This is a genomic window from Pseudovibrio sp. Ad37 (genome assembly GCF_001623075.1).
GTDB lineage: Bacteria > Pseudomonadota > Alphaproteobacteria > Rhizobiales > Stappiaceae > Pseudovibrio.
Genome location: NZ_LMCF01000190.1, coordinates 1 through 45042, shown reverse-complemented (window position 1 = coordinate 45042; position 45042 = coordinate 1). Strand labels below are relative to the sequence as shown.

Annotated in this window: 19 protein-coding genes and 2 pseudogenes; 11 read left to right on the top strand and 10 right to left on the bottom strand. The window is 50.5% G+C overall.

The genetic code is table 11. From position 1 onward, the window contains the following. The 3 genes from PsAD37_RS27870 to PsAD37_RS27865 form a co-directional block, all read left to right on the top strand. Positions 1–173, top strand: a 173-nt coding sequence (locus PsAD37_RS27870; protein ID WP_153039829.1) for an integrase core domain-containing protein, incomplete at its 5' end; no start/stop codon positions are given. A gap of 265 nt (positions 174–438) precedes the next feature. Further along, positions 439–1224: a thioesterase II family protein gene (locus PsAD37_RS21050; protein ID WP_063297809.1), complete on the top strand. Its 786-nt coding sequence runs from the start codon at positions 439–441 to the stop codon at positions 1222–1224. Positions 1225–1230: 6 nt separating this feature from the next. Continuing rightward, positions 1231–1998 carry a 4'-phosphopantetheinyl transferase superfamily protein gene (locus PsAD37_RS27865; protein WP_084408019.1) on the top strand — a complete coding sequence of 256 codons (768 nt, stop codon included), beginning with the start codon at positions 1231–1233 and terminating at the stop codon, positions 1996–1998. On the opposite strand, the gene PsAD37_RS21045 is transcribed toward PsAD37_RS27865, so the two are convergent. The 4 genes from PsAD37_RS21045 to PsAD37_RS21030 are packed head-to-tail and all read right to left on the bottom strand — an operon-like array spanning position 1945 to position 33991. After that, positions 1945–11160, bottom strand: coding sequence for a non-ribosomal peptide synthetase (locus PsAD37_RS21045; RefSeq protein ID WP_084408017.1), 9216 nt, complete (start codon positions 11158–11160; stop codon positions 1945–1947). The genes PsAD37_RS27865 and PsAD37_RS21045 overlap by 54 nt on opposite strands. 8 nt (positions 11161–11168) lie before the next feature. Further along, positions 11169–15290: a non-ribosomal peptide synthetase gene (locus PsAD37_RS21040; RefSeq protein ID WP_063297807.1), complete on the bottom strand. Its 4122-nt coding sequence runs from the start codon at positions 15288–15290 to the stop codon at positions 11169–11171. Further along, positions 15287–25687: a non-ribosomal peptide synthetase gene (locus PsAD37_RS21035; RefSeq protein ID WP_063297806.1), complete on the bottom strand. Its 10401-nt coding sequence runs from the start codon at positions 25685–25687 to the stop codon at positions 15287–15289. The genes PsAD37_RS21040 and PsAD37_RS21035 overlap by 4 nt, the downstream gene beginning before the upstream one ends. 36 nt (positions 25688–25723) lie before the next feature. After that, on the bottom strand, positions 25724–33991 hold the full coding sequence (locus PsAD37_RS21030) for a non-ribosomal peptide synthetase (protein WP_244272553.1): 8268 nt from the start codon (positions 33989–33991) through the stop codon (positions 25724–25726). A gap of 420 nt (positions 33992–34411) precedes the next feature. Between PsAD37_RS21030 and PsAD37_RS21025 the strand changes: the two genes are divergently transcribed. From PsAD37_RS21025 to PsAD37_RS21005, 5 genes are read left to right on the top strand one after another with little or no spacing between them, the layout of a single operon-like run. Beyond that, positions 34412–35656 carry an MFS transporter gene (locus tag PsAD37_RS21025; protein ID WP_063297804.1) on the top strand — a complete coding sequence of 415 codons (1245 nt, stop codon included), beginning with the start codon at positions 34412–34414 and terminating at the stop codon, positions 35654–35656. Between the two features lie 35 nt (positions 35657–35691). Beyond that, positions 35692–36738 carry a GSCFA domain-containing protein gene (locus PsAD37_RS21020; protein WP_063297803.1) on the top strand — a complete coding sequence of 349 codons (1047 nt, stop codon included), beginning with the start codon at positions 35692–35694 and terminating at the stop codon, positions 36736–36738. Beyond that, entirely contained in the window at positions 36707–37420 is a 714-nt protein-coding gene (locus PsAD37_RS21015; protein WP_063297802.1) for a hypothetical protein, read from the top strand. The genes PsAD37_RS21020 and PsAD37_RS21015 overlap by 32 nt, the downstream gene beginning before the upstream one ends. Beyond that, the gene (locus PsAD37_RS21010; RefSeq protein WP_153039828.1) at positions 37377–38048 is read left to right on the top strand and encodes a hypothetical protein; all 672 of its coding nucleotides are present in this window, start codon (positions 37377–37379) and stop codon (positions 38046–38048) included. The genes PsAD37_RS21015 and PsAD37_RS21010 overlap by 44 nt, the downstream gene beginning before the upstream one ends. Before the next feature lie 23 nt (positions 38049–38071). Then, positions 38072–38983, top strand: coding sequence for a TauD/TfdA family dioxygenase (locus tag PsAD37_RS21005; protein ID WP_063297800.1), 912 nt, complete (start codon positions 38072–38074; stop codon positions 38981–38983). Between the two features lie 742 nt (positions 38984–39725). Here the strand turns inward: PsAD37_RS21005 and PsAD37_RS29275 are convergent. Further along, positions 39726–40070 (bottom strand): annotated as a pseudogene (locus PsAD37_RS29275) (transposase); the annotation flags it as partial. A gap of 407 nt (positions 40071–40477) precedes the next feature. Next, a complete protein-coding gene (locus tag PsAD37_RS20995; protein ID WP_063297798.1) occupies positions 40478–40705 on the bottom strand; it encodes a hypothetical protein in 228 nt (75 codons plus the stop codon). A gap of 235 nt (positions 40706–40940) precedes the next feature. Between PsAD37_RS20995 and PsAD37_RS20990 the strand changes: the two genes are divergently transcribed. From PsAD37_RS20990 to PsAD37_RS20980, 3 genes are read left to right on the top strand one after another with little or no spacing between them, the layout of a single operon-like run. Continuing rightward, a complete protein-coding gene (locus tag PsAD37_RS20990) occupies positions 40941–41627 on the top strand; it encodes an IS6 family transposase (protein ID WP_063297797.1) in 687 nt (228 codons plus the stop codon). A 22-nt stretch (positions 41628–41649) separates the two neighbouring features. Beyond that, positions 41650–42825 (top strand): polymorphic toxin-type HINT domain-containing protein, encoded by a 1176-nt coding sequence (locus PsAD37_RS20985; RefSeq protein ID WP_063297796.1) that lies wholly within the window; start codon positions 41650–41652, stop codon positions 42823–42825. A 13-nt stretch (positions 42826–42838) separates the two neighbouring features. Next, positions 42839–43270, top strand: coding sequence for a hypothetical protein (locus PsAD37_RS20980; protein ID WP_063297795.1), 432 nt, complete (start codon positions 42839–42841; stop codon positions 43268–43270). 157 nt (positions 43271–43427) lie between these two features. On the opposite strand, the pseudogene PsAD37_RS27855 reads toward PsAD37_RS20980, so the two are convergent. The 4 genes and pseudogenes from PsAD37_RS27855 to PsAD37_RS20960 form a co-directional block, all read right to left on the bottom strand. After that, a pseudogene (locus PsAD37_RS27855) lies at positions 43428–43676 on the bottom strand (ISKra4 family transposase); the annotation flags it as partial. A 46-nt stretch (positions 43677–43722) separates the two neighbouring features. Continuing rightward, a complete protein-coding gene (locus PsAD37_RS28190; protein WP_063297793.1) occupies positions 43723–44154 on the bottom strand; it encodes a hypothetical protein in 432 nt (143 codons plus the stop codon). Then, positions 44151–44726, bottom strand: coding sequence for a recombinase family protein (locus PsAD37_RS20965; protein ID WP_244272552.1), 576 nt, complete (start codon positions 44724–44726; stop codon positions 44151–44153). The genes PsAD37_RS28190 and PsAD37_RS20965 overlap by 4 nt, the downstream gene beginning before the upstream one ends. 102 nt (positions 44727–44828) lie before the next feature. Then, positions 44829–45042: Tn3 family transposase (locus PsAD37_RS20960; RefSeq protein ID WP_153039757.1), on the bottom strand; the 214-nt coding region annotated here is incomplete at its 5' end.

The following is a 45042-nucleotide window of genomic DNA, read 5'->3' as shown; positions in this document are numbered from 1 at the left end:
TTCGAGAAGAGTTGTTGAATGGTGAGACCTTTTACTCGTTGCGTGAAGCCCAAATAATCATCGAAAGGTGGAGGATACACTACAATACCAAACGCCCCCATAGTGCGCTGAACTTCCGCCCACCGGATCCTGAAGTAATCATTCCAGTAGACCAAAGGCCAGTCATGCACTAACTTTCAAACCGGACCACTCAAGTGGGGCTGATCACCTGAGCTAAATCCACTTTCACAACCTGTCCAAATTTCCCGAGCCAGCTCTAAGCCTTATGCATATTCAAACTTGCCTACGTTCGTATCGCACACACTTCATAGCATTGCTGAATATATTCCGTAGCAAAAATCCAACTTGCAGATAAACTCATAAATTTATCTACTCAGCCCTACATCAAAACTGTGTTTTATTTGCACCATTAGGTTTGTTTATATTGAAGATTTTTATATGAATTATCAGACACTATCTCAATGGTTTGATACAACAGCAAATAAATACAAGCTGAACTTAATCTGTTTGCCTCAGGCGGGAGGTGATACGAGCTTGTATAACCGATGGAAAGTACCGCTAGGTGATCAGGTAAATGTGATGCCTGCTAAATTTCCAGGGCGAGGAACCCGGTTAAAAGAACCAGCAATCAATGCGATGGAAAGGGTTGTATCGCAGCTAGCGCTAGAGATTGAGCAGTTCGGCGATGCGCCTTTTGCAATATTGGGTTCAAGTATGGGGGGGTGGATTGCTTACGAGTTGGCGCTCCATCTTTTTAAGCAAAGCCAGCTGAAGCCAACGGCCCTTTTTGTGTTGGCTTCGGCGTCTCCTTTTGCTCCAAGAACCCTACCGTTTCTTGATGGGTGTACTCGCAAGGAGATGGTTGATGAGCTCATCTCGTTTAATCCCGAGTTTGCTCAGATTGCGCAACATGACGATCTTGTAGACTTGCTTTTACCTGCGATTATAGGTGACTTTGAACTCTGTGAGACTTACAGGCCGCGAGTTCCTTGGCAAATCGCGTCACCAGTCTTTGTCTACGCAGGAACTCAAGATCAGATTGTGGAAGCGCATAAAGTGAAGGGATGGACGAAGTTGAGCTCTGAAACTGTTGCCATTGATGAAGTCGAAGGTGGGCATTTCTTCATCGAGCATTCTCCAGCTAATGTCCTTAATCAGATAAAAGACCATGCTGCAAACGTTGTTTGTCAGTTGTACCAGCCTTCATCCATAGAGCTCGCTTAAGATTTCATGCCTGTTTCATTTTCCGTCTTTGATGCTCAGCATTGGTTTTGGGCTGTGAAAGAGCAATGGCAACGTTGCTGTGGGGCCAACAAAGTGATGCTTGTTTTGTTGCCATTGGAGTATCCATTTCCAATGGACCAAGCGTTAACCGCTGAAGAGAAAACAAGAGGTGCCTGTTTCAGGTTCATGAGAGATCGGCGCGCGTTTGCCATGGGTCGTTGGGTCGTTAGAACCATTCTGGGAGTGGATCAACCGCCAATACCCTTTCTGCTGCAAGATGGTGGTAAGCCATACCTTTCAGGATACCCGACATTTAATGTTAGTCATTCAGGGGGGGTAGTTGCAGTTGCTTTGGCTCGTAATGCACCCTTGGGTGTCGATATTGAACTCATGCGGCGAGGCAGCCAAATGACTGATTTGATGCCGGTTGTTTGTCATCCGATGGAACGTTTACACATTGAATCGAGGAGTCCAGAGGAACGCGCAGCCATGTTTTATCGCTGTTGGACCCGGAAAGAAGCCATCTTAAAGGCAACAGGTGAGGGGCTGCGTGATGACCTCAGCTCACTTGACGTGAAATTAGAACAACAGCACCCCTGGATCACTTCAGAACCTCTTCCTTTGAAACTGATGGATATTGAGGTTGGATGGGAGGGTTATAGCTGTAGTCTTGCTGTGGACCCTGGTATCAGCAGGTTAGACATCCACTCCCCCTTCCAATCACACCAACTCGAGTGTTTTGACCAAACCAGCGGCAGCCAATACGTGATCTAACGTTTCTCCCATGAGTATTGAATAGTGATCTGCTTCAATAATCTGCCAGTTGTGTAAATCTGGTAGTAATTTAAGCCAGATCTCACGGGAGTTTGATGTTGTATTTTGGGTTCCACGCAACCCTTTGGCAGTTTCAGATGCCAAGAATACACTCGCCTGCCAAAAAGGCGTCGGACTCATTGTATGGTGTGCCATCGCTTCCAGATTGGCTTTCGTACAGCGAACAAGTGCTTCTTGATAGGCCTGTCGTTCATGACTGTTCTCAACAAGGGTTCTTTTATCTGGCCATTTCGCCTTCAGCTCCTTTAAGAAGATGATTTCGACTTCTTGCTCACTCATTTGCTTCAGGTTTTCGCCAGAGTTTGGTGTAGGCGGATCAATGAGCGTTAAGTTGCCGGGAGCTCTTTGTTGCTTCGAGAAGCAGAGTGCCATTTCTTGAGCAACCCATGAGCCGAATGACCAGCCGACTAAATGAATCCGCTTATTTGCAAACCTTTCCGCTATGGCTTCAGCGTAAACCGCAGCTCTTTCTTTTAAACTGATTTTTGGTAGATCGGGATTTGTGAGGGCAGGATCGGCAATCACGGTGATCCCAATGTTGTCCGGGAGTTTTCCTGCCAGTTCTCGGTATGCTTCAACATCACCTCCGATTGGATGTATGAGAACAACAACTTCATCACCCTCACCAGAATGCCATTGGTGCGGGGCAACTGCATCTGCCCAAGTGCTGTTTGGAGAAGAGGGGTTTGCCTTGTGCTGTTGTTCAACCAGATTCATAATCAGGTCTAAGGAAGTGTTCTTTGGGATTTGGGAGAGTAACACCTGAATGTCATAGTTTTCTAAGAGGCTAACGACGTCCAGAAGAGTAAGTGAATCCATACCTAAGTCATAGAGGCATTCATCAGGGGCAAGCTGATCAAGTCCAAGCTGTTGCAGAAGAAGGGTTTCTATCTGATCGCGAATGAGTTTTAGTTTGTGTGTCTTGCTCGTTCGCGCATCAGATTTGATCTCGTTCCTGACCAGTGATCGATAGAAGTATCGAGCCTTTTCAACACCACAAGTGCTAACCAGCACTTGTGGTACAGTTGTATGAAATGCTCGAGAGAATGTGCGCAGGCCTTCTTTGTTGGATAGGCCAAGCGTCAGGTGTTTTTGATGCAGTTCATCCTGTGTATTGGAGTGGGTCGCCATCCCACTTTCGCTCCAGATATCCCAGTTGATGGTGGTTCTGATTGTGTCAGGTGCCAGAGGATTGCTGTAATGTGCAAAGCTATCCATTAAGGCGTTGGAGGAAGCGTAGTCCAGTTGGCCAGCTCCCCCTAAAACAGCTGACATTGACGAGCAGTAGATAGCCCTCGTTGGCTTGAATACTTCAATGAAACGCTCAACAAAAATGCTTCCCTCATACTTTGCTAGCATCTTGTTGTAGACTTCTATCGGGTCACGGAAAGAAATCAGATTACCTTCTCCAACTCCAGAGGCATGGACAACGCCTACAACAGGCATGCCTAATCTGGCGACACTCTCAAATGTGACACTCCACGTGGCTGGCTTTCCTATGTCAGCCTGTATCAGGTGAATTCTTGTATCAAACTGCAGAAGTTCTTCTGGAATGCGCGGATTGCGGGAGATAATTGCGATTTGAGCAAGAGGATCAGCCAGCAGGCTATTGCAAACTTGAGTTCCAATCGCTCCGCTGCCACCCGTCACCACGAAGAGAGCTGACGCATCGAGTTCAATCGGTTCGGTAGTTGGGCGATTTTGAGAAAGAGGTAAGATCCTGCATTCCCAAACAAATCCATTACGCAAGGCAAGGCGTTGTGCCTTCATATCTTCGAGTGAGAGTGCAAACGCAACCTCGGACCAAATAAAACCTTGTTTTGTGTCTTCTAAATCCAGCCAGAGTGTCTGGATGCCAAACTCCTGAGGGATCACAGAAAGCGGACCAGCGAGTAGCCCGTGTAGCGGCTGAGCGACTGTACCATTCACCGGTGCAGCCTCGTAAGAGAGCAGGCATATTCTGGATATCTCAAGCCCATATTTAGAGTGAGCCTGAAGCACATAAGTCAGGCTATCCAGACAAACCTTTTTTGCTTCCTGAAGGCTATCCAACTCATTTTGCTCGCCTTTGCAAGACAATGGAAGTGCATGAAGCCAGTCCAACTCTCCAAGGTTCATAAATGACAGGTGGCTCAGAAGGTCTTCAACGGAGTCCGTAGAAAACGGATCTACCGACAACTTGTCTGAATGAGCACCAGAAATGCGTCCGTCATAACAAACAGGCACAACACGATGGTAGACGGCATCAAGTGCGGCAAAATCATCGGAGACGTTGTTCGGATCATATAGGACAACCGCTGTTTTTGATCTCTGCGCTGTTTGACAACTTCCAACGCGGCAGACCGGCTGCCAAACCATCTGGCTTAGCCATTGTTCCTCTAGCAGGCGTTTTGGAAGGTTCTCACTTGCCTTACTTTTGGTAGCAGGAAGCTCTAACACGTTGTATTGTTGAAGATTGAAGCAATAACCCGGCAAATCCCAAGGCGGCGGAGTACCTGCACTTTGTGTCTCAATCTCTTTGCCTTCCAGCCAATCAGCAGCGGTTAGGCTAGCGGGATTGCAAGCTCCTTTATTCTCATCACAGTAATGCGGGGCGAATGAACCGAGAGATTTGATAGCTTCTGCGGCATCATCACAATCGATAGCAAAACGCCATGGGTGTGCTCGCCTGCTTGATTGCAGATGTGAGAGGACCAGCTGAAATGAAGTTGGGTTATGTTCAAGATAATTCTTGATCTTTTCTGCCAAAGAAAAAAGTGCAGTCTTGGTATGTGCTGATAGAACAAGGCATTTTGTAGTCGCGTATCGTTGATGCTCGTCTTCCGAGGTTTCTCCGATTACAACATGAGCGTTTGTGCCGCCAATTCCGAAACTGCTGACGCCTGCATAACGTGGACGTGTATCTTCCCATTTTTTGCTGTTGGCCGAGATATAGAACCCCTTTTGATCCAAGCCAAGTTCTTGATTGGGCTGCTCAAATCCAAGGTTAGAGGGTACATAGCCGTGATAGATCGACAGTGCTGCGCGAATTAGCCCAAGGACGCCAGCCCCGGCACCTAAGTGGCCGATCTGGCTTTTGACAGACGAGAGTGCACAGGATGCTTTGGGGAGATTACCGTATGCAGATGAAAGGGCTTGTACTTCAATAGGATCACCCAGTTGTGTCCCTGTTCCGTGCGCTTCCACATATCCGACTTGATCACCCCTTACTCCTGCATTCGTAAGGGCTTGACGAATGACGCTTTCCTGTCCGGAAACTGAAGGTGAAGTATAACTCATTTTGGACCGACCATCGTTATTGATGGCTGATCCTTCGATAACAGCATAAATGCGATCACCGTCCGCTCGGGCGCGATCCAATGACTTCAACACCACCACCCCAACACCACTGGCGCCGATGGTGCCGCTGGCGTCTTTGCTGAACGGTGAGCAGTTGCCATCCTTGGAAAAGATGTGTTGAGACTGATACTTATAGCCCTCTGACATATCGGGATCTACAAGCACACCTCCTGCTAGCATGACATCACACTCACCATTTCGGAGCATGCCTGCGGCTGTATGAATGCCAATCAGCGAGCTTCCACAGGCGGCTTGTAGTGTAATGGCAGGGCCTTTGAGGTCCAGCTGAAAGGCAACCTTGGTGGCGAGGAAGTCTTTCTCATGCTGTAAGGCCATTTGGAACTTGTCGGGAAGGGCGGTTGGAGGTTTGGAGCGAAGGGCTGCGTGATAGTAGGTTGTCTCACCACAGCTTGCGATAACACCGATGTTTTGATTGGTGTTCAGTGGAGGAATGCCAGCATTTTCAAGAGCATGTACACAGCTCATCAGGAAATGCCGCTGCTGCGGATCCATGAGCGCTGCTTCCCGTGGGCTGATACCGAAGTACTCAGGATCGAACGACATCATTTCGCTCATCTGACTTCGCGCACCAACGAAATCAGGGTTCTCTGGAGTGAAATGTTCAATTCCGCTTCGGTTTTCAAGGACCATGGACCAGAACTCGGCCAGGTCGTTTGCGCCTGGGACACGTAGTGCCATACCGATTATAGCTACTTTATCTGCATTTTTAGCTGTCGATGATTTGCTAGTCCGAGGTTCTAATTCCGCTTTTCCTTCAAGATGTTCTGCCAGACCTGAAGGTGTCACATAACGAAACAAATCTGCGATACTGACTTTTTCTTCCAGCGCTTTATTGAGATGCATTTGATAGCGCATCAATTGCAGGGAAGAGCATCCGGCCTCGAAAAATGTTTGGTCCGCAGTGATGGATGCACCAGTGACATGTTCAAAAGCTGCAATGAGTTCATTTGTGCGTTGAATTGCGTTATTTGCGTTTTTTTTGCGTTTTTTACGTTCAATCTTGCGCCAATTGCAGCCGGCCAATGCTCTTTGATTTATCTTTCCACTTGGAGCGCGGGGCCATTCGTCGACCTGTCTGAATTCGTCAACCCGGATGTAGTCAGGAAGCTGTGTTGAAAGATAGTGATCAAGCTCATCTGCGTTGATGGTGTCTTCTCGCAGGCTGACATAGGCATGGAGTTTTTTATGCTGGTCATCAAAGTCAACAGACGCCTGTTCGATGGCACCGTGATTTATCAAAGAGGCTTCCAACTGGCCGAGTTCAACGCGGTGACCTGAGATCTTCACCTGCTGGTCGTGACGTCCCTCATAGTTTACCTGTCCAAGTTCATCCAAAAAGCCCATGTCGCCGGTTTTGTAATAGAGTTTTGAACCGCCAGTGCCACTATCTGGCTGGAGTATGACAAAGCGTTCTGCGTTCAGCTCTGCATTGTCCAAATAACAACGGTGAACCAGATTGCCGCCTATGAGAAGTTGGCCGCGTTCACCGGATGAAACCGGATGGAAGCTGTCATCCACGATGAGAATATCGGTATTGTGTACAGGTGCGCCAATCGGTGGGCGGGTCGGCCAGTGTGCTGCTGATCCGTGCAAAGAGTGGGCGCAAACCACATGCGTTTCTGTTGGGCCATAGTGATTGTGCAAGGAGGCTTGGCGTAACTGCGTGAAAAACGCACGGAGGGCTTTGGTGCAATACAACTGCTCGCCGGCCGTGATCACATTCTTCAGGGCACCGGGGAAAATGTTGAATGTTTGAGCAGCTTCGCAAAACAATTCCAGCGCCACAAAAGGCATAAAGATGCGTTGCAGATTATTGTCACGCACATAGTTCAATAAGCCCTGCATGTCCTGTCGCCAAAGAGGATCAATGACATGGAAGCACCCGCCCGAACAGAGCGTTGAAAAGATCTCCTGAAACGAGACATCGAAGGCTAACTTGGAGAACTGCATGGTGCGTTCTCCAGCGGGCAATCCTCCCTGTTGCTGTTGCCAGTGCAACAAATTGCAAAGTGTCTGGTTGTAGACATCAACCCCTTTGGGGTGGCCAGTGGAACCGGAGGTGAACAGGGTATATAAGGGCCTTTCACGATCTGAAAATTTCAGAGGATGCTGATGATCTCGCAAGTTTCTGAGCTCTTGCAAATCGACTGAGAGCGCGTGTAAGTCCTTGCGTTTAAGTGCAGAAGGTAAGGATGCCTGCGCTGCATGGAGGATCCCAACTGGTTGGGCTTGCGAAATCACATCCTCCAGCAGCTTTTGAGGATAGCTCAGGTCCAACGGAAGTGCTGTTACACCCAGTTTTGTAACTGCCAGAAGCGAGACTATGTAGTCTGGGGAAGCATCCATATAGAGTGCGACGTGCGCAGGTCCGACAGGTTCTGTTGACCCGAAAATAGTGGACTGCATATAAACAGCCAAAGCATCGGATAACTCGTCCAACTCATGATAGGTGAGAGTGTTGCCGCGCCATGCGAGGGCAGGTGCATGTGGTGATAGTGAGACTTGTTTCTGAAACCAGCTTGCGACCGTTGTGTATGGCAGTGACTGGCTTGTACCAGTTACATGCGAAATGCGTTGTTGTGTGTTGAGTTGGAAGACGTTCGCTGCAACCTCTTCAGTTTCCATATGATCCAAACCAGCGAACATGGTTTGCTCCAGCAGGGTGATAGCATCATTGTCGAAATAACTGAGATCATACTCCCAGTAGAACTGGTAGGTTTCAGCTTCATCAAGAACAGACAGGTAGAGCGGGCATTTGGGGGCGACATCTTCAGGGTAAGATAGCTGCGCGCATTCTCCATTGAGCTTTAGCATTTCGTAACGGGTGTTTTCGGTCGCAAACATAAACTCAAACGGAATGCCCGAAATACGCTTCCTTTTCTGGAGATGATCAACCACATGTTCGAAGGCAACATCCTGACAGGCAAGGACTTGTTTTGAAGCCTGAGTGAGGGTGCTTGTATTTTGTTGAATGGAGGCAGTTGGGTCGATATTAACCGGAACCAACGCTGTGTTGGCGAACATTCCAACTGTTGCTTCAAACTCTGTTGTTAGCCGGTTCGCTACAGGGCTTGCAACTGTGAAACTCGTTCTCCCCGTGTGCACATAAAGTGCATGGGCAAACAGCGCGTGAAAGACCTGATGGGGTGTTAGTGAAAGACGCTTTGCAATGGTTAGCAAATTTGCTCTGGTGGCTGCGTCAAGACGTGTCAAACGTGTTCGCCCCGCTGAAACACCTTGCATCCCTTGACCGTGTTTCAGCACGGGCTTCCAGCATTCCTCCATCTCCGGCGCGTCGTATAGCTTGAAGAGAGCATCCTTTTGCTTGTTGTAATGTTTAGTTTCCCATAGGTGCGACTGCCATTTTGCAAAATCTAATGGTGTCAGCCCAATTGGCTTTTGGTCCTGTCCTGTCTCGTCTGTTTCTGCCTGAAATGAACGGGAAAGATCTTCAAACAAGATGTTGAGTGACCAGCCGTCCAGAATGATATGGTGTGCATGAAACAGAAGGACGCTGCTGCCATTTGGTTCGTGGACCAGATGAAGTTGAAACAGGCTTGGGTGCTCAAGAACAAATGGTTGAGTGAGGAGTTTGGTTTGGAGTTGCGAAATTGCTTCTTCTTCCAAGGTTCCGTGGAAGTGAAACGCCTCTGGATTGCTTTCAGCGACCCGCTGCTGCACCCCATCATCGATGAGATGGAAGCTGGTGCGCAGTGCCGGGTGTTTTTTGACCAACTCATATGTTGCGTGACCCAAATTTTCGGCACTCAGATGACCTGAAAACCGAAAAATGAACGGTGTATTGTAGGATATGTCAGCAGGGTTCTTTTGTTGCTGTAGCCATAACCGCATTTGCTCCGAGGTTGCCTGCTCTTTTGCCAAACCTGATGGAGCAGATGCATGCGGTAAACTGTTGGCTTGCTCATTGTGTTTGCCAACAATCTCAGAGAGTTCAGTAAATGTCAGGTTTAGAAGCTGTGACGGCGCAACGCGGCAGCCAAATACTGTGTTGAGTTGGTTAGATAAGCTGATTGCTTTGAGTGAATCGCCACCTGCGGTAAGCAGTGTCTCTTCACGGCTTAACTGCGCCACACTCAAAACCATCTCTGCAGTTTGCAGAATGCTGCTCAGAACGGCACTCTCCGAAGCTTGAGAGGAGGAAGCTCGCCGGAATGGAGCAATCTGCATTTCTTGAAGGGCTTTTCGATCGATCTTCCCGTTTGCATTCAAAGGTAACGAGCCAAGACAAAAGACCTTATGAGGACGCATATAATCTGGCAGGTAAGCAGAAAAGTGGGCATCAAGTTCTTCATAATCAAGCTGCTCTTCACTCGCTAAGTAGGCGTGCAACTCAAGCGGTTTGCCTTGTTCCTGAGCTGCTAAAACACAAGCCTGCTGTATTTTCGAATACTGCTGGATGCGTTGTTCGATTTCTTCAGGTTCTACGCGAAATCCGCGTACTTTGATCTGCCTGTCAACGCGGCCCACATACTCGACCAGACCTTGCGGATTGAAGCGGACCAGATCGCCAGTGTTATACCATTTTCCAGAGTTTGGAAGCTCTACAAACCTGCGCTGTGTTTCCTCTGTTCTATTCAGATAACCATGAGCAACGCCTGCACCGCCAAGGTAGAGTTCCCCAGTTTCACCGATATTGGTGATCTCGCCGTTTGATGACCTTAGCTGGCAGTCGGTACTGGCAATGGGACTGCCAATGGGAATGATGCCTGCATCAAAGTCCCGAGGAATTGCAAAGCACAAGGCAAAGGTTGCGCACTCTGTCGGGCCATAGATATTGTAGATCTGACAGGCGCTTTCAGGGTTTGCAGCATACCATTTCTCGACAGTTTTGGGGTTTAGCTGTTCGCCGCCAATGAGCAGATGCCCAAGCGATCCAAAGCAGGCAGTCCCGTGATCGACCATCGCATTGAACAGAGAGACTGTCATGAACATGGTTGAGATCGACTGCTGCTCCAGCTGCCGAGCAAAGCCTGCAAAATCGGAGAGTTCGTCACTGGAGAAAACGACACTACATCCACCAGTTAAAAGCGGTACCCAAACATCGAAGCTGAGTGCATCAAACGCAGGGTTGGAAATGTGCGCGTAGCGATCTCCGATATGCATTGGGACAAAGCGGGGTTGATGGGCAAGCCTCTCGATTGCCGAGAGAGGCACTTGAACGCCTTTGGGCGTACCCGTTGTTCCTGATGTGTAAAACAAAAACGCATTTTTCGCCAAAGGATGACGCGGAAGATCGCCGCTATTCTCATGCAGGCTTTGTATGAGCAACTGGTCAGCAGGAAGGATCTGATGCGCTTGTCGGGAAAATGGTGTGGATGCACTCGCCTCTGGCACGATGAGAAAACGTGTTTGGCTATCAGTTAAGATTGCTGTTTGCCGGTCTGGCGGGCTGGCGGCATCTAATGGGACAACCGTTGCTCCCGCTTTCAGTATCGCGAGCATGACAACTATGAGCTCTTGAGAGCGAGGCAAACAGACGGCAACCACATCGCCGTTTTTTACGCCGTGGCCTCTCAATGCTGAGGATACTTGTGAGGAGCGGACGTTGAGCTCTTGGTAGCTGAGGATACGATCATGATCCTGCACCGCGGCCAGTTCAGGAAAATGGTCCGCATAAAAGCTGATACTGTCTAGTAACGAAGATTGGACGGGCCCCTGATCTCCAATTTCTAAATCATAAGAGCTCGAGGCTAAATATTCATGAGAAGTGTTGATAGTCATGTAAGCCTCTAAGCGTCTATCTGCATAGGAACAGCAGGAGAGGTGGTTTGCCGCTCAAATAATTGAAACTCATAGGAAATAGCTTTTTTGACACGCTGTATTTCTTCTGATTCCAGCAGTTCCCAGTGGTCCCCCCGAACCAGCCTCGTCATGAAGCCACCTGAGGCTCTTTCAATCCAAAACTGACGGAGTTGATGCAGGAAGCCTTTGTTGAGCGAGCCAAGCGCCTGAATGAACACAACTCGCGCGTCCAATGGCTGGCAGTCATAATCCGGCACACAGGCCCGATTGTGATTGTAAACCTGATGGTAGCGCTTGATTTGCTCGTCATCGATGCCCGGATACATCCCGTTGAACTTCACCAGTTTGTCTCGAAACTCTGCAAGATCAACCGGTGCAAGGCTCTGACGCTCATGCTCCTCAAACCCCTGAGTGTCCAGAAGAATGACGCTGACATTGTGGTTACCACGGGCTTTCAAAAGCCGGGCCATCTCATAGGCAACGTAGCCCCCAAACGACAGGCCGGTGAGGACAATCTTTTCATGCGCGATGTGTTCGATACGTTCCAGATAGGCGTTGGCCATGGCCATTATGGAGGGGAGAGTTTCCTCTCCCGCGTTGAGGCCGGGCGATTGCAGGCCATAAACGCCAATGTCATCAGCCAGGATCTTTGCCAGAGATAAATAACAAAAGGCTGTCCCACCAGCAGGATGAACGCACACGACATGCTCGCCGTTTTGGCTTTCGCGGAACGTAATGAGGTTGTCGCGGGAGTTCTCTTCTGCAGCTCCGTTTCGTATCCAACTGGCAAGCGCCTCTACTGTCGGATTTAAAATGAACGTTTTGGGCGGGACTTGAATTTTGAACGCCTCACCAACCTGATGGGCCACTTTGATCGCTGCGATGGAAGAACCGCCGACATGGAAGAAACTGTCGCTGATCCCAATGGATGGATGGAGGAGCACTTCCTTCCAGATGTTATAGATCTGGAGCTCTATATGATCGCGAGGGCTTTCCTGATTGACCTTAAACACGGCCTCATGGGCCAGCACAGATGCCTTGAGGCTGGAATAATCAATCTTGCCGTTATTGGTGAGAGGGAGAGTTTCCAAATGCAGCAGAATATGAGGAAGCATGTAGTCCGGCAGCGCTTCTGCCAGATGACGACGAAGGTCGCTTTCTACGAGGAGAGAACCGTCTGATGTGGTGTAGCAAAGTGCCAGTTGAGCAGTACCACCCTCTTGCTGAGCCACGAGCGCGGCACAGCTGCGGCATACAGGATATTGTCGGAGGACAGCTTCAATCTCTGACAGCTCGATGCGAAAGCCATTCAGCTTGATCTGGTTGTCTTTGCGGCCTGCAAAAACCAGCTGACCTTGTTCATCATAATAGGCAAGATCGCCGGTACGGTAGAGCTGTTCACTTGAGTTGAATGGGCTGGTAATGAACGCTGATGCTTGTTGCTGCGGGGCGTTAAGATAGCCAGAGGAGAGGCCGGCACCACCGATGTAAAGCTCACCAACCAGTCCAACCGGGACAATCGACATGCTCTCATCAAGCAGGTAAGTCCTTACGTTCGATATGGGCTTGCCGATGGGGGCTGAAGGTTTGTCCAGATCTTCCGGCTTCACACTATGCCAGGTGCTGTCTACGGTGCATTCAGTCGGACCGTAAACATTGTGCAGTGTTGCCCACGGCAGCTTGCTGGAGAACTTGCGCATAAGTTCACCGCTCAACTCACCACCACCACAAAACACATTGCGCAGTTGGCCGCATTGGGCAGCCTCCGGTTCATCAAGAAACAGATCTAACATCGCGGGGACGAACTGGATGGTGGTGATACCATGAGATGCATAGCTCTTTGCCAGCTCTGCAGGAGAGGTGTGAGCATGAGGCGAAGCCAGCACCAACGATGCACCTGAGCATAACGGCCAGAAGAACTCCCAGATCGCGGCATCAAATCCCATCGGCGTCTTCTGCAACAGAGCATCACCGGGCTTGCCTGGAAATGTGCGCTTGGTCCACTCCACGAGGTTCACCAAGCCCTTGTGGGTCAGCTTGGTGCCTTTGGGAACGCCGGTGGTTCCTGACGTGTAGATGATATAGGCAAGACCCTCGGCGCTTATACCGTTAGCTGGCAAATTATCAGTGCCACAGGATTGAATAATTTTAGCTCGTTGCTCTGTATTCAGCGACAGCACTTCAACTTCACAACTGCTCTTGAGTTTGGTAGCCGCTTCCGAGGCCTCTGGATGGGTGAGGATCAGATCGGGCTGGCTGTCTTGCACCATAAACTCAAGACGCTTGATTGGCAGTCCGGGCTCCAAAGGAATGAAGTGACCACCCGCCTTGAGCACGGCAAGCATGGCTATCACCAACTCGCTGGACCGCTCAAAGAGCAGGCCCACTGGACTTCCCTCAATAACACCAAGTTCCTTCAGGTAGCGGGCAAGTTGATTTGCTTTGGTGTTGAGACTGGCGTAGCTCCACACGTCTTCGCCGTACACGAGTGCAGGTGCTTTGGGTGAATGCTCGCATTGAGCCTCAAATGCTTTGTGAATGCATGTGGAACTTAACGCATGCTGCGCTCCGTGAGGCCATACTTGTGTTAACAGACCTCTTTCTTCGGGCGTGATGTAATCAATCACACCGAGATGCTCTTCCGGCGCTTTGACAGCGTTTGAGAGGAAGTAGGTGAGGTGACTGGCCATTCGCGCGATGCGGGATTGCGTAAACAGATCTTTGTTGTACTCAAAGCCTAGGCTAAACGTGCGGCCTCGTTCAAATACTTCCAGCGTGATATCGAACTTTGCAGTCTGGCTGTCTGTTGCCAGTGTTTCGATTTCAACACCATCCATTTGAGCCGATCCACCGGGCAGGTTCTGATAAATCAGCATGACCTGAAACAGCGGCGAGTGGGCTGGTGAACGTTCCGGATTTACAGCTTCGACCACTTTCTCAAAAGGCAAATCCTGGTTGTCCAGCGCTTCCAAAATGACCGTTTGTGACTGAGTTACCAGCTCAGCAAAGGTGCTTGTGGCCGTGATATGCGTTTTGAGTGCGAGCGTGTTGATGAAGTGCCCGATCAGAGGCTCCAGCTCTGCCAGATGGCGGTTGGCAAAAGAGGTGCCAATGCAGATGCCTTCCTGTTTGCTGTAGCGCCATAAGAGGGCGGCAAATCCGGCCAGATAGAGCGCAAATGGCGTGATTGAGCGTCTTTGGCAGAAAAGTCGCAAGCGTTCACTCAAGTTGTCATCAAGCGTGAATTCAAAGTGAGAACCGTTATGTGTCTGTTCTGCCGGCCGAGGGAAATCCGTGGGTAGCTCAAGTAAGTCTGGCAGGTCCTCAAGTTTGTCAGTCCAATACTGGATCTGTTGCTGCTCTCTGGACGAATTGCACTCGTTTTTATGATGAGTCACATAATCGGCGTACTGCATGGACAGAGGGGGAAGGTCGGGCGAGGTGCCCTTATGATAAGCGTTGTAATGAGCGGTAACTTCGTTGAAAAACAAACCGATGGACCAGCCGTCAGCGGCAATGTGGTGCAGGTTGAAGAGCCATACATGTTCATCATCTGCAAGTTTTATGTAACTTGAGCGCACGAGCGGGCCGCGCTCCAAATCAAACGGTTGGCTTGCCTCATGCTGGACACGTTCATTGAGCGCCTCCGCCTGTTTTTCGTCATTCAGATGGCAAAGGTTCAAGAGGTCAATGGGCAGGTCAGCAGGTTCTGGAAAAGTTTGTGTAGGCGTCCCGTTGCTTGTGCTGAACCTCGCTCGGAGCATGTCGTGACGCGCAACAACAGCATTTACGGCGCGGTGCAGAGTTTCCAGCTCGAGCATACCGGAAACTTTGAGCGCTACGGGGTTATTGTAGAACGGACTCTCTGGCTCCAATTGATGCAAGATCCACAAATGGCGCTGTGATGGTGAAAGAGGTACTCCTTCAACCTGCCTTTCTGCTGCATGTTGTTGCAGCAGATGAATCAGCTCTGACTTTTCTGCTTTCAGAGCGGCGGCAAGATCAGCTCCCAGAAACCCCTTTGGCGCTTTGAAACGAAGCATATCTCCATCAGTCTGGAGGCTCACATTGTGCTGGGCAAAATAATCAAGCAGTTGTTGAGCTTTCATATTTCAAACTCCTCCATTTCATCTTCATCCATTGAGGAGGCAAGCGCAGTCCCGAAGGTCTCTATGGTGTGTTGCCGGTTTTGCTCAGTGGTGGGTGTGCCGCCGATCATGGAATAGATGAGCTTATGAGTAGGCCCCAACCGGAACAGCTCCGTCAAAACCGTCTCATCTATGGAGCCGATGCCGCACAGGCCTAACCCTGCTTCATGGGCACGCATGGTCAACAGCTGTGCCATTGCACCTGTTTCGATCAACCAGAATTGCTCGCTCATTTCGCCATAAAGGGGCTCGATTGCCTGCCGCTCAGCGATGAAGAAAAGCGCGAAGGCAGCCTCTTCAAAAACTGGCCGGTTCACGAAATAATCATAGGCATCCGGGGTCAGTGCCTTGCCATCTGCTGTCGAAATCAGAGCGTGTTTTTCAGGATCGTAATAATAGGCCCCACCTTCCAGGCCCAACACACGACCGGGTTTGATGTAAAGGTAGGTTTGCATCGGATAGAGCCCCCCGGCGCTTGCAAACAAATGCTTTGGTGCCTCTTGGTTCTGATTACGCCGTAATGCAGAGAGGAGGGCCTCTAATCGGGTTTTGGGGACAGGATCCAAAATGAACTGGCGCACCGACCGGTAGGCGTCAAATTCGTCGAACTCAGGAGAGCCGGAGTTTTCCAATTGATGCACGCCATGTTGCTGATCAAATTTGCGCAACCCAACATTACGGTCTTTGAAAGACTGTCGTTGCAGCGGGTCCTCAAGAGTGGCAATTGCGGAATTTGTTGCAGCAGGTTGCGTTTCTTCCGCCACCTGACCAAACTGCTCCCGATACATGGCAAGGAGCGTTGCAAGGCTTGGGCTGCCCATGAACTTTGCAAGTGGCGGGCGGAACGAGAGCGTGCTCGACAACGCGTTTGAAATGCGCGTGATATCGATAGAGGTCGCTCCCAGCTGCAGTAAATTATCCTCGGGTGTGACGTGATCCAGTTTCAAGATCTGAGAGATAATCTCGTGGATTTTCTCTTCCTGTTCCCCTTGCGGTTCGAAGCTTAGCTCAGCTTGTATCTCACTGCGTGGTTCCGGCAGTTGCTTCCGATCAATTTTGCCGTTTGCAGAAATCGGGAGGCGCTCAATCTCAAGGAGAGCAGAGGGAACCATGTAATGGGGCAGGTGGGCGCGTAGATGATCCAGAAGAGCGTCAATCTCGACACCGCGCTCTTCCGGAACCACATAGCCAACGAGTTGCTTATCGCCTTGTGCCTCGCCAAACATCTTAAAGACTGAGGCTTTTACGTCTTTATGGGCATTGAGCATAGTTTCGATCTCACCCAGCTCGATGCGGAAACCTTGCACCTTGACCTGAGTATCCACGCGCCCAAGAAACTCTATGTTTCCATCTGGCATATAGCGCCCCAAATCGCCGGTACGGTACAAGCGTTCGCCGGTTTTGGGGTGGGTGATGAAACGATGGTTGGTTTGTTCTTCGTCCCGCCAATAACCTTTCGCAAGTCCAATGCCACCGATGTACAGCTCACCAGTAACCCAGCAGGGCCGAGGGGCCAGCGCGTCATTCAGAACATAAAATTGCTGGTTGTCGAGCGCTTTGCCGTAGGGGATGCTCTTCCAATGCGGCGCGATATCCTGGATAGGGAAGCAGATGGACCAAATGGAGGCTTCAGTTGCTCCACCCAGAGACAAGACATGCGCGTTCGGTGCGAGTGCACGCACCCGCTCAGGCAGTGAAAGTGGAATCCAGTCTCCAGACAACATCACTTCACGCAAATGCGAGCCGAGACTTTTGCGATCACTTTGAGCATAATCTGTCAGTACACCAAGCAAAGCTGGTGCAGAATTCCAGATCGTGACCTTGTGACGAATGAGGCACTCCAGCCAATGGGCAGGGTCTTTTGCCTCAGCCTCATTGGGCAGGACAACAGAGCCACCCGCAGCCAATAATCCAAAAATATCATAGACTGAGAGATCAAAGCCCAATGCAGAAATGGCAAACACACGATCTTCTGGCTGCACGTTTAGGCGGCGGTTGATGTCGAGGAGCGTATTAACTGCTCCGCGATGATCGATCATGACTCCCTTGGGTTCCCCGGTGGAACCTGAAGTGAAGATCACGTAGGCAAGGTCATCTGGTTGCGTATCAACAACCTGCAGCTTCTCATCGCTTAAGGCATCCAGTTCCCCGCCCACATCAACCGTTTGAGCAAGCGCAGGAAGCCCCTTGTGTGTGTCACTCTGGCTTGTCTTGACGCATACGAGCCTGCACTCGGTCCGTTGCAAAATTCCTTCAATGCGATTGGCCGGCAGATCCGGGTCGATTGGAAGATATGCGCCCCCTGCATATAGAATGGCGAGGACAGCCACACTCTGTTCCCAACCGGTCCGCATCTGAATGGCAACCAGATCACCTTTGGCCAGGCCCTTCTGTTGAAGGAGAGTGGCAAGATTACGGGCACGCTGGCGGACTTTGCTGTAGGACAAAACCAGATCACCGCAGATCACGGCAGGAGCAGTTGGTGTTTTGAGCGCTTGTTCTTCAAACAGCTCATGTATCAATGGCCAATGTTGTGACAGTGCGCCCTTAGCGTTCCAGACAGGAAAGTGCTGGGGGACATGCTGTTGCCAGTGATCAGAGGTGACCAACACTTCAAGCAGAGCACAATAGGCATCAAACATGTCCTGCATCATGCCCTCTGGAAACAGCTCGTCTATGCTGTCCCAGTTGAAATGTAGCTCACCATCAATCTCCATGATGGTGTGATCCAGCCACACCTGTGGTGTTTGGGTGATGGTATGTACATTTTGAGCGTCCAATGCGGAGGAAAGCGTAATTTCCTCCTGATCCGGGATCATCTCCACTAGGGTGCTGTTGAAGACGATGGGCATTCCCGTTTGCTGCTCACCACGCAGGCGCGTGAGTTCCCGCAGAACCCGCACACCACTGACTTCGCTATGATCCATATCCTTCCAGAGTTGGCGCTGGACTGCCTTTGCATTGTCAGAAAAGCTCTTTGCCGGGTCCGAGCCAACTTCCAGCAAAACAATAGACGTGAAGTCGCCGATGAGACGGTTGATATGGGGGTGGAGCGGTTGGCGATTGAACACAGGTAAGCTGAGTGTGAACCGGGACGACTGGCTCCATTTGGCCAGCACCCGCGCAAAGGCTGTCAGCAGACAGCCGGAGGGGGTGACACCATACTTTCGTGCCTTTGCTTTGATCGTTGACCATTTGGCCTCTTCCAAAACAAGTTGTCTGCGTGTGAACCGGGGATTGCTGATGCTCTCTGGCTGTTTTGCAAGCGGCAGTTCCGGTGCTGCAGCGAGAGCCGACAAGCGGTCTTGCCAGTACTTCAGAGAAATCGCATAGCGGGAGTCATCCCGCATCGCCAGTTCCTGCACCACATAGTCGCGGAACGTGATTTCAATCCTCGGAAGTTCTGCCTGCGGGTCCTCATAGAAGGTAGCCAGTTCGCGTGAGAAAATCTGGCTGCTGGCTGCATCCACGATTAACGCATCCATGGAAATGTGTAGCCGAGTTATCTCATTCTCAAGCTGTACGGCCCGGAACTCGAAAAGCGGCCATGTTCCCGCATCCAGAACCTGATGCGACATGGCCTCCCGGTTTCTTGAGATGATGCGCTCCACGACACGTTCACTGCGACCACGGGCATCGTCAGTTTGAATGATGTATTCAGGAACATCCTCCAATATGCGCTGGGTTCCATCGCTGGCAAAAACAGCTCGCAGCATATCGTGCCGAAGGATCAGCCTGTTCAAAGCAGCGTTGAATCTCTCAAGATCAAGGTGAGGGATCTCAATTTCCTCATAAGCATGAGCGCTGACGCCGCCCAGCCCTAAACTGTCATCCCTGCCAACCCAGTAAGCCTGCTGGATGTCCGTGAGTGGAAATGGTTCATACCGGTTTGCTTCATCTGCATGGATTTGTAGCGCTGAGTGTTCTGCCTTGCCGGTGTTGGTACTGGCCGAGGCAGCCAGATCAACAAGTGTCGGGTTTTCAATAAGATCACTGAGGGACAGGCCGAGTGACAGTTCTTTGTTTATTGCATGGATCAGGCGGGTCGCCAGCAAAGAATGCCCGCCAAGGTCAAAGAAGTTGTCGGTGCGGCCAACCTGTTCCACCTTGAGCACCACCTGCCAAATCTGAGCAATATCTGCTTCAAGCCCCGGCAGTGGTGCTTCATAGTCTGTACTCCCTGTGCGGACAGGAGATGGTAAAGCTCTTCGATCCAGCTTGCCGTTCCGGGTGATGGGCAACTCTTCCAGAGGCATCCAGTCCGTTGGGATCATGTAGTCCGGCAAGTGAGCTTTCAGCTCTGCCCGCAATGTGCCAGCGGGTCTTGTGCCGACGAAGTAACAGACGAGCCGGGCATGCTCGGGGTCTGCTTGCTTGTCCAAAATCACGGCGACTTCCAGAATGCCATCCATCTGTAAGATGCAGTTCGTGATCTCCATCGGCTCAATCCGGAACCCACGGAATTTCACCTGATCATCTGCACGGCCATGGAAGGCAAGGCTGCCATCTGGCAGGTAGGCCGCCAAATCACCGGTACGATAAAAGCGTTGCGCGCCTTGAGAGGCGAACGAGTGCGTAACAAATCGTTCTGCGGTTAGTTCTTCCTGACCAAAGTAACCCAAAGCCAGATTGTCTCCGCACACATACAGCTCTCCAATCGTTCCGGGAGGCACAGGTCGCATGCTCTCATCCAGAAGAAACACACTGGTGTTCTCCATGGGCTTGCCGATGGGCGGGGAGGCTGGCCAATCCTCCATGCGCGCACAATCCAGAACGTGCTGGGTCACCACATGGGTTTCAGTGGGGCCGTATTGGTTGTAAAAATAGCGCCCTCCCAGTGCTTTAAGGAGTTGCCGCAGGCTGTCATTGACCAGCAGTGCCTCGCCAGCGGTGATCACTTCACAAGCAGGGCCATCCGGCAGCTGTTTAGCCTCAAAAAGACCTGCCATCTGTTGCAGTACCGCAAAGGGCAAGTGGGCGCGCTCAATGCCGTTGGACTTGATGAAGCCTGCAAGGTTGCCGATGTCTTTGCGCTGGTCATCACTCAGCAGCGCAAGGCTTGCGCCCTGACACAACGTGCAGAAAATCTCCTGAAAGGCCACATCAAAGTTGAGGGAGGCAAATTGGAGAATGCGCGACGGGGCTCTTTCTGACGGAACCTGTTTAAGTTGCCAGTTGACCAGATTGCGCAGGGTGCGGTGGGTCTGGACCACGCCTTTTGGTTTGCCTGTAGACCCGGAGGTGTAAAGGACATAGGCCGGGTCAAGAGGGGCAGGGGTAAGCCCCGTATTCTCCGCCGAAATATGTTGGCTCTTTTGTGCAAGCTCTGCAAGAGTGACTGTTGCACTCGCAAATTCGACTGGCAGTTTGGGCTTTAACGCATCTGTAGTTATGACGAGATCAGGCTTAACATCCTGCAAGATGGCCTGATGGCGGGCCTCAGGGTAAGCTGGATCCAGCGGCACAACGGTAGCACCTGCCTTTAAGATACCCAGCAGTGCTATGATCATTTCCGGTGATCGGTCTACACATAGTGCGATGTTTGCTTGTGAGCGAATGCCTTCCTGCACAAGTGCATTGGCAAACCGATTAGCGTGTGTGTTTAATTCGTCGTAGCTGAGTTTTGTCTGGCCGAAGATCAGCGCTGTGGCTGTTGGTGTGCAAGCGGCGTGTTCTTCAATGCGTCTGCTGATGCATTCAAACTCAGAGTAAGGCACAGAAGGCTGTTGCCATGCATCCAGCGCCAGCGTTCGCTCCTCTTCGCTCAACAGACTTATTGAACGGACCTCCGTACCCACGTCTGCAACCATTTGAGTGAGAACATGCTCAAAGTACTTTGCGATGCGAGTGACGGTCTTTGCCTCAAACAGGTCGCTTGCAAACTCGATCGCGCCTTTCAGCTGGCCGTCTCTTTCCTGAAGCGACAACAGCAGATCAAACTTGGCACCGCCATGGTGGTGAGGGAGTACATCAACAGAAAGGCCGGGAAGCTCGAACCGGTCATTGTTCTCTCCCTCCCAGGCAAACATCACCTGAAACAAGGGGGAATGCGCAAGGCTTCGCGGCGGGTTGATATGCTCAATCACCTGTTCGAAGGGAAGGTCCTGATTTTGCTGCGCTTCTAAAACAGTGGTCTGCACCTGCGACAGGTACTCTTTCAAGGTAAGGCTTTCATTCGCTTCCACCCGCAAGGCCAGTGTGTTGGCGAAAAAACCAATCATGTTGTCGAGTTGTGAATGATCTCTGTTGGCGACCGGACTGCCAACAACGACATCTTTTTGTCCTGAAAGCTTGGCCAGTGTCAGCGCCCACATCCCAAGAAGACTGGTAAACAACGTGATCCGATTGGATGCAGCAAGCTCCTTCATCTTCTGAGTTAAGGATGACTCCAGACTCAACGGGACTGCGGTGCCTTTGAAGGATTGACGCTTTGGTCTTGGATGATCGGTTGGCAGCTCCAGCAGCACAGGTGTATCTTTGAGCCTGGACTTCCAATAGTGCTTTTGCTGTTCCCATGAGCCATTCTTCAACTCATTGCTCTGCCACTGCGCGAAGTCTGCATATTGGATTTTCAAATCGGGGAGCTTGGTATCCTGATGTTGGGACAGAGCAGAATAAAGCACACTCAGTTCCCTGCTGAAGATACCCATGGACCAGGCATCTGAAATGCTGTGGTGCATAACAATCACCAGCACATGATGGTTCTCGTCACAGTGCAAAAGATCCGCACGAAACAGCGGACCCGCCTCCAAGTCAAAGGGTACAGAGATCAAACGGGCGACATGATCCTGTAAGGTCTCATTCGCAGGCACTTGCGTAATCGCCCCCATCCGCCAAACATTTACTAGCTGAATGTCCTGATAGGCGGTCCCGTTCTTCTGGCTGAAACACGTCCGCAAAGCCTCGTGCCGTGCAACGATTTTCTCAACTGCTTGAGACAGCGCTGGGGCGTCCAACTTACCCTTCAGTTCCAGAACCAATGGCATATGGTAGGCTTCGCTCTGGCCCTCCATTTCTGCCAGATACCATAAGCGTTGTTGAGAAGAGGAAAGCGGCAGGTTCTGTGTTCTATCTGCGGGCTCAATCTGTCTTTTTGCGGTGCGTGTCTGGCTGTCTATTGCCTCGGCGAGAGAGGCCAGCGTTGGGGCAGTGAAAACAATTGTTGCCGGGACTTCGACGGCAGTTGCTTCACGGATACGTTGAGCTAACCGTACTGCAAGCAGAGAATGGCCGCCCAGAGCAAAAAAGTTATCGTTGCGCCCAATACTGGCGACACCGAGTACATCGCACCAGATCTGGCTTAGTTCCGTTTCTCTGCCTGCTCGTGGAGGCTCAAACTTTGTTTGTGAGAGCGTTGACAGATCAAAGTCCGGGAGGGCTTTCAGATCGACTTTGCCATTGGGAGTGAGTGGTATCTTGTCGATGACGGTGATCCCGGCAGGCACCATGAAGTGTGGGAGTTTATGGCTTAGAAACGCTTTCAGTGCCTGAGGAACTTCAGTTCCCTCATTATCCGCAAGGACGACATAGGCGAGAAGCTGTTCGCCGCTGGTGTGAGGTCTTACAACACAAGTGGCTGATGTGACGCGTTCATCAGCTTCAAGAGCAGCTTCAACCTCACCAAGCTCGACGCGAAAACCGCGGAGTTTTGCCTGCCGGTCATTCCGCCCTAAAAACTCGATTGTCCCATCACGTAGCTGACGGCCTAAATCTCCTGTCTTGAAGATCCTCAGGCCATCACCAATTGATACATCGGTAAACTTTTGCTTCGTGAGTTCAGGTGCGTTCCAATAGCCGCGCGCCAAACCAGACCCGGCAATACAGATTTCGCCAACAACCCCTTCGGGGACAGGTTGGCTGGAAGTGTCCAAAAGCAAGACCTGATAATTCTTGAGTGCAGTGCCGAGGCTCAGTGTAGTGTTCGGAGAAATCTCCTCGGATAAGCTGAGTGCGAGGCAATCAATGGCGGTTTCGGTTAAGCCGTAAGCATGAATGATGTGCGCTGTAGGCCCGAAGACCTTTCGTGCTTCGCAAGCACCTTTGGAGGACCAACGATCAGAACCGCACACGACAGTTTTGAGGCTGGTTGAGTGTTTTCTGATTGTATGCAAGTGGGCTGTGAGATTGTCCAAAACTGCTGGAACAAAATCACCGAATGTTATCTGATGCTGCTCAATTTTTGCGAGAAGGGCGGTACTGTCTACCAGCTCGTCTTGATCCACAAGGACAAGCTTGCCTCCAAAAGTGAGGGCGCGGACAATGTCTGCGGTGAAAACATCAAACGAAAGACTCGCCATCTGCAAAACACATGGTGGTTCTTTGAAGTCGTAAAGGTTGCTCCATGCGTCCCTGACAGTCCAGATCGCACGATGATCGACCATGACGCCTTTGGGTTGTCCTGTCGATCCGGACGTGTAGATGATATAGGCCAGTTGGTCAGGCGCGACTTGAACATCTAAATCGCGTTCATCCTGAGAAGCCCATTCATCTCTTCTCCTCTCAATATTAATAGTCTGGGCAGACAGCTTGGTGAGTTGATCCAACTGCTCCTGACCACGCATATCGGCCAGAATGGTTTTGGGCTGGCAATCTTGTAAAAGCGTGTTGGTCCGCTCAGGGGGATAGTTCGCATCAATTGGAATGTAGGCAGCGCCGGTTTTCAGGACAGCAAGCAAGGCGATAACTGCGTCTGCGGATTTGCGCATGCACACCGCAATCCGGTCCTGATTTGCAACGCCGTTAGAGCGCAGGTATCTGGCGAGCTTGTTGGCCTGACTGTTCAGTTGAGCATAAGTGAGTTCGATCTCATTGCTGATCAATGCAACCCGATCGCCGTGGGCCGCAGCGGCCTCTTCAAACGGCAGATGGATGGCGCTTTCTGCTGGTACTTCTTTGGATGCAAGACGGGAAGCTTCTAATGTTGCTGTATGTGTGGCTGCATCCATAAGGGGCAGTTCGGCGACTGCCTGTTCCGGGTCTGCGCAAATGGCTTTCACTGCCTGTAACACATAACCTGCAAGCCGAACTATGGTTTGGCGGTCAAACAGAGCTGTCGCGTATTCCAGGCCGCCGGAGATGTTTGAGCCATTGTCCACCAGCTCAAGTGTAATATCGAACTGGGAGGCGGTGCGAGGCAGCTGTACAGTGTCCAATTCTAAACCAGCGAAATGGGCTGTTCCACCCTCTGTGTTTTGCCATGCGAACATGACCTGGAAAAGTGGTGTGTAGGATAAGGACCGTTGAGGACTGAGCGCTTCCACCACCTGCTCGAAAGGGAGAGACTGATTATCCTGACTGTCGAGGAAAATGCCTCGCATCTGGGTGAGCAGCTGGCTTACAGTGGGATTTTCGCTCAAATCAAAGCGCAAAGCCTGTGTGTTCACGAACAGGCCCACCATCTCTTCCAGCTCTTTGCGGACACGGTTGGCAGATGGCGTGCCAATGACAAGATCCTCTTGTCCAGACAAACGGGAAAGCACGATTGCATAGGCGCTCATGAGTAACAAATAAGGGGTGGAGCCCGAGCTGCGCGCCAATTGGCGCACCTTTTCACTCAACTCAGGGCCTAACTCCAACGGCAGAAGTTCACCCGCAAAATTTTGCTGAGCAGGTCGCCGCCGGTCCGTTGGCAACAGCAAACGCTCGGGGGCACCGGCAAGCGTTTCTTTCCAATAAGTCTTCTGCTCATCAAATTTTTTGAGCTGCTCCCGCTGTTTCTGCCATACGGCATAATCGGCGTATGCAAGATCGGGTGTTTCCCGCTCGATTGGTGTTCCTGCTTCTACCAGATGAGAGTAGTTTTCACCCAACTCTTTGAGGAGGAGGCCGTTGGACCACCCATCGGAAATGATGTGATGCAATGCCAGCAGCAACACGTGATGCGTCTCGCTGATCCGGATAAGACAACAGCGAGCCAACGGTCCGTGCAGCAGATCGAACGGCCGAGTGCTCTCTTCTTCTGCCAAACGGCAAATCTCTGTTTCTGGCTCGCTATCAACCTCAATTTCGAGTAGGCGCAGGGGAAAGCCACAGGTACGGGGTGAGAAGCTTTGAGACAGCTCCCCGTTATCACCTGTAATGACTGTACGCAGGCCTTCATGACGGTCTATCAGCTGGTCTAGCGCGCTTTGCAGGTATGTCACGTTTAACTCGCCACGAAGGCGCAAGCCAAGGGTCAAATGATAGGCTGAATTGATGCCTTCCATGCGAGAGAGGAACCAGAGCCTCTCTTGCGCAAAAGACAGAGGCAGGGGGGCTTGATCACGCGGGGCTGCCTTGAGCGCGCTGCGTTGACGCATCTTCAAAAGCTGCTCTGGTGTAAGAGAGCGACGTGTGCGCTTGTTTAATTCGTCCTGCATGAGTCCTCCCAATGACGCTGACAATCTGCTTCTGCGTCAGGAATATTCTTCGGCTGCTTCCAGCTCTTCAAAAATGTAATCGAGTGTCTGCTCAATGGTGGGGCGTTCGAAAAAGATGCGCAGCGGCACTTCCATTCCCAACACATCATGCATTTGGGCAATAATGCGTGTGGCGCGAAGAGAATGTCCGCCAATGTCGAAGAAATTGTCGCGTATGCCGACACGCTCCAGCTGCAGCACCTCGGCCCAGATACGCGCAAGCTCCTCTTCCATCGGGGTTTCAGGGGGCACGTAACTGGTGATCGGCTGAACACTGCCGCTATCGGGCTCAGGAAGCTGGCTACGGTCTATTTTGCCGTTAGACGTCAAAGGTAAGGTATCCAGCTGCACATAGAGCCCCGGCACCATGTACTCGGGTAATTGACTGGCGAGGATGGTACGCAATGCAGCGGGATTTAGCGAGCCAGCGCCTTTATCAGGGCATACATAAGCTACCAACTGCGTGTCTTTGGCCTCATCCTGATGGGTCACGACTACAGCATTGGACACGCCTTCACTCTGACACAAGGCCTGCACGATCTCGCCGGGCTCAATCCGATAGCCACGCACTTTGATCTGGAAGTCATCTCGCCCCAAATACTCGATGGTGCCATCTTTCAGATAGCGCCCAACATCACCAGTCTTATAAAGGCGCTCTCCAGCTTTGAACGGGCTATCAATAAAACGTTCTGCTGTGAGTTCAGGGCGGTTCAGGTATCCGGTGGCAACACCTGGCCCAGCAACATAAAGATCCCCCGCCACACCGGGAGCAGCAAGTGCCAGATGCTGATCTAGAACATGCATAGTCATGCCCGCGATGGGGCGACCTATCGGAACAACTGGCGGATAATCTGCGTGATGTTCAACCTCTTGCGCCGTGCAATATATGCTTGCCTCAGTAGGTCCATAAAGGTTCTGCAGGCGTACGGGCCCCAGTACTTCGAAACAGCGCTTTGCCAGATAGGAAGAAAAGGCCTCACCACCGCACAGCACCGAACGCAAGCTCGAGCAAGTGTCAGCCCCTTCACAAGACAGGAAGAAGCCCAACAAAGAAGGGACAAACTGACAGACTGTGACCTGATACTCACCTATGAGTTCAACCAGATACGAACCTTCCAGTAAGCGGGAGCGGTCTGCCACAATTAGGCTTGCACCACAGGTAAGGCTGGCGAATATCTCAACCACTGAGATGTCAAAGGTAAGAGAGGTGGACAGGAGAACTCTGTCTTGCTGCGTGATTTGTCCTTGCTGTTGGAACCATGCAACGAGATTAGCCGGACCTTTGTGCGGTACCATCACGCCCTTAGGTTTGCCCGTGGTGCCAGAGGTGTAGATCACATAAGCTGTGTCTTCGCGGGAAACCGATGCATTTAAGTTGTCTTCGCCAAGCGCCTGCCAGCATGGGTCAGGCTGATCAAGATTGATCAGCTTCTCAGAAACACCCATCTCTGCCATTTGAGGCAGGGTTAGATCATCACACAGAACCAGAGCCGGAGCGCTGTCTTCAATCAGGTAAGTGATCCGCTCGGAGGGATAGGTTGCATCAATTGGGACATAGGCTGCGCCGGTTTTCAGGATGGCGAGGAGCGCGATGACGGCATCAGCGGTTTTTAGCATGCACACCGCAACACGGTCTTGATATCCAACGCCTTTGGAAACCAGGTATCTGGCAAGCTTGTTGGCACGGCTGTTCACCTGAGCATAAGTGAGTTGGAGTTCTTCACTGATCAAGGCAACCTGACCACCGTGCGCTACAGCAGCGGCTTCAAAGCCGCCATGGAGGGTGTTTGAGCTCTCTAAAAACTCTGCCCCTGCTGCAAATTCAAGGAGCTTGGTCTCCAGATCCCGATCCAAACCAACAAGTTGATGTGTTGGTGTCGTTTTAGCTTCTGGATAGATTTTTGTGAGGTGTTGCAGCCCCTCCAGTGTCATCCTTAAAAGCGCAGATGCATTGCAGCCATGTGGGGCCTGTGTCTGGACTTTGAATGTTCCCCCGAAGTCATCAATTGTCAGGTTAAACGGGTAACTGGTGCCATAATGGCCGGTGAGGTACGTGGCGCCTGGTAAGTCGCGGTGAGAGGTACCTTGAGACCCATCCGACAGAAGCTCGGCATGGCGAAAGTTAATCAGCGAAGTGATGAGTGGTGTAGTACGGTCCACCCCACTGGCTTCAATCGCATCGGTTAGCGAGGAGAACTCATGGTGCATCAGATCGATAAGTATCTGGTGAACAGCACGAAGGGCGCTCACCCAATCCCTGTCACCAAGCTGGATGCGCAAGGGGAGGGTGTTGATGAAGGGACCCAGTATCCGCTCAGCATTTTCAAGCCCTTGCAATCGTCCAAGGAGAACTGTGGCAAAGCAAATATCTTCCTGACCAGAACACCTTGCCATGACCAGAGCCCAGACGAAGTGAAATACTGAAGCTGTACTCACCCCTAATCGGCTGGCAAGTTCTCTGATGTCCGCAGTGAGCGCGCTGTCGGTACTGGTGCTATCAGTATCCAGATCTGCGCCATGAACATGCTCACCTGTAAGGCCAAAGGGCGCTGTGGCGCTTTCAAATCCACTGAACAGGTCATGAAAGAAGTTGCGTGTGTCCTCCTTGCGGGTCTGCTCCTGTTGGAACGCAACATATTTTCCAAACTGAACAGGAGCAGGCAACGCCTCACCTTGCTCCATCATGAATGCTTTGACCTCAGCGTTCAGCTGCTTGAGTGATGTGTTGTCGTCGATAATGTGGTGGAACAGTTTAAGAGCCAACCAGCGTTTGTTGTCAGCATCATAGCAATAATGAACGCGAAGAAGAGAAGGTTCGCGAAGATCAACTTTTGTTATTCGGGGATCAAATAAGGCCTGAAGCTTTGCAACGACATCTCCAGTACCTTTGAGGCTATCAGTATCCAACTCACAGGTTTTCAGCTTAACATTTTTCAGAACAACCTGAAGTGGCTGTTCCAGCCCTTCGGACACAAACACTGTGCGCAAAATGTCGTGGCGATCCATAACCTTCTGTAGGGCCGCAAGATAGCTCTGCAATGCTTCAGCGGTCTCAAATGCCATCAGGCTCCAGAGCAGATAAGGGTCCCCTTGTTCTGAAAGCCGATGATGGAAGTAAATGCCTTCCTGTAATGGTGTCAGAGGGTAAATGTCTTTTACATTTTGGATGCCACCGGGCACCGAGCCTGCAACATGCTCGATCTGCATTTGCGAAAGGCCGGAGATAGACATTGGGCTTTGGTTGGTGCCGGTTTTTCCAGCAGTTGCGCTCTGTTGAACGCTGGATTGAATGTGTTGCGCAAGATCCTTGAGCACTGGCCTGCGTAGCAAATCCACCGCTGCCAGATGGAAGCCTTTGGCATGCATGGAGGCCTGCACTCTTGCAGCTAAGAGTGAGTGACCACCCAGTTCAAAAAAGTTGTCAAAGCGGCCAACCTGTTTGACCTTTAAGATATCCGCCCAAACCTGAGCTAATAGCGTTTCGCGGTCCCCCTCTGGACTTACGAAGGTTTTGCTTTTGGTCTGTGTAACGTTGTATCTTTCAAGCGCTATGTGGTCCAGTTTACCGTTTTGGGTCAGCGGTAGCGCCTCTAACTCTACGAATACTGAGGGCACCATGTAGTTTGGCAGAAGATTAGCTGCAAAAGAATGTAGCGCGCTGGAATCCAAGCCTGTTCTTTGTGCCACGGGCACATAGTAGGCGACCAACAGGGCATCGCTTGTGGCCACATTTCTGCAGGTGACAACAACGTGCTGAAGCTCATCGTGGGTGGCGAGAGCGGCTTCGACTTCGCCCAGTTCGATGCGGTATCCGCGTACTTTCACCTGACTGTCGTTGCGGCCCAGATACAACAAGGTGCCGTCAGTTGCATACCTAGCCAGATCCCCTGTTCTATACAGGCGATCACCGGGTAGAAACGGGTTCTCAATGAACCGCTCCGCGTTTAAGGCAGGACGGTTAAGGTAACCTCGTGCAACGCCAGCTCCACCGACATATAACTCTCCGGCTGCACCGAAGGGCACAGGCATGAGGTTATCATCCAATACATGAAGGCTCAGGTCATCCAACTGGCGACCAATGGGACTGCCTTCTGAATAGTGATGAATGTTCTCAGCTGTGAGCTCTTTGTAGGAAACATGTACGGTGGTTTCTGTGATCCCGTACATGTTCACCATCTGACAGCCCGCATTAACAGGATTGTCAAACCAGTTCTTGAGCATCGGCGTTGCAAGGGCTTCACCACCAAACACCACTGAGCGCAATGCATGAGGCGTAACAGCTTCGGCCTGTGCCGCCATGAAAGCACGAAAGGCAGAGGGTGTTTGACTGAGAATTGTTACCCCTTGTTTGCAGCACGAAGCGTAGAACTGAGCGGGATCACGGCGCACATCCTCTGGCACAATTGCAGCAGAGCCGCCCGTAGAAAGAGCTCCCCATATCTCCCAAATCGAAAAGTCAAATGCGTAGGAATGGAAGAAGGACCAGACATCAGAAGATGTGAAGTTGAACAGTGGCTGGCAGGTGTCAATCAATCGGGCAATGTGCCGATGTTCAATTTGAACGCCTTTGGGTTGCCCGGTAGATCCTGAAGTGTAGATGACATAGGCAAGATCCTCAGCGCAGACAGGCTCCAGCGTAGGACCCATCGGCACTGAATGGTCTGTGGTTTCTGCAAGATCTTCAAAAGCATAGAGATTTTGATTGTCTGGCAAACTTGCAAGAGATTGGTGCGTTGCACGGCAGCATAAGATCAAATCTGGCGCACTGTCCTGAAGAATAAAGGCCATTCGCGCTTCTGGCAGTGCGGGATCGATTGGAAGATATGCTCCACCAGCTTTCCAGATTGCCAGCAGTGCCACGATCAAATCGGTGTTTCGTTCCATACAAACGCCGACCAGCTTCTCTTTACCTACACCATGAACACGTAGCTTCATGGCCAAACATGAGGCTTGCTTTTCTAATTCACCGTAGGAAAGGGATGTTTCGTCCTGAAGGATGGCGGTGTGCTGAGGCTGGGATTTTGCGAGCTGTTCCAGTCTATGGACGACCGCGCTTGGCGCACTGGTCTTGGTCGGTTGGGTAGGCGCGCTGAGCGAGAGCAGATGCTTTCGTTCTTCTTCGCAAACTGCGCTGAAACTGGCAACTGACAGGCTCGGCTCAGATAAACACTGCTCCAGCAATGCGAAGAAATTTTCCTGCATGCGTTCTATGGTTTGAGGCTGAAAGAGGTCAGTTGCATAGTTCCACAAAAGAGTCAGCGCCGGGATATCAGAGCTGTCAGAGGAACGAGGTAGAATAACCACCTCAATATCAAATTTGACAGAGTTGTTGCTGTAGGCTTCGTACAGCGATACGTTCAGATCATTTCGTGCGAGCTCTGGTACCTTTGAGTTGTGGTAGCTAAAACCAACTTGGAAGATGGGGTTTCTGGAAAGGTCCCGTTCAGGCTGCAGCGCTCGGACAACTCGTTCAAACGGCACTTCTTCATTGTCATAAGCATTGGAGAGTGTGCTTCGCAGTCGGTTCAGATACTCGGAAAAACTTGGGTTGTTAGACAGATCGGAGCGAATAACGACACTGTTCACAAACATGCCCAGCATATGTTCTGAAAAGCTGGTTTTCCGGTTTGCGACGGCGCTGCCTGTGAGTAGATCTTTTTGACCTGTGTAGCGGGAGAGTAGAAGATGGAAGACACCGAGAAGCACAGTATAATCTGTGTGACCACTGGCCTTACAGTAAGCTTCCAGTTTTTGAAGCAGCGTCCCTGTTAGTTCCAAACGGGACTGTTTGCCTTTGAACGACATGGTTTCTGGGCGCGAGGCATCTGTTGGGAGAGCGAGAGTAAAGTTGGCGCCTGAGAGTTGCTCTTCCCAATAGGCCAGCTGTTTTTCATAGGTTTTTTCTGCATCTTCACTCTGCTGCCATCCCACGTAATGCCGGTACTGGGCAGGGACAGGAGCGAGATTGGGCAGTGCTCTATCTGCGAAAGCCTCATAAGCCTCTAGGAACTCTGAAAGAAAGATATTCGCGCTCCAACCGTCATGAACAAGGTGATGTTCAATGTGCAAGAGTGCGGAGGAGTCATCATCAAGCTTGAACAATACCCAGCGAGCCAATGGCAAGCAGCTGGTGTCAAAGGGTTTTGAGACCTCGCGATCGACAACCTTCCAGAGCTCTGGGCTATCCATTGAGGTGTTCAGGTCCACCAGATCCAATCGGGCAGGCACAGGTTGATGAACTTTCTGATAGGTCGTACCAGAAGCATCTTCGTGAAACGTGGTGCGAAAAATCTCATGACGCTCGACAATCAGGTCCAATGCTGACTGCAATGCGGATGCATCTACTTTGCCCTGCATCCGGATCAGGCATTGAGCGTTGTATGCAAGAGAGCCCGGCGTTAGTTTTTCCAGTAACCACACTCCGTTTTGTTGATGAGAAACGGGGAAGGTGGTTCTTTCCAGATCATAATCAGTCAAAGACCTCTCGGATCTGTCTGGTTCTTCTGAAGTTTGGATTTTTGCCGCGAGTTCGCTGAGTTTCTTTCCGGTAAATACATCTTCTAGTGAGAGGACTGGACCAAACCGTTCACGGCACCGCGTAAGAAACTGAACAGCATCAAGGGAAGAGCCTCCCAGAGTTTGAAGTGTGTCATTACAAAAGACCGTTTCGACGTGGAGCAGATCTTTCCAAAAGCGAGTCAGAATCTGCTGCGTTTCTGTGCTTGGAAGCTCATTTGACTGCGCGCCGCGGGCATATCTGTCAGGAGCTGGGAGTGCTTTTCGATCTATCTTGCCATTTACATTTAGAGGGAACTCATCGAGGTGAATAAACGCGCTCGGTACCATATAGTTTGGCAAGAAGGCGGAGAGGTTCGTTTTAAACTCTTCTACCCCAGGGACAAAAGCACCATCTCGCGAAGTGAAATAAGCGAGGATTTCCGGGTCCTTCGAGTAGGCTGTTGTCGCGGTAACATGAGCGTGCTCTATGCATTCAAGCTTAGAAAAACACTTCTCAATTTCCTGCAATTCAACACGATAGCCACGCACCTTGACCTGCTCATCCAGACGACCGAGGAACTCCAGCGTTCCATCTGCAAGTCGTCGCGCGCGGTCTCCTGTGTTATAGAGCCGACCAGTTGCAATGCCGGGGACGGAACGGAATACTTTCGCAGTAAGATCTGGCTGGTTCTTGTATCCACGGGCTAACCCGATACCACCCAGCCACAGGGTGCCGACCCCACCATCTTTCACTTGTTTCAGATCATCATCGAGAAGATGGACATCAACGTTTGAGATCGGCTTGCCTATCGGAACTGTATCCGAACTACCAGTCTCACCGCTGCTCTTGTAAAGTGTTGCGCATACAGTGTTTTCAGTCGGACCGTATGCATTTATCAGGTTAACGTGCCCGGACCAGCGTTCCACGAGTGACCACGGCATTGCCTCACCCGCGACCACCACTGTCTTTAGGCTCGAATAATCCAACGGGTCCATGCGACTGGCAAGAGAAGGAGGCACTGTTAGATGAGAAATACTTCTATCTTTAACAATGTGCTTCAATGCATCTCCGGCTAACAGCGTGCCGTCGGGTGCAAAATGAAGCTGAGCTCCGCAACACAAACTCACCAGAATTTCGGATATTGACGCATCAAAACCTAAAGATGCGAACTGAAGGACGCGAGAAGTCTCATCCAGACCAAAACAGCGTGCTTGTTCAGAGACTAGATTTAGCAGACCACGATGTTCAACCATGACACCCTTGGGCTGTCCCGTAGAGCCTGAGGTGTAGATGATGTAAGCAAGCTGATCTGGTTTAACCGATTGGTTTGTGCTGCTAGTGAAGGGAGTTAGATCCAGTTTAGAATAATTAACGATCTGCAATGAGTTCGGTATCTCGGCAGACAACTCCTGCACAAGAGAAGCTGTTTCGTCAGTGCACACAACGACACTGGCCTTGCTGTCCTTAAGCATGAACTCAAGCCGTTTGCGTGGGAGATTATTGTCCAACGGGACATAAACTCCTCCAGCTTTATGAATGGCAAGCAACGCTATTATGGCTTCTGGAGTGCGAGGCATACACACTGCAACAGTAACTTCGGGCCCAACCGCGTTTGATTGCAGAACGCTTGCAAGTTGATCTGTTGCGGTAAGCATTTCGCGGTAACTGATAGTCTTTCCATCCCCCACTAAGGCTGGATTTGAAGCATTTTTCGTCGCAACTTGTTCTATGTGCGACACGACATTGCCTAGGTCACCTGGGTTCATCGTAACCTGGTTGCGAGGATTGGTTTCTTCCATGAAACAACGATCATTGATTGTGCGATTGAATAAAAATTTATATTACTGAGAGTTATTTGCACTTACTCTCAGTCCATGCGTCCGTTTAGATCGGATTCAGGGAAGTAAAGATGAATTGTATTCATTAAGTCCTCGGGTATTAAATTTTTAATTGCTCAAACTTTCTTTCTAATATATCACAAAGTCAAGTTATAATTCGAATCTGAAGGCATCTTGTTAGCGTGCTGGGGAAACAAATGAACCACTCATATTTGAGGGAAACCATCTCTTTATTGATATGATCGACAAGCTAGGGGGGCTGGTCGAGCAATGATTGTGAAGTTTTCTATTACAACTAAATCGCTGCGCAATTTCCGCGCCGAACGTCTTCATTAACGAGCAGGTTTTATGTTCATGCCCGTACCAAGTCACCGGCAATCATTTCTGCGTCAGTTCTGGGTACTTCCGAGACCAGCAAAAACTATTCTGGTTGGCACCTTTTGCGCACGCTTTGCATCGTTCATGATCTGGCCTTTCTTCGCGGTACTCATGGCACGAAACTTCGGAACCTCTATTGCCGAACTTGGGGTAGTTTTTTCGCTGTCGGCGTTTGCTGCGCTTATTGCTTCGCCTGTAAGTGGGATTATAGCGGACAAGTTGAATCGTCGCGCGATCATGCTGATCAGTGCTTTGAGCATCTTAGGGCTCTATTGCGTTCTGACGTTTGGAAGGGATGAACAGATCTATTTTGCGGTCATCGTGGGCATGTCCGTTGCCAATGGTGCACTCGAGCCACTTTTACGATCTGCATTGGGGGACTGCGCAGCGAAGGATGAAGACCGACCACTGCTGTTTCACATACGCTACTATCTGGTCAATATCGCAGGTGCGTTAGGGCCTTTGTGCGGGCTATGGTTTGCAAACCAAAACTCAAACTTCGCTTTTCTGGCAGGTGCGGTTGCGTACGCTGTTCTCGCGCTCTGCATAATGAAAAGTGTCGCGCCAAGCATTGTTGTCACAGACAGGGAGGAAATGCCGATTTCGACACTGTTAAAAACAGCAGTAGTGGATCGGCTTTTTCTGACATTGTTTATCTCAAATTTCTTCCTGGTCATCTTGTACGCACAAATAGATGAGCCCCTAACATTTTTCCTGATGTCTCTCGAAACGCCTGACATCAATGGGATTATTGCCTCGATCAACGTTACCAACACGAGCGTCGTTTTGATCGTCCATCTGTTCTTGATGAAGTGGCTGGTTGAGCTTGAAGAACACAAGGCCATTCTGGCTGCTTTCTTTTTCCTGATGCTTGGTCTGCTGGTGATCGCTTCCAATCGCTCTGAAATTAGGGAGTTGTGGCTTGTTGCGATAGCACTTGCGACATTGGCGGAAATTATCGCCATGCCTTTGTTTGCCACAGTGGTGGATCGCACCGCTCCTGTGCGTCTTAGGAACAGCTATATGGGCCTTTATATGCTTTCCAATGCGGGCGCTGCTGCGGTGCCATTTGCTGCAGCAATGGTGATTGAACACATCGGTGGAGGGCCATTGTTCCTCACATCCGCGATAATGTGCGTACCGGTTGCTTACTTGGGTTTCCGGCTGCTCAGTGCAACCAGACAAAGAGAAAAAATTGCGGAGCAGGCCAGCTGAACCGCTGACCCATCTCATGTGAGGAGTGGTGTGAAATGAACCCGTACAGTTCGCTGGCTTCCAACAAATTCTGGCGCCCATCGGTCGCAGAGCGAGACTATTTCTCGATCTCGCAGGTCTGGACACCGAAGTTTAAGATACAGAAAGATGCGGCCATAATAACTGCCGGGTCTTGTTTCTCTCAGAACATGGGCAAAGAACTGCAGCGACGAGGGATGAACTGGCACAATGCTGAACCCGCACCTGACGGTTTAAGCGCTCGGGAAGCCCTTGATCACAACTATGGCGTTTTCTCATTCAGAACAGGAAACATCTATACCGCACGTTTGTTGTTGCAATGGCTCCAATGGGCTTTTGATGAAGTCCCCCAGTCTAAAGAGACTTGGAATAATGGAGAGCGGTACTTCGATCCATTCCGGCCCAATATTTCCCCAGATGGCTTTGAAAGCCCTCAAGCCATGTGGGCATCACGTGAAGACACCCTTGTGGCTATTCGCAAAGCGATAAGCTCTGCTGATCTGTTCGTGTTCACTATGGGTTTGACAGAGGCATGGCTCAATACCGCAACAGATGTTGTCTATCCTATGTGCCCTGGCACAGTGAAAGGCCGGTTTGATGATAGATTGCATAAAGCACATAATTTTGCCTTTGCAGAAATACTCTCTGATTTTCAAAAATGTATCGATCTTATAGGAAGACACAATCCCAACCTGCGTCTGGTGTTTACCGTTTCACCGGTTCCGGTCACAGCGACATTCACGACGCATCATGTGCTAACAGCTTCCACCTATACCAAGTCTGTTCTGAGAGCTGTGGCAGGGCAGTTGGAAGCCACTAATGAGAACGTCGAGTATTTTCCATCCTACGAACTGGTTGCTTCCCCTCCAATGAACGGAGTGTTCTACAACCCCAACAAGCGCACGATTACACCAACTGGCGTTCGATTTGTAATGGGTCATTTCTTTAAGGGCATTTCGTCTGCTCTTCAGACGCATCAGGACCAATCAGAAGTCAGCACGCAATCACTCCTGCCAACTGAGGATATCATCTGTGAAGAAGAACTACTCGACTATTACAAATGACATTCAGTTCTTGTTGTTAGGAGACTCCCACGCTGGCGCAATTGGGCGTGCGGCCAAAGAAGTTGGGATTCCGTTCGTTGGTGGTCCGATGGGGGCAGGGCGCGAGTTCACAGCTCCTTTTGTTGACTGGAATAACGAAGATCCGGTTTTCCGAAGTGGCTATGCCAATGAAATGTATCGGTCTTTTCTGGAGGAACTCACAGCTAACTCGCTGCAAGATGTGAAAATTCCACTGCTCTGCACTTTCGGCTTTGCGCTGCATTTTTACGCAACCTCCGAAAACTGGGAGATATACAGGGAGGGCGACGGAACGCTGCCATCAGCCTTTCTGGAAGGCCTTCTGTTTCATGACCTTATCTGTGCAATGGCACAGGGCGCTTTGGATTTTTACTGCACCATTCTCAAAATGGGAGTTGAGGTGTTTGCCGTTCTTCCTCCCCAGAAGGTGCCTGAGACTTCAGAGCCAAGTGTTTTCCAAGCAGCGCAAAACGTGTTGTTTGCAGAAGCAGAACGCTTGGGTCTTCCGGTTCTGGACGTTCGTGATGGTACTACGGGTTTTGATAAACTACAGCGCGAAGACTTCTCGCAGGAAAATGACCCGATTCACGGGAATACTGCATTTGGGCAGGCTATTTTGAATGCGTTTGTCAGTCAGAGGGTATCAGCCCATGTTGGTGCGTGATTTGAAGCAAGAACACATTGAGGCTGATCTGACGAGCTGTACCATGTCTTTGTTGACCGATGGTACGGTTCAGAAGCTCCATGCGTACATGGGGCGAACAGTACTGGTGCTTGGAATTGAAGCAGCACAGATGCGTGGGGAAAATACGTGTGAGCTGGAATGCCTCAAAGAGCTGCATTGCAAAGCCGCGATTAGGGATATGCCGGTTTTAGAGCATTGGCTCGATGCGTTAGAAGGCGCCTATTTAGTCCTGTTTCGCCTTGCGTTTGTCGCGGAGAAAACCTACCGCGTTTCACACTCCAGTGCCCTTGAGTTTGCCGCGGGCAACAAAGATATGATCGAGAGCGAGTTTGGCTCTGCGGAAGCTTATGCTGATTATTATGGCACTTTAAACAGCGAAGCCAATACCAAGGCGTTTGCGCGAGCAAACGCGCAAGTTCATTCCAACATAAACGCCAAACTGTTTACTGATGGCTCGCTGCAAGATGCAAACACGACTGCTTTACTCAGCCTGTTTAAAGCTTCGGCCTATGCCTTTGCGTGTGCTCATGCATTTGGTGAGTTGGAGAGGCGTTACTGTGAGGCTCGACAGCACCTCGTTAGATGCCTTCGAACTGTTATTGTTTAACTATTTTCCAAGGAGAGAACTTCATGCATGAACATGCTCTGACAGCTATTGAAAGTATTGCCGCAGCACCTCGAGAAACCTACAGGCGTATTCAGCTGGACCGTCTTACACCGGTCATTGGCGCTGAGGTCTGCGGAGTAAATCTATCTGATGGCGTAAACAAAGAGCAGTTTGCAGAGATTCACCGTGCGTTTCTTGAGAATCATGTTCTGGTGTTCCGCAACCAAAAACTCACCAAAGATCAACAAAAGGAGTTTGCCCGGCAGTTTGGTACACTGCGTGCTCTTCCGTTGAGTGACATTGATGGTGATGATCCAGAGATTGTCTTAATCCGTGCCGGTAAGAAATCTCGCTTTGTTGCAGGAGAGGTTTGGCATACAGATGGTACAGCTGATCCTGCCCCTTCGCATAGCTCGATGTTGTACATGCATGAGACACCTGAGCTTAGATGCGGTGGGGATACCGTGTTCGCGAACATGCATCTGGCCTATGAGATGTTGTCGCCTGAGATGAAAGAGTTCTTACTTGGGCTGACTGCAGTTCACGACGGAGCCGTGCCGTGGAAGGGCTTCACGCCGCCAGAAGGGCTACCTAAAACTGAGCACCCAATAGTTGCGAAACACCCTGAGACAGGCAAGCCAATGCTTTTTGTGAACTCGGGTTTTACAACGCATATTCCGAGTTTATCCGAGGACGAGAGTGATGCCATTTTAAAGATGCTCTTTCAACTCGTTGAACGCGAACAGGCATTGAATTGCCGTATACGTTGGGAGCCGGGGACATTGGTGTTTTGGGACAATCGTTGCACGCAGCATCGCGCAGTCTGGGACTATTACCCATACTCCCGCTTTGGCGAACGCGTAACTGTTTTGGGCACTCAACCAGCCGCCGCAAAACCTCACCTAATCATGAAGGAAATGGAGTTGGCAGACTGAGTACCACGCAACACGACTTCATTCGTTTGAAGGATAGGGTCTCTGGCCCCTACCAGTTAAGTATTTTTATCTTAAGCCTTAAAAGCGTTCACCATCAGGTCTGATAAATGTCGGAACTCCGCCTAAATATATCGGCAACAACATTTGTTGCAACCAAGCAGAACTGGTGGGTAGGGCGCAAGGCAGGAATGTCATGAGTGGCAGGGAGCTTACACCTTGCCGCAGCGCTCTGGCCCTGACGGACGAAGACCCTACACATCGCAGGACGACAGGGCAAAAAGGAGAAAGGCACTGCTGAAGGAGCTTTCGGGGACGATGAGTCTGCCAAGTGTGCGGATCACACTTAAGCACGACGCCAGCGGCAGCAGTGCTGACCAAAGCTGCCATTCGCTGCGGTGCAATAATCTAACTCGACATCAAGTCTTAGCTGTTCTGGCTTGGGCCATATGTATGGACCGCCTGCATTTCGCAAGAGATTTTTTACTTTGAATCTTGAAGTCGCTACTATGTATCCGACCTGTTTATCGGCGCGCGGGCCGTGGCCTTGATGGTAATACACACGTACTGACAGTCTAATTACCAGACAGGTTACTTAAAGCCATTTTGGCCCTTTGACTTTTGGTGCGTTCTTTCTTCCGTTCTATGCTTATGCTCTGTCGCGAACTTTTAAGGAGGTTCTGGTTAGGTCGCCTCCATGTCAGTTTTTATGGCTGTCAAGCTCCCTGCAATTATACAATACGCTTTAGGCGATCCTTGTCGGCTTATTGGCCAAGGCGACGGACAGTTTATTCTTATGCATTCGCTTGGATGCCCGCTCCAGCCAGTCTCCGAAGCTTAGATTCAGCCAAAGTTTCGGTCGCATCAAAAAAAAAGTGTGCCGCCTGCACCAACAGCATGCGTAAATAGCGATTTCCGGCTTTCGATATTTTGCCTAGGATGGGTTTGTCTCCTGTACTGTACTGTACTGCCGGGGGACTAGGCCCAACCAAGCGCCAAGGTCTCGTCCGCGTTCAAAAGCAGATCCGTTGCCGATGGCGGCCACCAGCGCGGTGGAGATGATAGATCCGATGCCGGGGATACTCATCAGCAGTTGGCAGCCAACTGCCTTGCCTGAGAGGGGGAATCTGACCAGCTCTGCGGAGAAACTCACCATGGGATGAACGATCTGGTGACCAAGTTTGAGTGAGACCTTCTGGTTGAATGCACACGATCTGGACTTCAGTGTACCAAGACTCAAGGCAAGGTTCTGGGACATACCCCGATATTGTAAGCGGTACAAAAAAGAAAAAGCACGGAAACTGCTTGCTGCAGAACGATTAATATTGGCTATTGCGCGTATTCTTAAAAACAGTCAACAAGCCATCATGGACATCAAAGATTTGTTAATCACATAAATCCAACCCAATCTCTTTTACCATGATCTCCTCACGAACAAGAGGGGATCATAATTTCCATCGCAGGGAAAGGGTTTGATTTATATTCCAAACCGACGATCTAGCTGCAGGCCTTGATCAGAATAGGGAAATCAACCAAGTGTTCGGAATCTGCAATTTTGATATCCGTTACATATCCATTTACGTTTGTTTTGGCTTCAAGTAAGCGAACAGGTACTCCGCCTGCAGCCTTGCTGACTTCCTCATCGACTTCTTTGATTGTCAGCCTTGGAACTGCGAAGGAAAGCTCACGGATACTTTCACCAGCTCTTTTGCGGCGCTTTGCCATTAAATTATCTCCAGTGATTTTGGGGGTTAAGGTGCTTCCGTAACGCAATTTGAATCGCTGTAGTATACAGTTACCTGGATATCACCAGGTGCAATTGGGATGAAGAGCTTGGACTGGCTAAGTCCTGGATAGACAAACATTCCGCGGTTCTGTCGCAAAGTTTAATCGGTTTTCTGCTCCCGTATTTTCGGGTACAATCAGCTTGCTCTGAATTCATGGCTTGAGGCTTGTTGCATTGATCAGTTTTAAAGGCGTCCAATACCCAAAAGATGCGATCTTGTATGCTGTTTTTTTCTACGTCCGCTATTCGGTTTCCTACCGCGAACTGGAGGAAATCATGCAAGAGCGCGGCGTAGAAGCTGACCACGCTACTCTCAATCGCTGGGTTGTAAAATATTCACCGCTGATTGCAGACGAAGCCAGGAAGAAAAAGCGAAAAGTTGGAACCTCATGGCGCATGGATGAAACCTACCTGAAGGTCAAAGGTGAATGGGTTTACCTGTACCGTGCCATTGATAAACATGGTGATACCGTTGACTTTATGCTCTCAAAAACCCGCGATGAAGCAGCAGCGACTACGTTTTTTGAGAACGCCATTGGCAGCAATTTATTGCCGGAGAAAGTGGTGATGGACAAAAGCGGAGCCAACCGGGCTGGGCTAATTAACATCAACCTCTATTTGCTTCTTGCTGGCTATTGGTGGTCTTTCATTGATATCTTGCAGGTTAAATACCTGAATAATATCATTGAGCAAGATCACCGCTTCATCAAGAGGCTGACCAAACCAATGATGGGCTTCAAGGCCTTTCATTCAGCTCAAGCGACAGTTGCTGGTATCGAGACCGCTCATCTGATCAGGAAAGGCCAACTGGATCAGCAGGTCGTTCCAGCCTACCGTCAGTTCATGGCGCTCGCAGGATAGTTGCGCCTGCACCCAAGGTGTATTGCAAGCAGGCCACAAGTTTGCGACAAAACCAGCTTATGGTTACTTAAAAGCACTTAATGACGGAGACTACGAGGAAGCTGGGCGAATTTACTCAAGCTTCGCAATTGATCTGGTTGTGAAAGTGGGTAGTGCAGGTGCAGGTGCAGCCCTCACAGGCTTGAAAATTGCTAAGAAACTCAAGAAGATCACTAAGCCTTTCGAAGACCGGAAGAAAGAGAGAACTCGGGAGAAATATGAAGAAACGGCCTCAAATAGGGGATGGTGCTCATTCCATGGCGATACGCTGGTCGCGACGGATGAGGGTCTGCTGCCAATCCGTGATGTGACGACTGAAATGTCCGTTGCCTCGCGTGATCCGATGACCGGCGCGATGAGCATGAAGCCGGTTCAGGCGCAATATTCTAACCCATATGACGAGACTGTTTCTGTTAGTATCCGTGATGTGGATACTGGCGCTGAGCAAACCATCGTCTCAAACCGCATTCATCCGTATTTTGTGCAGACAGAACGCAAGGTGGCGAGCAGCTCCGAGGGTCATACCTACATTGGCCCGCTGAAAAATGGCCATTGGGTTGATGCGGCAGAATTGCAAGCTGGTGATCGGCTGCTGAATGACGACGGCACATGGGCCGAAGTGGTTGGTGTCGAGATCGAGGCCAAACCGCTCACCGCCTACAACCTCACGGTTTCTGATTTTCACACCTATTTCGTTGCCGCTAATGAAAATGCCGCACCGGTTTGGATGCACAATAATTGTGTAAACGGGTCGACAACTCTTCCGAACGGGAGACAAGTAGATATCCGTATAGATGACAGTCGTGTGGATCATGTGCTGAAGGGCGATGTTGGGCCAAATGGTCCGACGGGAGGCCATTCAACCAATTCCGGTAGTGTGCAAACGGTCGGGCAAGTTGAGGTTGGTCATGGTGGGGTTCGTCGCGCACAAGTCGAAATTCATGGGCAACCAAAGTCTAATAATGGTGGGGTTACAACGCTCTTCCCAGATGGCTGGAGTGATCAGCGAATTGTAACGGAGTTCTCGCAGGGTCTTCGGACTGGAGCGACCTCCACCGGACCCGGTGGCAATCCAAGGGTTGTGACTCCAAGCGGCGTAACTGTAGAATACGTTAGAAGTGGCGACAGGATCGTCACATTCTATCCAATATTTGAGTAAAGAGGCCATCTTGATGCGCGAAGTTACGGATGATGATTGGAAAGAGTATACCTTTCCAACCGCAACAAATTCCATATTGGCAAGCATTATGGATGGGCAGCCCTGCGCATTCCATTTGTATTGGGTATCAATGCTATACAAGCGATATCGTTTAGGCGACTGGAATGGAGTGGTTCCTCTTGCGTCGGCGCTTGCAGATCAAGAAGTGTTGATAGGTTACAATGACGATTATTGTATATTCCACAAAGATCATGAAAAGTTTGGCCGAGCAATTTTGGAAGGGGTTAGCCCCTACAATCCTAGAGCGTTTGTGTTTTTTGATTATGCTACTCTGCAGATAGCATTTGACGCACTAGATGCGGATGAGCAATTGCCCTACATCCCAACGTATTACGCGCACCCACATGACCGACATGATTATAAGACCGGCGCACATATGTGGTGACGCGCGTTATTCCGTTGGTTCTGGTTCCTGATACTTCGGCATAGCAACAGCACAATACCAGTTGCCTTGTTCACTTTTGAATGTTGTGGCGCGGAGGGGATTGCCAACTTATTTTGAGTAAGTTGCATAAGGGAGAGTATTCAAAAGTGTGGGGCACTCAGGCCGCGAGTTTGTCGACTGCCGGGCCTTGCGCCTCAGCTTTTATGCCGGGATACCACAGTTCGAACTTCTGCCTGAGCGTTCCGTCCAGCGCCCGCGTACGGGTCTGCAGCAGGAGATGCGCGCCAGATTTGGACCAGCGCATTTGCTGACGTTTGCCAAAGCGCTTGCCGACAACCGCATTCACCGTGCTTTCGACAAAACCGGTAGAGACCCGCTCGCCGTAACGCCTGCGCTCCGCGTAGTTGGCCCTATGGGCACATAGCTGCGTATTTGGCCATCTTGAAGAACAATCAGGGAACTTTGGTAGTTGACTGAAGCAGCACGCGGACCTGCTCGGGCGAGAACTTGAACGACCTCCCATCAGAGATCCGTGCTGCTGTGATTGGGTATTTGGGTCGTCTTGTATCAAGGCCAGTAATGCGGAAGTGTTCTTCGCCATCGCTAAATATTTGGTCGTAGTTTTCTTTCTTCAAACCATATCTTGAACACAGAAGTTCAAAGAGTTCTTTGTCTAAATCCTCATCCTGGCCCTCTGCTACCGGAACCTTTACCCGCAGCGCCATTTCAAAAGCATCGCCTCTGGACTTGAGACGCTTCCCACCTTGCTCAACTTCCAGCCCATGAGTTTCAGCAATTTTACGACAGGCTTTCAGCATTTCCTGCTCAAGGGTTTCGCTCAGGCGGGGTGTGATGCGCACGTGTTTTTCACGTTGGCTGGTCATCGGTTCTTTACCTTGTAAACTGTTCCTCGAGAGACGCCGAGCTCTCGGGCAATTTCGGTTGGACTCTGGCCAGCAGCAAGCCGCATTTCAATTTTCTTTTTATCGATCTGTGGCGGACGGCCTTTATAAACACCCCTTGTCTTTGCTGCCGCAATCCCCTCTGCTTGACGCTCTCGCCGCAGATTGGTCTCAAACTCTGCAAAGACACCCAGCATATCGAAAAAGGCTTTGCCAGCAGCCGTTGAGGTATCCACGGGCTGCTCGGTTGCATAAAGATTAGCCCCCTTGTCTCGCAGCCACTGCACGATGATCTGTAGGTCATGCATAGACCTGGCAAGTCGGTCAATACGTGTAACCACCAGAGTTTCGCCGGGATGAATGAAGTCCAAGATTGTTTGCAACTCAACACGATCCTTGAGAGAACCGCCGCTTCGTTGCTCGGTGCGGATCAGATGACACCCTGCTGCTTCCAGCGCGAGAATTTGCGCTTCCAGATTCTGATCAGTGGTAGAGGTGCGCGCATATCCAATGCGGGACGTAGATCTGTTCATTTTGGGTGTGTTACTTGCCATTTTTGTTCAATAACACAGATCAAACCCAAAATGAACAAGGATCTGAATGCAATAAGTGTTCACCGGTGCCGTCTTTATGGGTACACTCAAAATATCACCTAGTCATGCAGCCAGCTTACTTTCAAAGTCTATGCGCTGTTCCAGATCAAGCTCAAATCGGCCATAAGGATTGATGTGACTGTATATCAGCGGTGTCAGACCTCGGTAATCTTCTGCGGCAAGTCGGCCAGCCCAAACAGGATCTGAAAGCACCGATTGCACCATGCGGGTGTTGACGTAAACCAGCGAGGCCTGCAACAGGTGCAAAGACAGGGCC

Coding starts and splice junctions, on each gene's coding strand:
- PsAD37_RS21050 (WP_063297809.1), top strand. CDS start 439: ATGAATTATCAGACACTATCTCAATGGTTTGATACAACAGCAAATAAA.
- PsAD37_RS21025 (WP_063297804.1), top strand. CDS start 34,412: ATGTTCATGCCCGTACCAAGTCACCGGCAATCATTTCTGCGTCAGTTC.
- PsAD37_RS21010 (WP_153039828.1), top strand. CDS start 37,377: ATGCGTTTGTCAGTCAGAGGGTATCAGCCCATGTTGGTGCGTGATTTG.
- PsAD37_RS20980 (WP_063297795.1), top strand. CDS start 42,839: ATGCGCGAAGTTACGGATGATGATTGGAAAGAGTATACCTTTCCAACC.
- PsAD37_RS21030 (WP_244272553.1), bottom strand. CDS start 33,991: ATGAACCCAGGTGACCTAGGCAATGTCGTGTCGCACATAGAACAAGTT.
- PsAD37_RS20965 (WP_244272552.1), bottom strand. CDS start 44,726: ATGGCAAGTAACACACCCAAAATGAACAGATCTACGTCCCGCATTGGA.
- PsAD37_RS20995 (WP_063297798.1), bottom strand. CDS start 40,705: ATGGCAAAGCGCCGCAAAAGAGCTGGTGAAAGTATCCGTGAGCTTTCC.
- PsAD37_RS21020 (WP_063297803.1), top strand. CDS start 35,692: ATGAACCCGTACAGTTCGCTGGCTTCCAACAAATTCTGGCGCCCATCG.
- PsAD37_RS27865 (WP_084408019.1), top strand. CDS start 1,231: ATGCCTGTTTCATTTTCCGTCTTTGATGCTCAGCATTGGTTTTGGGCT.
- PsAD37_RS21040 (WP_063297807.1), bottom strand. CDS start 15,290: ATGAAAGCTCAACAACTGCTTGATTATTTTGCCCAGCACAATGTGAGC.
- PsAD37_RS21045 (WP_084408017.1), bottom strand. CDS start 11,160: ATGACTATCAACACTTCTCATGAATATTTAGCCTCGAGCTCTTATGAT.
- PsAD37_RS28190 (WP_063297793.1), bottom strand. CDS start 44,154: ATGACCAGCCAACGTGAAAAACACGTGCGCATCACACCCCGCCTGAGC.
- PsAD37_RS21035 (WP_063297806.1), bottom strand. CDS start 25,687: ATGCAGGACGAATTAAACAAGCGCACACGTCGCTCTCTTACACCAGAG.
- PsAD37_RS21005 (WP_063297800.1), top strand. CDS start 38,072: ATGCATGAACATGCTCTGACAGCTATTGAAAGTATTGCCGCAGCACCT.